Origin of the sequence: Leifsonia aquatica H1aii, assembly GCF_000633535.1 — a bacterium.
GTDB lineage: Bacteria > Actinomycetota > Actinomycetes > Actinomycetales > Microbacteriaceae > Leifsonia > Leifsonia aquatica_A.
In genome coordinates this window covers 395,671-445,248 of the sequence record NZ_AYMR01000007.1, presented here as the reverse complement: position 1 = coordinate 445,248, position 49,578 = coordinate 395,671, and the positions used below count along the sequence as shown (strand labels likewise).

The following is a 49,578-nucleotide window of genomic DNA, read 5'->3' as shown; positions in this document are numbered from 1 at the left end:
GACGGCGTGTCGTGACAGATAGATCGGGCGGGACGGGGTGGGGTGGGGTGGCTATTCGGGGTCGGTGATGTCGGCGACGGTGGCGGCGTAGGCGCGGATGATGTCGTCGGCGTCCGCGAAGAGGGAGTAGCCGTGCTCACCGGCGCCGAGGGCGACGCGGCGGCCCGTGATGGTGGCGTCGGCGACGACCGGCCACGCGGTGGTGCTCCCGAACGGGGTGATGGTGCCGCGCTCGTAGCCGGTGGCGGCGAGGGCGACCGAGGCGTCCGGGAGCTGGAGCTTGTTCACCTGCAACAGTCCGCGCAGCTTGGGCCAGGAGATCTTGCGCCCGCCGGGGACGAGAGCGAAGACGAACGTGTCGTCGCTGCGCTTCACGACGAGCGTCTTGACGATGTCGCCGGGAGCGACGCCCAGCAGCGCGGCGGCCTCCTCCAGGCTGCCCGCCGCGGGACGTTCGACGATCTCGATGGGCACACCCCGGGAGGCCGCATCGGCCTCGGCGCGGGTGCGACCGCCCTCCACAGGGGCGCTCGAAGCGCCGTTCTCCACGGTTTCCGGGCTCTCGGCCATGGTTCAGCACGCTTTCTGGGAGAATCGGATCAGATGTCTACCACCGCCACCCTAAGCCACGCGCCCCAGCTGACCATCGGTCCGCTGGCCCTCGACGTGCCCGTCGTGCTCGCGCCGATGGCCGGAATCACGAACACCGCGTTCCGGCGTCTCTGCCGCGAGTACGGAGCGGGCCTCTACGTCAGCGAGATGATCACCTCCCGCGCGCTCGTCGAGCGCACCCCGGAGTCGTTGCGGCTCATCACGCACCACGAGTCGGAGACGCCGCGCTCCATTCAGCTCTACGGCGTCGACCCGGTGACGGTCCGCGAGGCCGTCACGATGCTCGTCGCCGAAGACCGCGCCGACCACATCGACCTCAATTTCGGCTGCCCGGTGCCGAAGGTCACCCGCAAGGGCGGGGGAGCGGCGCTGCCGTGGAAGCTCGGTCTGTTCCGTGAGATCGTCGAGGGTGCCGTCGCGGCGGCCGGCGACATCCCGCTCACCGTGAAGATGCGCAAGGGCATCGACGGCGATCACCTCACCTACCTGGAGGCGGGCAAGGCCGCCGAGGGCGCCGGCGTCGCCTCCATCGCGCTGCACGCGCGCACGGCGAGCGAGTTCTACTCGGGCCACGCGGACTGGTCGGCGATCGCGACGCTCAAGGAGACGATCACCTCGGTGCCCGTGCTCGGCAACGGCGACATCTGGTCGGCCGCTGACGCGATCCGCATGGTCGACGAGACGGGCTGCGACGGTGTCGTGGTCGGGCGCGGCTGCCTCGGGCGCCCCTGGTTGTTCGGCGACCTCGCCGCGGCCTTCCACGCCCGGGCCGGGCTGATCTCGGCCGAGGAGGCGGAGCACGCGCTCGCGCACCCGTCCCTGGGGGAGGTGGCGGCGGCGTTCCGGCGCCACGCCGAGCTGCTCGTCGAGTTCTTCGACAGTGAGGAGCGGGGGTGCCGCGACATCCGCAAGCATGTCGCGTGGTACTTCAAGGGGTACCCCGTGGGAGGCGACCTGCGGGCCAGCCTGGCGACGGTCGACACCCTGGCGCATCTGGACGATCTTCTGGCGACGCTCGACGGCGACCAGGAGTACCCGGGCGAGGCGGCGGAGGGACAGCGCGGCCGTGCCGGTTCGCCGAAGCGGACGGCGCTGCCCGACGGCTGGCTCGACAGCCGCGAGGTCGACGGCGCGCAGCGCGCCGAGGTGGCAGAAGCAGAGGTGCACAACAGTGGTGGATAGCGCGATCGCCCACGGGGCTCTGCACGCGGGGGGCCCGGCCGACGACCTCGGCTACACCGAACGCGATCGCGATCGCTGGATGCCGGAGCACCACTCCAGCCGCCGCAGCGATTTCGCGCGGGACCGGGCACGGCTGCTGCACTCCAGCGCACTGCGCCGCCTTGCGGCGAAGACCCAGGTGCTGAGCCCCACGGCCGGGCTCGACTTCGCCCGCAACCGGCTCACGCACTCCCTCGAGGTCGCCCAGGTTGGTCGCGAGCTGGCGGCGAGCCTGGGGCTCGACCCGGACATCGTGGACACGGCCTGCCTCGCCCACGACATCGGGCACCCGCCGTTCGGCCACAACGGGGAGCGGGCGCTGAGCGCATGGTCGGCCGACATCGGCGGATTCGAAGGCAACGCTCAGACGCTGCGGCTGCTGACCCGGCTGGAGCCGAAGGTGTTCGGCCGCGACGGCCACCCGTACGGGCTCAACCTCACACGGGCGAGCCTCGACGCCAGCTGCAAGTACCCCTGGCCCGAGACGACGTCCGTGGCCGACCCGAGCGGTCGGGCCAAGTTCGGCTTCTACGCCGACGACGAGCCGGTGTTCGCCTGGCTGCGCGACGGGGCGCCCGACCGCCAGCAGTGCATCGAGGCGCAGGTGATGGACCTCTCCGACGACATCGCGTACTCGGTGCATGACTTCGAGGACGCGATCGTCAACGGGTACATCGACGTCGCTGCGCTCGGCAGCCGCGTCGACCACGACGACCTCGTCCGGTCCATGTACGAATGGGTCGGCGGCGAGATCGGCCACGACGACCTGATCGCCGCCTTCGACCGGCTCGACAGCCTCGACATCTGGCTCGAGACCTGGGACGGCAGCCGCCGCGCCCAGGCCCACCTGAAGAACCTCACCAGCCAGCTGATCGGCCGTTTCGCCCACGCCGCGGTCCACGCGACCAAGGAGGCGTCCGGCAGCAGCGGGCTCGTCCGCTTCGGTGCCGACGTCGTCGTGCCGGATGCGATCCGGGCCGAGATCGCCGTGCTCAAGGGCATCGTGGCGACCTTCGTGATGTCGCGCAACACACGGCAGCCGATCTACGCCCAGCAGCGCGAGATCCTCACCGGGCTGGCGGACACACTGTATGAGCGCGGCGAGACGGCCCTCGACCCCGGGTTCGCGGAGGATTGGCGCCTCGCCGAGACCGACGCGCAGCGCAAGCGCGTCATCGTGGACCAGGTGGCGAGCCTCACCGACCAGTCCGCTCTCAGCTGGTTCGAACGACTCGTTCAGCACTGACGCGGCGCGCGGGCTTGTATACCCGCGCGAGGTGCAGAATGCTGGAGGCTACGGCATCGGAAGGACATCAATGAGCACCCCACAGCCCCCGTCGGACGGCGACCGCCCGGACGAGGCGACCGCGCCCGTCCCGGCCGAGCCGACCGCGGACGCCGCCGATGCCGGATCGGCCGCCGCCGATGCCGGATCGGCCGCCGCGGAGGAGACGGCGCAGGAGGCGATCCCGGCGCCCGCGAAGAAGGTGCCCGCGCGCAAGCCCGCCGCCCGCACTACGGCTGCCCGTACCCCCGCCGCGAAGTCGACGACACCCCGCAAACGCGCGCCCAAAGCGGCGCCGCCGTCGCCGATCGGCGAAGCCCCCGGCATCATGGATGCGACGCTGGGTGCCGCGACCCCGCTCGCCACGCCACCGCGCACACCCACGAGCGAACTCGCCGGTGACGACGAGGCCGCTGAGACCGCCGAGACGCAGATCCTGGAGGTGACGGCGCCGACGACGGCCGCTGCCACGACGACATCCGCAGCGACGAGGGCGCCGTCCGCCGGAAAGGCGGGAGCCGCCCCGTCCGCCGCGGTCGACCCTGCAACGGCGCGTGCGAGCGTCGAGACCGCGACAGCCGTGACCTCCGATGGTGCCGGCCCCGTCGGGACGGCTGTCCCCGCCGCCGCGGCTGCGGCAGCAGCGCCTTCCGCCCCGGCCCCCTCGACCGCGGCCTCCTCGACCCCGGCCTCCTCGACCCCGGCCTCCTCGACCCCGGCCCACTCGACCGCGGCCCCGGCGGGCGCGGTCCCGCCGCCCGGCGACAGCGACCCGCGGACGGAGGAGGCCCGTCGGCGCAGCGTCGTCGAGCTGGCGGATCGCCTCGACGACTCGCGCTTCTTCTCGGCGCTGTTCGACTTCACCTTCACCAGTTACGTGACCCGACGGCTCGCCGGCCCGGTCTACGTGGTCGGGTTGGTGCTGATCGCGCTGGGCATCCTGGTGGGCTTCTCGCAGAGCCTCGCGATCGCGGTGTCGACGCAGTCCCCGGCGGGGGCGTTCGCCTTCCTGCTCGGAGTGCTCGTCACACTGGTGGCGGCGATCCTCGCCGTACTGCTGCTGCGGGTGGGTATCGAGGTGTTCGTGGCGATCATCGAGATCGCCCAGAACACGCGCGGCCGACGGCGCCCGCCGCGCGACTGAGCGGGCCCGGTTCCACCCGGAGCGCGAACGGAGTCGGTGCGGCTCACTAGACTCGACGTATGGCAGGCCGGATTCGACAGAGCGACATCGAAGAGGTCAAGTCACGCACCAACATCGCCGACATCATCGGCGACTACGTGAGCCTGAAGACGGGCGGCGTCGGCGCGCTCAAGGGCCTCTGCCCGTTCCACGACGAGAAGAGCCCGAGCTTCTACGTGCGGCCGGGCGTCGGCCGCTACCACTGCTTCGGCTGCGGTGAAGGCGGCGACGTCTACGAGTTCCTGCTCAAGATGGACCACGTCTCCTTCACCGACGCGGTCGAGCGCCTCGCCGGCCGCATCGGCTACCAGCTGCACTACGAGGAGGGCGGCGGACCGGCGGAGAGCAGCGGCCCCAACCGGGCACGCCTGCTGGCAGCGAACGGTGCGGCCGAGGAGTTCTTCCAGGACCGGCTGACCGCACCCGATGCGGATCCCGGCCGACGATTCCTCGGCGAACGGGGTTTCGGTTCGGAGGCGGCCGCGCACTTCGGCGTCGGCTTCGCGCCGAAGAGCTGGGACGAGCTGACCAAGCACCTGCGCGGCAAAGGCTTCACACAGGACGAGATCGTCGCGGCCGGGCTCGTCTCGCAGGGCGACCGCGGGATCTACGATCGCTTCCGCGGCCGGCTGATCTGGCCCATCCGCGACGTCACCGGGCAGACCATCGGATTCGGCGCGCGGCGCCTCCTGGACGACGACAAGGGCCCGAAGTACCTGAACACACCCGAGACGGCCGTCTACAAGAAGGCCCAGGTGCTCTACGGCCTCGATCTGGCGAAACGGGACATCTCCCGCAACGACCAGGTCGTGGTGGTCGAGGGCTACACCGACGTGATGGCCTGCCATCTGGCCGGGATCACGACGGCCGTGGCCACCTGCGGGACGTCGTTCGGCGTCGACCACATCAAGGTGATCCGGCGCGTGATGGGCGACGACACCAGCCAGGGCTCGGTGATCTTCACCTTCGACCCCGATGCGGCCGGCCAGAAGGCCGCGACCCGCGCCTTCGGCGAGGAGCAGCGCTTCTCGGCCCAGACGTACGTCGCCGTCGGCCCGGACGGACTCGACCCGTGCGACCTCCGGCTGGCGAAGGGCGACGACGCCGTGCGTCGGATGATCGACGCGAAGAAGCCGATGTTCGAGTTCATGATCCGGCAGGTGGTCGAGCGCTTCGACCTGGACAGCGTCGAAGGGCGATCCGGGGCCCTCCGCGCGGGTGCCCCGATCGTGGCCTCCATCCGCGATCCCGCCTCGCAGAACGGATACACCCGGGAGCTGGCGCGGCTCTCCGGCGCGGATCTCCAGGACGCGCTGCGTGCGGTGCGCTCCGCGCAGCGCGGTGCACGCGGCGACCAGCAGGGCCGGGGGAGCGGCACCGCCGGAACGTCCGACCAGGGCGCCCGCGACGGCAGCCCCGCGACCGTGGCGGTCCCGTCGGTCGACCCCAGCGATCCGACCCAGCGCACCGAGCGCGAGTGCCTGATGGTGCTGCTGCAGCTGCCGGGCGAGATCGGGCTCGAGCGCGCCTCCCGTGCCGTGCAGGTGCCGTTCGTGAACCCGACCCACGCGGTCGTCCGAGACGCCATCGCGACGCAGCTGACGACGATGACGGAGCCCGGCTGGGTGGACCGAGTGCTCGCCGAAGTCCCCCTCGCGTACGCGCCGACGGTCAACGGTCTCGCCGTCGCGGCGCTGCCGCAGGCGGGGGACGACCTGGGCCGCTACGCCCGCTCGATCCTGGACGGGCTGATCGACCGCGACCTGCTGCGCGAGAAGGCCGAGCTCACGTCGCGCCTGGCGCGGACCGACCAGACGGAGGCCGACCTCCGCCGCTCGCTGCAGGTCGCGCTGTCGTCGATCGATCAGGAACGGATGCGCCTGCGCGCAGAATAGCCCCGCCGCACCCCTCGCGACGGATTCCGTGTCCGTGTGCGCGGATGAGCGACGAAATGTTGCGCGCACGTAAAGAATTCGGCTCGATCCACTCCTGGGTGCGCGCCTCACGCCGGATCCATGCTAGGAAATGGGTACGCGATTCGGCAGTGAGGCTTCTCGTGCGCCTCGCCGTGTCGGTGAACCCACACCAGGAAGAGGTAAACGGATATGAGATCCGCACACATCCGCGGTCGGCGACTCCTCGCCGTCTCGGCCGCGTTCGCGGCGTCGGCGCTGGTGCTCGCCGGCTGCTCCGGGAGCAACAGCAGCTCCGGCGGCGGCGGCACCCTGACCATCGGCACGACCGACAAAATCACGTCGATCGACCCGGCAGGCTCGTACGACAACGGCTCCTTCGCGGTGATGAACCAGGTCTACCCGTTCCTGCTCAACACGCCGTACGGCAGCCCGGACGTCAAGCCGGACATCGCCACCAGCGCCGACTTCACGTCGCCGAACGAGTACACGGTGAAGCTCAAGAAGGGGCTGAAGTTCGCGAACGGCCACGACCTGACCTCCTCGGACGTCAAGTTCACGTTCGACCGTCAGCTGAAGATCAACGACCCCAACGGCCCGGCCTCGCTGCTGGCGAACCTGGACAGCGTGTCGACGCCCGACGCGACGACCGTCGTGTTCAAGCTGAAGGTCCCGAACGACCAGACGTTCCCGCAGGTGCTCTCCAGCCCCGCCGGTCCGATCGTCGACGAGCAGGTCTTCTCGGCTGACAAGGTCACCCCGGACGCCGACATCGTCAAGGGTCACGCCTTCGCCGGCCAGTACGACATCAGCAGCTACGACTTCAACAACCTGATCGCGTACAAGGCGAACCCGAACTACGAGGGTCTGCTGGGCAAGCCGGCCACCGAGAAGGTCAACGTCAAGTACTACGCCGACTCGTCGAACCTGAAGCTCGACATCCAGAAGAACTCCATCGACGTGGCGTTCCGCAGCCTGTCGGCGACCGACATCGACAGCCTGAGCGGTGACAAGAACGTCAAGGTCGTGAAGGGACCGGGTGGCGAGATCCGCTACGTCGTGTTCAACTTCAACACCCAGCCCTACGGCGCGACGACTCCGGAGGCCGACCCGGCCAAGGCTCTGGCCGTGCGCCAGGCGGCGGCCGACCTCGTCGACCGCGCGGCCATCGCCAAGCAGGTCTACAAGGACACCTACACCCCGCTCTACTCGTTCGTGCCCGAGGGTCTGACCGGCGCCACCACGGTGCTGAAGGACCTCTACGGCGACGGCAACGGCGGCCCCAGCCTGGACAAGGCGAAGCAGACCCTCCAGGCGGCGGGCGTCACCACGCCGGTCGCTCTGAGCCTGCAGTACAACCCGGACCACTACGGCCCGTCGTCGGGTGACGAGTACGCGCTCGTCAAGGAGCAGCTGGAGAAGGGCGGCCTGTTCAAGGTCAACCTGCAGTCGACCGAGTGGGTGCAGTACTCGAAGGACCGCACCGCCGACGTGTACCCGGCCTACCAGCTCGGCTGGTTCCCGGACTACTCCGACGCCGACAACTACCTGTCGCCGTTCTTCATCAAGGACAACTTCCTGGCGAACCACTACGACAACCCCGAGGTCCAGGCGCTGATCGAGAAGCAGCTCGGCGAGACCGACAAGGACGCCCGCACCAAGCTGATCGAGGAGATCCAGGCCAAGGTGGGCGCCGACCTCAGCACCCTGCCGCTGCTGCAGGGCGCACAGGTGGCCGTCGTGGCCAAGGGCGTCTCCGGCGCCGACAAGACGCTCGACGCGTCGTTCAAGTTCCGGTACGCCGCCCTCTCGAAGGGCTGATCCGGACTCCGGACAACCGGGGGCGGTCCGCCGAGTGCGGGCCGCCCCCTCCTACGAACCACCACGATTGGCTTCCATGACCGCGACAGTCAGCACTCCGGCTCCGGGCGTCGCCCCCGAGCCCGGGCGCACCAAGGCGAAGCGCGAATCGGGAGGCGGCCTCGGCCGCTATCTCATCATCCGCGCCCTGCTCATCATCCCCACGATCTTCATCCTGGTCACCGTCGTCTTCTTCCTCATGCGCTCGACGGGCGACCCGATCACCGCCGCTCTCGGCGGCAAGCTCCCTCCGGCGCAGCTCCAGGCCCGCATCCACGAGGCCGGCTACGACCGGCCCCTCATCGTGCAGTACTTCGACTACCTGGGCCACATCCTCCGCGGCGACTTCGGCACGACGTTCACCGACAACCAGCCCGTGACCCACGTGCTCCTCACGTACGGCGCGGCGACACTGGAGCTGGCGTTCTACGCCCTCATCGTCGCCTTCATCGTCGGCATCCCGCTCGGGATGGTCGCGGCGTACTTCCGTGACAAGGGCCAGGACGCCGTCCTCCGGGTGTTCGCGATCATCTGCTACGCGACCCCCGTCTTCTTCGCCGGAATGCTGCTCAAGCTGGTGTTCGCGGTCTGGCTGAACTGGCTCCCGGTCGCCGGACGCGCATCCACCGGGTCGGAGATCGAGATGCAGACGCTCGACAACCGGACCGGCATCTACCTGATCGACTCGATCCAGACCGGCGACCCCGCGGTCGTGGGCGATGTGCTGTCGCACGCGATCCTGCCCGGCATCGCTCTCGGGCTCCTCACCGCCGGCGTCTTCCTGCGGCTGGTGCGCACGAACGTGATCGGCACCCTGTCCACCGACTACGTGGACGCGGCCCGTTCTCGCGGCGTTCGCGAGAGCCGGCTCGTGCGCAAGCACGCGTACCGCCCGGCGCTCATCCCGATCATCACCGTCATCGGGCTGCAGATCGCGCTCCTGCTCGGCGGTGCGATCCTGACCGAGAAGACCTTCGAGTGGAAGGGGCTCGGCTTCCAGCTGTTCCAGTACCTCTCCGCTCGCGACTTCGTCGCGGTGCAGGGGCTGGTCGCACTGCTCGCGGTGATCGTGGCGTTGACGAACTTCATCGTGGACGTCATCGCGGCCCTCATCGACCCGAGGGTGAGGTACTGAGATGGCGCAGGACATCGCGCAGACCCCGGCCGCCGTGCCGGCCCGCAAGCGTCCCTTCTGGTCCCGCCTCCCCGTCGTCCACCAGCTGCGGCAGAGCGTCGGACTGCAGCGGGGGATGCTGATCGCGGGCCTCGTCATCACCGGCGTCTTCGTCCTGGTGGCGATCCTCGCCCCGGTCATCGCGCCGTACGGGTACTCGCAGTTGAGCGGCCCCGGCGGTCAGTTCGGCTCGCAGAACCCGCCGAGCTCTGCTCACATCTGGGGCACCACCGTCGGAGGCTACGACGTCTTCTCCCGGACGATCTGGGGCGCCCAGACGGCTCTGCTGGTGATCATCGTCGCCGTCATCCTGTCGATCTTCGCGGGCGTCGTGCTCGGCCTGGTCTCCGGGTACTTCGGCGGCTGGCTCGACCGGGTGCTGGTCGTCGTCTGCGACGCCATCTACGCGTTCCCCTCCCTGCTGCTGGCGATCATCGTCGCCATCGTGGTCAGCGGGGGCCAGTCGAGCCTGTGGGGCGGCATCCTCGCGGCGGCGATCTCGATCACCGTCGTGTTCATCCCGCAGTACTTCCGGGTCATCCGGGCCGAGGCGGTACGGATCAAGTCTGAGGCGTACGTCGAGTCGGCGAAGGTCGTGGGCGCGAGCAACTCGCGCATCATGTTCCGCCATGTGCTGCGCAACTCGACCCGCACCCTCCCGCTGATCTTCACCCTGAACTCGTCGGAGGCCATCCTGACCCTCGCGGGCCTCGGCTTCCTCGGCTTCGGCATCGAGCCGACGGCCGCGGCCGAGTGGGGGTACGACCTGAACAAGGCGCTGTCGGATGTGACCAGTGGGATCTGGTGGACCTCGGTCTTCCCGGGCGCGGCGATCGTGCTGGTCGTCCTCGGCATCACCCTGGTGGGCGAGAGCCTGAACGACCTGGCCGACCCGCGTCTGCGCGGCCGGCGCCGGGCCGCCGCGGCCTCCGGCCTGGTGGCCGAGACCTCGGTCGTGCCGGGCGGCCCGCTCAGCGCGGGTCCGGCGGGCCTGGACGGACTGGAGGGCGGCGAGTCCTTCGACGAGCACGGAATCGAGGTCAAGCCGTGAGCGATGCGCTGACGACGGATGTGGACGGGCCGGCGACGGCGAGCGTCGTGCAGATCGACAACCTGTCGGTCACGTTCGCGACGGACGCCGGACCGGTGAAGGCCGTGGACGACGTGACCCTGAACGTGGCGCCCGGCGAAGTGCTGGCGATCGTGGGCGAGTCCGGTTCCGGCAAGACGGTGACGGCGAAGACCATCCTCGGTCTGCTGCCGGAGACCGCCACCGCCTCCGGCGCGGTCGTCCTGCGGAGCAAGGACGGCGAGAGCGTCGCCGACATCGTGACCCTGAACAAGCGGCAGCTGCGCGCGGTGCGCGGCACCGATGTCGCGATGGTGTTCCAGGAGCCGTCGACCGCGCTCAACCCGGTGTATCCGGTCGGCTGGCAGATCGCCGAGGGACTGCGCGCGCACGGCTCGCTCTCGAAGAAGGAGGCGCGCGCCCAGGCGATCGAGATCCTCGGCCGTGTCGGCATCCCGGAGCCGGAGAAGCGGGTCAAGTACTACCCGCACCAGTTCTCCGGAGGGCAGAAGCAGCGCATCGTCATCGCGATGGCCTTGGTGCTCAACCCGGGCCTCATCGTGGCGGACGAGCCGACGACGGCGCTGGATGTGACGGTGCAGGCCGAGATCCTCGACCTGCTGCGCCGCTGCCGCGACGAGTTCGGGGCGGCGATCGTGCTGATCACGCACAACATGGGCGTCGTCGCCGACCTCGCCGACCGCGTGGCCGTCATGTACCAGGGACAGCTCGTGGAGCAGGCCGACGTGCGCACGCTGTTCGCGTCGCCCCAGGCCGACTACACGAAGAAGCTGCTCGCCGCCGTGCCGAAGATCGGCCAGGGAGCGGTGCAGACGCGCGAGCGGGCGGAGGCCCGCGACGCCGCCGCGGACACCGCCCCGGTGGTCGCCGCGCGCAACCTCCGGATCCAGTACCCGGGCCGGCTCGGCCGGCCGGGCTTCGTCGCGGTCGACGGCGTCGACTTCGAGATCCGCCCGCGCGAGGTGCTCGGCCTGGTGGGCGAGTCCGGCTCGGGCAAGACCACCATCGGCCGGGCCATCGCAGGCCTCAACAAGGTCAGCGGCGGTTCGCTGAACGTGCTCGGCATCGAGATGAACGGCGTCCGGGAGCGCGACTTCCGGCGGGTGCGCAGCGACATCGGGTTCGTGTTCCAGGACCCGGCGTCGAGCTTCGACCCGCTCCTCACGATCGCCGACTGCGTGGCGGAGCCGCTGGTGGTCCACGGCCGCGCCGACTCACCCGCGGACGCCCGGATGCGCGTGGACGAACTGCTGGAGGCCGTGCAGCTTCCCCGCAGCTACGGCGACCGCTTCCCGCACGAGCTCAGCGGCGGGCAGCGGCAGCGCGCCAGCCTGGCGCGTGCCCTGGCTCTGGAGCCCTCGCTCCTGATCGCCGACGAGCCGACCTCGGCGCTGGACGTGTCCGTGCAGGCCCGCGTGCTCGAGCTCTTCGCCGAGCTGCAGCGGGAGTTCGGGTTCGCCTCGCTCTTCATCAGCCACGACCTCGCCGTGGTCGACCTCCTCGCCGACCGGATCGCGGTGCTGCACCGCGGCCGGCTGGTCGAGGAGGGCACGGGCGAGCAGGTGCTGGTGAACCCGCAGGATCCGTACACACGGCGCCTACTGGCGTCCCTTCCGGTGCCGGATCCGGTCGAACAGGCCGAGCGACGCGAGGCGCTGCGCACCCTGAGGGAGCAGAGCGCCTAGGGTCGAGGTGTGAGTTCCGATCCCGCCGTCCTCGTCAGCGATCTCTCGGTCGAGTATCCCGCGCGGGGCGTCAGCCCGTCGTGCGTCGCCCTGCGCGGGATCAGCTTCCGGCTGGAGACCGGGAAGATCCTCGGCGTGCTCGGAGAGACCGGCTCGGGCAAGAGCACGCTCGCGGAGGTCCTGGCCGGGCACGTCCTGCCGGCCCGCTCCGCGGACCCCGGGCCGCGGATCAGCGGGGGAGAGGCGACCGTGCTCGGGCACCCGCTGCGCAAGGCGCGCAAGCGCGACCTCGCCGAAGTCACCTTCCATGTCGGCTACCTGCCGCAGGATGCCGCCGCCAGCCTCGAGCCGTCGCTGACGGTGCAGGACAACGTGACCCTGCCGATCTTCGAGCGCGACCAGCACTACTCCCGCCGCGCGGCCGGGGAGCGCGCGGCGACGATCCTCGACACCGTCCACCTCCCGCTGAGCGTGCTGTCGAAGTATCCGTACGAGCTCAGTTCGGGTCAGCGTCAGCGCGTCGCCCTGGCGCGCGCCCTGGTGCTCGGACCGCAGGTGCTCGTCGCCGACGAGCCCACCGCCGGGATCGACGCCACGGTGCGCGACGCCGTGATCGACCTGCTCGCCCAGCTGCGCGGCCACGACGACTTCTCGGCGATCATCGTCAGCCACGACCCCGCCGTCCTGCGCCGGGCGACGGACGCCTGCCTGGTGCTCCAGGCGGGTCGCGCGGTCGGCTACGGTCCGATCGAGGACGTGCTGGCGGATCCCACGCACCCCTTCGTCGCCGGTCTCGCGCGTGCGCTCGGCACCACCTCCCGTCGCACCGAGCGGCGCCCGCAGCGCAACGCCGGCTGACCTCCGTCCGACCGTCCCACCCCCGAGGAGCCCGAGATGTCCGTACCGAGCAATGATCCCGCCGACCGGAACCGCATCGGCCAGCACCGCGCGGTGCTCGCCGTCGAGTCGGAGGCGATCCCGCCGGAGCAGCGGCCGGAGCCGGGCCCGATCGCAGTGCTCCCACGCGCCGAGCAGGCGTTCGTCGCCGCCGTCGAGGCGTCGGGCGGGACCGTCGAGCCCATCTCGGAGCGCAGCCGCGGACTCGTCTGGCTCGACAACCGCGATCCCGACGGCTTCGCCGCGGCGCTGGAGGCGCACCCCGGGATCGGGTGGGTGCAGCTCCCCTTCGCCGGGGTGGACGCCTTCGCCCACACGATCGCGGCGGAGTCCCGACCGGGCTTGATCTGGACCAGCGCGAAGGGCGCCTACGCGCAGCCCGTCGCCGAGCACGCCCTCATGCTGACCCTCGCACTGCTGCGCGTCCTCCCCACCCGGGTGCGCGCGCGCAGCTGGGCGACCGAGCCGGAGGGACGATCGCTGTACGGACTGAACGTCCTGATCATCGGCGCCGGGGGGATCGCGCTCGAACTCATCCGCCTGCTCGAACCGTTCGGCACGCGCATCACCGTGGTGCGCCGGTCGCCCGAGGTGGTCGCGGGCGCCGAGCGGACGGTGACGAGCGACCGTCTCCAGGAGGTGCTGCCCGACGCCGACGTGGTGGTCGTCGCCGCCGCGCTCACGGGCGGCACCCGGCACCTGCTCGGCGCGCCGGAGTTCGACGCTTTGAAGGACGGCGCCGTCCTGGTCAACATCGCGCGTGGGGGACTGGTCGACACGGACGCCCTGCTCGCCGCGCTGCGCGACGGCCGGCTCGCCGGGGCCGGTCTCGACGTAACCGACCCGGAGCCCCTGCCGGACGGACACCCGCTCTGGGACGAGCCGCACTGCCTGATCACGCCGCACCAGGCGGACACCCCGGAGATGGTCGCCCCGCTGCTCGCGGAGCGGGTGCGACTGAACGTCGCGGCGTTCCTCCGCGACGGCCGTTTCGTGGGGCTGGTGGACCCGGAGGTCGGCTACTGAGGGTTCCGGACGCGACGCGCGCGAGATGCGGGCCCGATTTCATACCGGGGCCGATTCCTTGCTAAGGTAGCTTCGCTGATCAAGCATTCCTCGATAGCTCAATTGGCAGAGCAGCCGGCTGTTAACCGGCAGGTTCTTGGTTCGAGTCCAAGTCGGGGAGCCACCGGATCCCGGTCACCCGCCCAGCAGGGCAGGGTGACCGGGATTCTTCGCATTTCATGCCGTGCAGGGAATACATCCGCGGCACCGCCCGGCACGCGGGCCTCCGGAGCGTTACTCCCCGGGGAGTAGCCGGGAGTCCCCGTCGGACTCCCACAGGCGCACGCCCGCGGCTCTCCGGCTCATTAGCATGGGAGGATGCCGTTCCCCCCGCGCGACGAGACCTCCGTGGACGCGCGCGCGTCGGCCTGGGCCGAGCGAGGACGTCCGCGCGGGTCGCGCTGGTTCCCGGTCGTGGTGGCCGTGCTGCTGCAGCTGCCGGGCGTCCTGTTCGCTCTCGCCGACGCCGCCGGGCATCCGCTCACCGCGGCGGCGATGATCGTCGCGCTCCTGTCGTCGGGCCTGCTGGCGGTGGGACGGGCGCACCCGGGTGCGGTGGTCGTCGCGGTCGCCGTGCTCGTCACGCCCGCGCTCGCACTGACCACCGGGCCGCCGATCGCCGCGCTGCCGCTCGCGTTCGCCGTCGTGGGGGCGGTGGTGCGCGGGGCGCGGGTGTGGGCCTGGTGGACCCTCGCCGGTTTCGCCGTCGCCGCTCCGTTGGCGGCGTTCCTGCTGACCGACCGGCCGACGTCGATGATCCGCCCGCTGATCCTCGCCCTGATCCTCTGCCTGCTGGTCGGGGTGGGGGAGGCTCTGCGCAATCGCCGCGAGCGGTACCGCGAGGTGTCGCGGGCTCTGTCCGCTCGTCGCGAGGCGGCGGCCGAGGCCGAGCGTCTGCGCATCGCCCGCGAGCTGCACGACGTGCTCGCGCACTCGCTGTCCCAGATCAGCGTGCAGGCCGGGGTGGGGCTGCACCTGTTCGACTCCCGGCCGGACAAGGCGCGGGAGAGCCTGGAGGCCATCAAGGCGACGAGCGGCCAGGCGCTCGAGGAGGTGCGCGGCGTGCTGGGGTTCCTGCGTTCCGACGGCTATGCGGAGCGTTCACCCGAACCCGACCTGTCGCGGATCCCGGTACTGGTCGAGACCTATCGGCGCGCGGGACTCGACGTCAGCTACGAGAACGGGCTGCCGCACGGCGCCTCGGCCGCGACCGGCCACGCCCTCTACCGGATCGTGCAGGAGTCGCTGACCAACACCGGCAGGCACGCCCAGGCGCGGCGCGTGGACATCCGCATCGCGGAGCGCGACGGCTGGTACGTCCTGACCGTCGCCGACGACGGGCGTGGGCGCCCCGACGACGCGATCACCGAGGGCAAGGGGCTGCTCGGCATGCGGGAGCGCGCAGAACTGCTCGGCGGCCGTTTCAGCACGCGTCCGACCGAGGGAGGCGGGCTGACCGTCGAGGCCCTCCTGCCCGCACGACCGGCGGAGGCCGCGTGATCCGCGTGCTGCTGGCGGACGACCAGCACCTGGTCCGCGCCGGATTCCGAGCGCTGCTGGACGCCGAGGACGGGCTGGAGGTCGTCGGGGAGGCCGCCACCGGTCGCGAGGCGGTGGAGCTCGCGCGGCGCACCAGACCCGACGTGGTGCTGATGGACATCCGGATGCCCGACGGCGACGGGTTGTGGGCCACCGGCGAGATCGTCGGGGACCCGGCCCTCGCGGGCACCCGCATCGTCATCGTGACGACGTTCGAGCTCGACGAGTACGTGGCGCAGGCGATCGTCGCCGGCGCGAGCGGATTCCTGGTCAAGGACACCGAGCCGGTCGAGCTGCTGCGCGCCGTGCGGGTTGTCGCCGAGGGCGACGCGCTGCTCTCGCCCGGCGCGACCCGACGTCTGCTCTCCCGGGTCGCGGGCGGCCTCGGGCCGACACCGGATCTGGAGCGGCTGGCCGTGCTCACCGAGCGGGAGCGGGAGGTGCTCGCGCTCGTGGGTCACGGGCTGACCAACGCGGAGATCGCCGAGCGGCTGTACCTGAGCCCCCTGACGGCGAAGACCCATGTGTCGCGCATCATCACCAAGCTCGGCGCGCGGGATCGGGTGCACCTGGTCGTGCTGGCCTACGAGACCGGACTCGTGCGGCCCGGCCAGGTCTGAGCCAGCGCCGCCGGGGTCGGGCGGTGCTGCCGCGCCGTCCCGGCGAGCCCCCGGGGACCGTGGGCGTGCTCCCGAGCGTCGCCGGCGTGCTCCCGGGGGAGTATCCGGGACGGGCGAGGTCACTCCCGCCGGCGGATTCGCGGCAGCGCCACCTCGACGAGTCTGGAGTCATCGCCCGCGAGAGCCGCGGGCGGTATCGACCGATTGGACGCACCATGTTCAGCTCTTCCGTCGCGGCCGCGCTGGCCGCCGCCCCCTGCACCGTCTGGGCCGGCCCCGGGTTCGGGTTCGGCTGGTGGTGGATCCTCATCCCGATCTTCTGGATCGCCGTCTTCGTCCTGATCTTCGGCTTCGCCGGTCGGCGCTGGCGTCGCGCCGCCGCCATGCGGGGCGGCTTCGGCGGATACGGCGGTCCGGGCTGGGGCCCGCACGCCTCCGCCACCCGCTCGGCCGAGCAGACCCTCGCCCAGCGCTACGCCAACGGCGACATCGACGAGGTCGAGTACCGCGCGCGTCTGGAGGTGCTGCGGGCGAACCGCTCCGACGGCGTCTGAACGCGACCGAGCGGCGGGGCGGGTGCCAGGCGGCACCCGCCCCGTCTCGTGGCCCGGGATAGGATCGTCCGGGCCGCGCGAGGCGGCCGAGGAAAGGACCCCATGACTCCGCTCGCCCTGGGCGCCGGCGCCGTGCTGCTGCTGGCGGCGCTCGCGTTCCTGACCCTCTGGCTCGTCGAGCGCGGTCGGCATCGTCGTCTGCGCGACGCACGCGAGGAATCGGAGTGGGACCGCATCGACCGCGAGCTCGAACTCGCCGAGCAGTCGGGTCGGTTCCGGATCGCCGGTGAGCTGGGGGATGTGGCCGTGCAGACCGTGACCCGGATCGTCGCCCAGGCGGAGGGGATCCGGTACGCCGCCTCCAGCGATCCCGAGGCCGCCGCACGCTCCACGCCCGCCCTCGAGACCACCGCACGCGACGCCCTCGCCGACCTCCGCCGCCTGCAGAACGTGGTCCGCGAGGGGGAGGAGGCCGCCGCACCGCAGCCGCGCCTGCACTCGGCCCGCGACCTCTTCCGGATCATGCGCGACGCCGGCGTGGAGGTCGCCTTCACCGAGACCGGCGAGTCGTTCGCTCTCCGTCAGGGGGCCGAGCTGGCGGTCTTCCGCATCCTGCAGACGAGTCTGGAGAACGCGCTCAAGCACGGCGGCCCGGGCACGCGGGTGAACGTGACGTTCGCCTGGACCCGGGAGGGCCTCCAGGTCAGCGTCGACGACGACGGCATCCGTGCGGCCGCACGCCGGCTGGGCCTGGACCGCGAGGGAATCGACCAGGCGACGGCCTACTCCATCGAGGAGGATCTGCGCGCGGTGACCGAGCACTACGAGGGCGCGGGACTGAACGAGCTGCGCGATCGTGCTGCCCTGTTCGGCGGCATCCTGAACGCCAAGGCGGTCCCGGGCGTCGGCTTCACACTGTCGGTGGTGTTCCCCGCTCTGCGGCACCACAACGGCGTGCACGGCGTCGACCTGCGCCGCTGAGGCGGCGGGGCCGTCCCGAGGTCAGTCCTCGAGGTGGTCGCGACCCGGCAGCCAGCTCAGACCCGGGACGCCCCAGCTGTTCTTGCGCTGGGCCTTCGCGGCGGCCTTGGCGTGCGGGTGGGCGAGCCGGTCCACGTAGAGCACGCCGTCGAGGTGGTCGTACTCGTGCTGGAAGATCCGCGCGAGCCATCCGTCCGCCTCGATCTCGAACGGCTCGCCGTCCAGGTCGGTGGCACGAAGGATGACGCGGTCGGCGCGGCGCAGCGGGAAACGCTCGCCCGGGAACGACAGGCAGCCCTCCGACTCCTCGTCCTCGTCCAGCTCGCCGATCGCGAGCGGGCTCTGCCACAGCTCCGGGTTGATGGCGACGCCGCGGTGGAGGATGTCGTCGTCGTCCGTCCAGCCGAACACGAACAGGCGCAGCGCGACCCCGACCTGCGGGCCGGCCAGTCCGACGCCGGGCGCCGCGTCCATCGTCTCGAACATGTCCTCGACGAGCTGTCGGAGCTCGTCGTCGACGGTCTCGACAGGGGCGGCGGGGGAGTGCAGGGTGGAGTCACCGGTGATCCGGATGGGGAGGACGGCCATTCGGCAAGACTATCGGCTGCATGTTGGGTAGGGTCGTGGGGTGGGTACGGAACTGATGGACGCGCTCGAGCTGTCGTACCAGCCGAGTCAGCTCCTCGGCATCCCCATCGCCCTGGTCGGCGCGTGCTTCCTCTCCATCGGGGCTCAGCTGCAGCACCACGGCGTCGCGAAGGTCGAGTCCCAGACCACGGACGCGTCGTCCGGGCTGAACCTCCGCCAGCTCGGCCTGCTGCTCGCCCGCCCGTCCTGGGTGATCGGGACGCTGCTGCTCGGACTGGCGATCGTCTTCCAGCTGGTCAGTCTCAAGCTGTCGCCGCTGATCCTGGTGCAGCCGCTCGGCGTCGTGGGGCTGGTCATCACCAGCATCCTGAACGCCCGGGTCAGCGGGGTGCGGTTGAACCGCCGGTCGGTGGTGGCCGTCAGCTTCTGCGTCGGCGGGGTCGGCGCGTTCGTGCTGATCGCGGCGATCTTCGCCCGCGACGTTCCGGTCACCAGCCAGTCGCTGATCATCATCCTGATCATCCTCGCCGTCGTGCTGCTGCTCTTCGGCGCCGCGTTCGTCTTCCTGCGGCACCGCTTCCAGGCCCTGATGTACATCGTCGGCGCCGGCGTCCTCTACGGTTTCGTCGCCACCCTCGCCAAGGTCGTCATCGACCGGGTCTCCAACAGCGAGTGGGACTGGCTGCTGGTGGCATGCATCGTCGGCCTCCTGGCCGCTGCCGGTCTCGGCGCCTACTTCGTGCAGAACGCCTATTCGTCCGGGCCGCCCGACCTGGTGATCGCCGGTCTCACCGTGATCGATCCGCTCGTCGCCGTCACCATCGGCATCGTCGTCCTCGATGAGGCCGCGGGAGCTCCGTGGTGGGCCATGGTCGGGTTCGCCCTGACCGGCGCGGCGGCGATGTACGGCGTCTTCCAGCTCGCGAAGTACCACCCGCAGGCCACGTCGGAGACTCCGCCCGCCGCGCGCGTCGCAGGGTCCTCCACGGAAACCGGCCTAGACTAGGCCGTTGAATCCGCCGGGACGGACCACCGCCCGGCACGCCGAAACCGTCGCCGGACCACCGACCCGGCCCACGACAGTAGGGACCACCACGTGCCAGATCCGAGCGGAACGAACAGTACCCCGCCCGCCCCGGCCCGAAAGCCGCTCACCGTCCTCATGGGATGCGACACCTTCGCGCCCGATGTGAACGGCGCCGCCCGCTTCGCCGAGCGCCTCTCGGCCGGCCTCGTCGAGCACGGTCACGACGTGCACATCGTCGCCCCTGCCGCGAGCCGCAAGCACGGGACGTGGATCGAGGAGCACGAAGGCCAGAAGCTGACCGCGCACCGGCTGCGCAGCTGGCGCTGGTACCCGCACGACTGGCTGCGGTTCGCACTGCCGTGGACGAGCAAAGCGAACGCCCGCCGCGTCCTCGACGAGGTGAAGCCGGATGTGGTGCACTTCCAGTCGCACATCGTGGTCGGCCGGGGCCTCGCCTACGAGGCGCAGAAGCGCGGCATCCGCATCATCGCGACGAACCACGTCATGCCCGAGAACATCATCGAGTTCACCCGGCTGCCGAAGTTCCTGCACCAGACCTTCGTCGACATCGCGTGGCGCGACGCCCGCAAGAGCTTCGACCGGGCCGAGGCGATCACGACCCCGACGCAGAAGGCCGCCCAGTTCTTGGAGAAGGCGACGGGTCTGCGTGGCGTCCACGCGATCTCGTGCGGCATCGACGCGCAGAACTACACCCCCGACTTCACCCCGCGCACGGCCAACCGCATCCTGTTCGTCGGCCGCGTGACCGGCGAGAAGCAGATCGATGTGCTGCTCAAGGCGATCACGCTGCTGCCGGCCTCCCTGGACGCTCAGCTGGAGATCGTCGGCGGCGGAGACCAGTTCAAGAACCTCCAGGCGATGGCCGAGAGCCTCGGCATCGGCGACCGCGTGACGTTCCTCGGCTACGTGACCGACGAGGAACTGCGCGCCGCGTACACCCGCGCCACCGTCTTCGCGATGCCGTCCATCGCCGAGCTGCAGTCGATCGCCACCATGGAGGCGATGGCGTCCGGCCTCCCGGTGGTCGCCGCGAACGCCATGGCGCTGCCGCACCTGGTGCACGACGGCGAGAACGGCCACCTGTTCACCCCCGGCGACGCTCAGGACCTGGCGGACAAGCTGGAGAGCGTGCTCACCCTTCCGCAGGAAGAGCTCGACGTGCTGAAGAACGCGTCGCTGCGGATCGTCGCCTCCCACGACATCCAGCGCACGATCTCGACGTTCGAGAGCCTGTATCGTGGTGAGCCGGTGGCCGACCCGGTGACGGACTCGGCCGACAGCGTCCCGAGCCCGGAGTAGCCGGGCCGGACGCACGATCGGGGCGGTAGCTCAGCTGGTTAGAGCATCGGACTCATAATCCGCCGGTCACGGGTTCAAGTCCCGTCCGCCCTACCAGCAGATACGAGTTCGCGCGGAGCGGCCTACTGGCAGGTGTGACCTCTTTTAGGGGCGCCGTCCTGTGAACACTCTCAGCCGTACCTACTTTTCTCGCAGGTTCCTGCACCCCTAGATTTTTGCTGCGCTCGACAGTATCGGGGGGCGTTAGGACTGTCGAGGGGATGCCATGAGGCACGTTGGTCGCTGGGGTTTCGCTGTGTCCGTCGCTGTTGCGACGGCGGCCGCATTGGTCGTCACATCCGTCTCGCCGGCTTCCGCCATGACCGGCTTAGGCGTGTCGGCTGAGGCCGACGATTCCGCCGCGAGCCTTCCGCCGTTGGCGGCGGGTGGTGCCGCCGTCGCGCCGGGCACGGTTGAGGACCTGGCTGCGAAGCCGCTGGAGTCGGAGCCTGCCGCGAAGCCGAAGTCGCTGAAGGAGGCGGACGCACCGTCAGAGTCGGGTTCTCCGACCGATCTCACCGGAGCGACGGTTTCCAGCCGGGATGATTTCACGACGACGTACACGAAGTCGGACGGCTCGCATGTGACGAAGGTGTCGCCGACCCCGATCAACCTCAGCCAGAACGGCGAGTGGAAGGCGTCGTCGACGATTCTGAGGGACGATTCGGCCTCGGGAGGGATGTCGGTTCCGGACAATATCCTGCATCCCGTCTTCAAAGATGACGCGACCGCGAACGATGCCGTGTCGGTCGAGAAGGACGGGTACACGGTCTCGTACACGTTGCAGGGTGCGGATTCGTCGAGGTTGAAGCGTCCGCTCCCGATGGCGGTGCGCAGCGGGCAGGGGGCCGACGAGGCTTCTTACCCGGATGTGTTCGACGGGACGGACCTCGACTACCAGGTCCAGCCGTCGGCGGTGAAGGAGACATTGACGCTCGATTCGGTGCCCGATGTGTCGCAGAGTGCGTACACGTGGAAGGTGAAGGCGCCCGGGCTCGCCTTGGCAGTGAACGCGGACGGGGGCGTCGATTTCACCGATTCGAATGGCACGGTGCGGTTCCGGATCCCGACGCCGCTGATGTGGGATTCATCGGGAATCGAGGGTGTGTCGTCGGATGCGACGATCAACGTTCCGTTGACGGTGGCACATGCGGGTGCGAACTGGGCGATCACCCTCACCCCGTCCCGGTTGTGGCTTACGGACACAGCGCGCGTCTACCCGGTGTACCTCGACCCGACGACGTGGGGGCCGGCGGGAGCGGGGAACGTTCACGCCTACAAGTCCGACGGCACCGTTCGAACGGATACCATCCTGGTCGGGAACGCGCGGGACCCGGGTGATCACTATTGGCGCTCAGCGTTCGTGTTCCCCTATGAGCAGCTCTTCGGCAAGCAGATCCTCAACGCCGAAATGGATGTGGTCACCAACGGGGTTGTGGGAACCAACAACGGGCCGTACTCGGGTGGTCTGTATCGCGCCAACTCCTACAGCTATGGCGGCAATGGCGACTTCATGGGCAACATTGCGGTCGGCTCGTCGGGATCGCTTGCAGGGGGCGGTCTGGCGACTCAGCTCTCCTCATGGGTGAACAGTGGAATCGGAGGGATTCCGTTCTTCCTCGGCGGGCAGGAGACGCCGGGGCTGTACACGTTGAAGAGCCTGAACGCGTACCTTTACGTGTCCTGGAAGGACTATCCCGCGACGCCGACGGCCGTTTCGCCGTCGCCGACCGGTGGAGCGCGGTCGACGTTGACGCCGACATTGAAGATCGCGTCGTCTGATCCGGCGGGAACCGGGCTGGGCTACTACTTCCGCGTCGCAACAGGCTCCGACGCTGAGACGGGTGTGGTCTGGCAGTCGGGGTGGACGTCGAGCAACCCGGTGACCGTGCCGGCCACGTATCTGCAACCGAATACGACGTACTACTACCACCTGTATGTCAAGGACGCGTATTGCAACAGCGACAATGCGAACCCGGCGGGGTCGTGTTCGCAGCGCGTCTCGCAGGTGTATTCGTTCAAGACCAATACCCCGGGAGTCGTCGCTCAGGGAACCACCTCTCCGGCGGATGGTTCGGTGATTGTGACGCCGACGCCGACGCTGTCGTCGTCGGTGGCCGGTACGGATGCCAATGGCGACACGTTGAAGTACCAGTTCCGGATCACGACCGGCTCGGACGGTTCCAGCGGGGTGGTCGCCCTCTCCGATCCCATCACCACGGGTCCGATCTCCTGGACAGTGCCGGCGGGCGTGCTCCAGGACGGGGTCACCTACTCGTGGGTGATCGTCGTCGACGATGGTTTCGACAAGTCGCCGGGGACCTGGGTGAATCGCTTCCGTTACACGGCCCGCGCCGGATCCGGTGGCCCGTCGCCGAGCGACAGTGCGGGCGGCGTCACGGTCAATCTCGCCAATGGCAACGCGAACCTCTCTTTCGCCTCGCCGACGGTGTCCACGGTCGGCGCGCCGATGGGGTTGTCGTTCACCTATAACTCGCAGCAGCCGTCGACGCAGGGGCTGACTGCGACCTACTACGACCTGAGTGCTGACGGTGCGAACCCGAATTTCGCGTTCACGCGTACCGATCTGGCGTCGAAGGTGCGGCTCGTTCGCACCGACCCGATGATCCGGTACGACTGGGGTACCAGTCCGCCGGCTCCGGGTCTACCGTCGTCGAACTACATGGCCCGGTGGAACGGGTTCGTCACGCCACCAGCCGGCGGTTCGTTCACGTTCGGATTCGTGCGTGATGACGGTGCGCGGCTCATCCTCAACGGTGCCACGACGGTCGATCAGTGGAACGACGCCCACCAGGGGAGCGTCGTCTGGGGGACGGGGTCGCCATTGACGACGGGTGCGGCCGGCAGCTACGCGCCCACGCCGCTCGAGGTGCAGTTCTACAACCACAACGGTGCCGGATTGCTCGAGCTCTGGGTGAAAGGCACGTACACGGACTCCAACGGCGTCCAGCAGACTCTGGCGCCGCAGGTGGTCCCGGGCACGTGGTTCAGCAAGAGCGTCGACACCCTTCCGCCGGGGTGGGGTGCGTCCACTGCGCTGAACGGCGCTGACGCGATCTATGTTCGGGCCGAAGTGAAGGAGGGCTCGGTCGCGCTGATCGACACCAGCGGCGCCGCCCACACCTACACGAAGACCGCGAGCGGGGCCTACACTCCACCGCCCGGCGAACAGGGCGTTCTGGTTCAGCGGACGCCCACGACAGACGACCCGAGTGCGTACACCCTCACCGATGAAGCCGGCACGATCTATCAGATCAACACGGCAGGGAAGATCACGGCCATCACCCAGGCGATGGACGCCAAGAAGCGGGCCACCCCGGTGCTGGCATATCGGACAGGGACGAACCAGCTGGACTCGATCACCGACCCACTGTCGGGCAGCGGGGCAACGCTCCGGCAGGTGAAGTTCGCGTACGCGGGGGATACAGCCACCGCCGTCGGGCTGTCAGCCGCTGACACGGATGGGTCGGGGTTGGCCTGCCCGGTGCCTTCGGGATTCTCCACGGCCCCCGCGGGGATGATCTGCCGGATCATCTATCCGGGCCACACCGCCGGTGCCGCCGACACCACCCAGCTGCTCTACAAAGCCGCGGATGCGACGGACAACCCGAACCAGGCCGCCCTGCCGGAGTCGGCGGGCGGGAAGTTCCTGTCCCGGATCATCGACCCGGGCAACGAAACCACGGACTTCGGCTACAAGAACGGGCTGCTCTCCGCCATCCGCTCTGCGACTGTCAACGACTGGCTCGCGGCGCACCCGGACAAGAATGCGTCCGCACCGGAAGTACTGACCCAGATCGGATACACCGGCACCAAGGTGTCGAGCATCACCCTGCCCGCACCCGATGGGGTGACCGGCTCGCTGCGCCCGCAGAAGACCTACACCTACAACACCAACCCGGACGGGTCCGGCGCCACTTACGTGGACGCAGCCGGCCTCACCCCCTCCAACAGCGCACCCGCGAACGGGCACGCAGCCACCGCGTCCTTCGACACCGCCTGGCGTCGCACCACGTCGCTGAGCGCGACCGGTCTGGCGACGTCGACGACGTGGAACGTGCGGGATCAGCAGACCACGGGAACCGATGCCGCAGGTAGAGAAGCGACCACCCTCTACGACCAGCTCAACCGACCGATCGACGCCTACGGTCCCGCACCAACGTCCTGCTTCGGCGGCGATCTGCGGCCGACTGCCGGCTGCGCGATCACCCCCGCGCACACCTCGACGGCCTATGACGAGGGGCTGAAGGGGCTCAACGCCACCTACTACGCGAACTCCACCCTGTCCGGCCTCCCCAGCAACTACGCGCTCGGCGTAGGAACCGCCGACGGATCGGTGAACGTCAATTGGGGCACTGCGGCACCCTACACAGGCGGCCCCACCGCCAACTGGGCCCTGCGTCTGACGGGCACCGTGACGTTCCCGGCCGCGGGCACGTACAAGATCAACACCAACGCCGACGACGGCACTCAGGTTTGGCTGAACGACGTCCTGATGATCAACGACTGGGTGTCGAGCGCCGCCCATCTGTCGCCCACCGCAACGGTGACGGTCACTGCAGGCCAGGTGATGCGAGTCCGCCTGCAGTACAAGCAGGACACCTCCACGGCGAGCCTGCAGTTGCTGTGGACACCCCCGGGAGGTTCGCAAGCAGTCATTCCTGGCACCGCGCTCTCGCCTGCCTACGGGTTGGCGACGAGCTCACAGACCGACGACTCCGCCCCGGTCGGGAACCCGAACGTGTCCAGCTCGCAGGTTCCCGCCCTGAGGACGGCGACCGGGTACGGATCGAATCCGTGGCTGGGAATGGCCACGTCGACCAGCGTGGATCCGGCCGGGCTGAACCTGACTACGACGAACGCGTTCGAGCCCTACGGGTCCACCGGCTATCTCCGGCAGCTCTCCCAGACCCTTCCCGCAGGCAACACGACCAGTGCGAATACCTACTACACGGAGACCGCCGGGTACGCCACACAGGTCAACGGCGGAACCGCAGTCTGCGGGCTCCCGGCGTCCACCCCGCAGTACGGGCAGCTGATGGCGTCCACCGGTGCCACACCAGCGGCCGGTGCAGCGATCGTCACCAGCTACGTCTACGACCTGCTCGGTAGGGTCATCGCCACGAAGAAGACAGGAGACACCGACTGGTCCTGCACGACATACGATGCGCGTGGCCGGGTCACTCAGCAAACGTATGCGGCGACGTCGACCTCAGCCGCTCGTACGGCGACATTCGGATTCGCATCGTCCTCGGGAGACCCGCTCACATCCTGGGCACAGGACGACGCGGTGCCCGGGTCACCCACCAGCGGTCGCATCATCACCGTGTCCGACCTGCTCGGCCGCACCCTCTCCTATACGGACGTGTGGGGAACGGTGACCACGAACACCTACAACATCCTCAACCAGCTGGTCACCCAGACGAGCACACCGGCCGGCCAAACAGCCCAGGGCGAATCCTTCATCTACGACGACGACGGCCGAGTCGCCGTGGTCAAGGATCTCAGTGGCAAAGTGCTCGCCCAGCCCTCGTACACCAACGGTGAAGTGGCCTCGATCGCCTATCCCGCCGGGACGGGCAACGCCGGACCAGGTGCGACCGGAACCGTCGGCCGCAATGCGGCCGGCGCAACTCAGTCGCTGGCCTGGGCCTTCCCCAACGGTCAGGCGGGCGTGTCGGACGCCGTCGTGCGATCCCAGTCCGGCCGCGTCCTCACCGACACGCTCACCGATGGGACCTCGTCCTACGGGTCCTCCTACACGTACGACGGTGCGGGTCGGTTGACGTCGGCCACGATCCCGAACCACACACTCGCCTACAGTTTCGGAACCGCCACCTGCGGCGCCGACGTCAATGCGGCAAAGAACGGCAACCGGGTCTCTCAATCCGACGTCTTCACCGCACCGGGCAGTGCAGAACCCGACTGGGTCTCGACGACGAAGTACTGCTACGACAACGCCGACCGGCTCACCTCCACCACCGCACCGGCAGGACCGTCACAACCAGCACCCGCACTCACGATCGACGCGCAGGTCTCTGCGGATGGTGCCGACCTGGCGTCCGCGGTGACCGTGAACGGTCTGACAACGACCAAGTCCGGCGACGTGCTGGTCGCCCTGGTCAGCGCCGACGGTCCGGGCCAAACGGCGGGGCAGACCGCCACCGTCACCGGAGCCGGTCTCACCTGGAGTCTCGTCAAGCGAGCCAACACCCGCTACGGGACCAGCGAGATCTGGACGGCCACCGCACCCGGGACCCTTTCCAACACCTCGGTCACCGCGACCCTCTCGAACACGAACGGGTACCACAAGTCGATCAGCGTCCTCGCGTACTCCGGCGCTGCCGGGATCGGTGCCAGTGCTGTCGCGGGCGCGGCCTCGGGTGCACCGTCCGTCACCGTGACCACGACGACTGCCGGCTCTCAGGTCGTGGGTGTCGGTAACGACTGGGACGGCTCGACCGCACGAACGCTGGGTGCGGGTCAGACCGTGATCCACGAGTTCGCCGATGCTGCCGTCGGTGACGACTTCTGGATGCAACGCACCAGTGGGACAACAGGGGCAGCCGGTGCCGCGGTCACCATCAACGACACCGCACCGACCGGGGACCAATGGAACCTTGCCGCAGCAGAGGTGACCCCGGCTGCGGCCCCTGCTCCGACCGGTTCGCCGATCGCGACCACCAGCCTCGGGGCCGGCACCCTCGCCTACGACGTGCACGGCAACACGACAACGCTGGCCGACCAGACCATCGGCTACGACCAGTCCGACCGTCACATCTCCACCACGACATCGGGCGGGCCGACGGTCAGCTACGTCCGCGACGTCACCGGGCGGATCGTCGCCCGCACCGTCACCCCGGTCTCCGGTCCCGGCAACACCGTCCGCTATAGCTTCAGCGGTGGTGGCGACAGTCCCGACTGGACCCTCACCACCGGGGGTGGCGTCACCGAACGCACCCTCGCACTGCCCGGTGGTGTGGTCGTCTCCCTCCAAGCGACCACGTCTGCCTGGTCGTTCCCGAACATCCACGGCGACGTCATCGTCACCACCGATGGGTTTGGGGTCCGGCAAGGGCAACTCGCGCAATACGACCCCTTCGGAAACCCCATCGATCCCACCACCCGCCTCATCGGCACGCAAGGCGCGGATGATTCGGTGCCAGCGAACACGCCGCAAGGAGCGACGTATGGATGGGAAGGCTCGCACCAGAAACTCTACGAACACGAAGGCTCCATCGACACCATCGAAATGGGGGCCAGGCAATACGTGCCAGCTCTTGGCCGGTTCCTGTCGGTAGATCCCGTGCCCGGGGGAACCAGCAATGACTACGTTTATCCCACTGATCCCGTCAATTCGGCAGATCTGACTGGACAATATACGCACTGGTATCGTGCGCAGCGTAATGGCTATCTAAAGGGCTGGAATGTCTACCTCTCTGACAGCAGGCAGCGAAAGATCGCGCATGACCACGGAGGGGAATGGCAGCAGTTGCAAGATATGGGTCGGAACCGAGGGAAGACCTGGAAAGGTCTGATGGAGTACTCCATCAAGTGGGCTCTCGCACACCCGGAATACGGGACTCCGTACCGCCAGGCTAATGGCAACTTCCTCTACTCGCGCAAGATCAGGCTTTTGGACAAGTGGGGTCAGGTCGCCTACGCGTTCCGCGTAAATGTCGTGGTGGCGCCTCATGGTGAGATCCTCTCGGTCTACGAGAAGACCACAGTCCCCTAGGAAGGATCCGAAGATGAATGAAACTCTCCCCTGGACGCGCGTTGAGTTCGAAAGCCGCGTGCTTGATTGCTTGAACGCAGAGCCCTTCGTGACGGAGATCATCAACGGAATCGCCATCTGTCACCCGTTGGAGAGCCGTACGCCGCCGACGCTCCGTCCTCAACTCGTCGAGGTTCGCCTGAACCTTGATCAGCTGTACCGGGACACACCGAGCCTGCTTTCTGACGCGCGCACATACCCTCAGTTCGATCGATCCACCGATGCCGACGCGGTCCTCGGACTTGTCGTCGAGTACTTGACGGAGAGTCTGGATTCGATCTCCCCGTGGGAATCAACTCTGGTGTGGAGCGACATGTTCTTTCGACGGGATCTGTCGCTGACCCGGCCGGATTTGGACCCTCGGCGCGGACCGTTCGAATGGCACTAGTCACCGTCGGCCCGACCCGAGCCTGAGTTGAATGTCCGCTATTTCCCGTCACACGGAAACTTCATTCTCCGCGCTGCGGCCGCGGCGACTGCGAACTATCTACCCGCGAGGAGCTCCAGGGATGTGCTGGTCGCTCTGATCGGCGTCGACAGTCATCGTGATTCCAAACGGCGGCGAGTCAGAAGCGGTTCATTTCTCACTCGGCACTGGACGCCCTCTCGCCTTGCTCCACCAGCTTCCAGGAGGCGGCCTCGGCACGGTCGGCCCAGAGGGCGGCGTAGTCGGGGTCTGCGGCGAGGAGGTCGGGGTGCGTGCCGTCGCCGACGATGCGTCCGCCGTCGAGGACGAGCACGCGGTGGGCGGCGGCGATCATCGCCGGCGTGTGGGCGATGACGAGCACGGTGCCGTGCCGGGCGAGCTCCTGGAGGGAGCGGCGGACCAGCGCCTCGTTTCCGGCGTCGAGCGCCGCGGTCGCCTCGTCGAGCAGGACGATCGGCGCCCGCTTGAGAAGGGCGCGGGCGATCGAGACGCGCTGACGTTCCCCGCCCGAGAGTGCCGCGCCTCCCTCGCCGACACGCGTCGCCCAGCCCGAGGGCAGCCGGTCGACGATCTCGTCGAGACCGGCCAGTTCGGCGACGCGGCGCAGCTCCGACTCCGTCGCCGACGGGCGGCCGAGGCGCACGTTGGCCGCGATCGTGTCGTCGAAGAGGTAGACGTCCTGGAAGACGAGCGCCAGTTGCTCCATCAGCTGCGCCGTCGTCTGCTCGCGCACGTCGGTGCCGCCGATCCGCACCGTCCCGCTGGTGGCGTCGTGGAAGCGGGCGGCGAGCCGCGTGACGGTGGTCTTGCCGGAGCCGGAGCGCCCGACGAGCGCGGTGACACTGCCGGGGCGCACCCGGAACGACACACCGTCCAGCACACGCGGGCTGTCGTCGCTGTACGCGAAGCCGACACCGTCGAAGACGATCTCCCCGCGACGCTCCGGGGCGAGGACGGCGGGCAGGCTCGGTTCCCGGAGGGGCGGGACGTCGAGCACGGCGCGCACCCGTTCGAGGTCGTTGCGGGCCATCCGCAGGCCGCCCGCGAGCTCGCTGACCATGGCGAGGGGACCGATGAACCGGGCGAGAAGCGCGAGGAGCGCGACGAGGGCGATCGACTGCCCGGCCGGGGCGCCGGCGAGCAGCACGACCACGCCGACCATGGCCGAGAAGGTGAGCTGGATGGTCGCCCCGGAGAGGAGCATCCCGCGCACGGTCCAGTTCAGCTGGGTGCGCCCGACGCGGCGCTGGGCCTCGACCGCCTGCTCGAGCGGGGCGTAGCCGCCCGCCGTGCGGCCGAAGGCGCGCAGCACGGGCTGATGCCGGGCGAATTCGAGCACGCGGTTGCCGGCGGTCACGGCGGCCTCGTCGGCGAGCTCGTCCGAACGGCCGAGCAGGCGGGCGGAGGCGCGGAAGCAGAGCAGGATCAGCGGGGCGGCCACGACCGCGACGAGGCCGAGCCGCCAGTCCACGGCGAGCACGACGATCGCGATCGTCGCGGGCGTCACGGTGCCGATCACCAGCGGTTCCAGCAGGTGGGCCAGGCTCATCACGATCGAGCCGACCCCCTGGGTGGCGATGCGGGAGAGGCGACCGACGCTCTCGTCACTGAACCAGCCGAGCGGGATGCGCGCGACGTGCGCGCCGATCCGTTCGTGCAGGGTGTCGAGCACGTCGATCGCGACCCGGAAGCCGTGCATGGCCTGCCGGTAGTAGACGAACGCGGCGAGCGCGGCCGCGACCGCCAGGACGATCAGCCAGAGCCCGGCGTCGGCGGGACGGCCCTCCAGCAGCGCCACGACGATCGGGACCAGAGCCGAGACGGCGACGCCCTCCAGGACGGCGTAACCGGCCAGCCAGGCGAGGTAGACGAACACGGGTCGGCGGTGCTCCGGGCCGAACACGGCGAGAAGAGAACGGATCATGCGGAAGGCCCCTTCGGAGCGGAGACGGTGAGGGAGTCGGGGACGGGGCGGCCAGGGCGATCGGGCTCAGCGGGGCGGTCGGCATGCGCGGCCTCCCAGAGCCTGCGGTACAGACCATCGGCTGCGAACAGGGCGTCGTGCGTCCCGCTCTCGGCGATACGGCCGCGATCGAGCACCACGATCCGGTCGGCATCGCGCACGCTGTCGAGCCGATGCGCGATGACCAGCACGGTGCGGCCCGCGGCCAGCGCCGTGAGGGAACGCTGCACCTCGGACTCCGACTCGGGATCCGCGTGCGCCGTCGCCTCGTCCAGGACGACCACGGGTGCGTCGTGCAGGATCGCTCGGGCGATGGACACCCGCTGGGCCTCGCCGCCGGACAGCAGGGCGTCCTCGCCGATCACGGAGTCGTAGCCGCGCGGAAGCCTCACGATGCGGTCGTGAACGGCGGCCGCCCGGGCGGCGCGCTCGATGCGCTCGCGCGTGGCGTCCGGGTCGCCGAGGGCGATGTTGTCGGCGACGGTGCCGTGCAGGAGGGCGACGTCCTGCAGCACGAACCCCACGTTCCGGTAGAGCTCGGCGGACGCCATCCGCCGCAGGTCGACCCCGCCGACGGTGATCGTGCCGGTCCAGGGATCGTCGAACCGCAGCAGGAGGCTGGCGAGCGTCGACTTGCCCGAGCCGGACGGCCCGACCAGAGCGGTGACGGTGCCCGGCTCGAGCGTCAGCGAGACCCCGTCGAGGGCGGGAACGCCGGCCTCGTAGCCGAAGACCACGTCGTCGAGCACGACCCGGGAGCCGGTCGGCGTCTCGGGGTGCGGGGTCTCGTCGAGCGGCTCGGTCGCCAGCAGCGCGGCGATCCGCTCGGCCGCCGCCTGCGCCTGCTGCCGCCCCTGCATTCCCTGCACGAGCGGCATCACGGCGGCCGGGATGACGAGCGCGATCATGGTCGACACCAGCACGGCGACGGCGTCCTCGGCTCCGAGTGCGACCAGGGCGAGGCCGCCGCCGAGCGTGATGGTGAGGACGAACGGTGCGGAGAGCGCGATCTTCGAGAGCGACTCGAGGCGCAGCAGCGGCCCGACCCAGGCGGCGAAGAAGCGCGAGTAGTCCCGCGCCGCCGTCTCGTAGGCGTCGAACGAGCGCCCGTCCCGTCCGAAGGCCTTGACGACGGCGATGCCGCGGACGAACTCGACTGCTGCACCGTTGAGGGTGGCGATCGCGGCATCCTGCTCCGCGAGCTTCTCGCCCATGTCGCGGGTCATCGCACGAAAGGCCAGCACGTAGAGCACGACGGGGACGAGCGCGAGCAGGGCGGCTGGCCAGCTCAGCCAGAGCAGGTAGCCGAACGCCACCACCGGCACGACGATGCCCGCGGTCGTCTCGACCTTCTGATGGGCGACGAGGTAGTGCATCGCGTGGATGTCGTTCTGCGCCGCCTTGGCCACCTCGGCGGAGGAGCGATCGGTGAACCAGCCGAGGCGCACCCGGCCGAGGCGCTCGACGATGCCGCGCCGGAGGTGGGCCTGCAACCGCACGTCGGCGTAGTGCGTGATCATGATCGCCGCGGATGCACAGGCGGCGCGCAGCACGAGTGCGGCGAGGAGCACCAATACGATCGCCGTCAACCGCGCGGTGTCGGCGCCGCCGGAGGCGAGGATGGTGCGCGCCAGCTCGCCGATGGCGATGAAGGGGACGATCTCGGCGGCCGAACCGACGGCCTGCACCGCCATCGCCAGCCACGTCGCACCGCGCACCGGTGCAAGGAGTTCCTTCAGCGGAGCGGTCGTCATCGCGCGCCCACGGCCGCGAGGAACGCGCTCCAGCGGGCGGAGGCGTCGGATACGGCGCCGACGCTCCCCGAGCCGGAGTAGACGGCGGTCAGGTCGTCGAGGATCCAGCTGACCGCGAAGACGTTGTTGGCGTACCAGGTGTCGCCGTCCACGTAGTGGACGCCGCGGGGCTCGGCCCGTTCCAGCGCGGGGAACAGCGGCTGCTGACGCACCAGATCGGCGGTGTAGTATCCGCCGGCGAGGACGGCGGTGGCGGTCGCCTGGTGCTCGGCGAGCGTCTCGGGGGAGAAGGTGATCTGCCCCTCCGCCGACGTGGTCGTGTCGGCGGTCTCGGCGGCCGGCCTCCCCAGGCCCACCTCGGCGGCGAGCGTCGACATCACCGTCGTGGTCTCCGGGATGTACAGGGCGCCGCTGTAGCCGTACACGATGCTCAGCGTCGACCCGGCCGGGATGGCGGCTTTCGTGATGCCGAGCTGTGCGGAGAGCGCGCGTTCGATCCCTGCGGCACGCTCGGACGCGCCGAAGGCGTCACCGGCTTGCGTGAGCGCCTTCTTCCAGCCGTCGGCGAAGGAGAGGCCGACGACGGGCGCCACCTCGCCGAGCTTCGCGCGCTTCGCGGGCAGCGGACCGGCATCGCTGAGGACCAGCACATCGGGACGGTCCGCCGCGAGCGCCTCGTAGTCCGGGGCGTTGAGGAAGGCCGTATCGGCCTTCACCGGCACCCCGGCCGCTTCCAGCACCGCTGCGGAGACCTTCGAGTCGAGCGTCCCGTAGACCGTGACCGGCGTCACGCCGAGCGCCAGCAGCTCGACGGCGGCGTACTCGTCGAGGGCGACGATGCGCTTCGGGGTGACCGGGACGGTGACGGTGCCGTAGGCGTCCTGCACCGTGCGGGTCACCGTGCTCTCGGCGTCCGCATCGGCCGCCGAGGCGGCGCAGCCGGTCAGGGCGAGGGACGCGGACGCGGTCACGGCGAGAGCGGTGACCACGAACGAGGAGAAGCGTGGTCGACGACGGAGACGGGTTGTTTTATTGATCACCCGTCAACAATAGATAAGGTAAGGCTAACCTTGCAAGACATCCCTGCGGCGGAGTTCGACGCCGTCGAGCACCAGCTCGCAGCGCTCGTCGAACCAGCGGTCCCACTGGTCCGGGTCGCCCTCCTCCCGCCGGACGGCCGCCATCGACTCCTCCATGGCCACCGTCGCCAGCAGCTTGACGGCCACCGCAGCCGTGCTGTCGCCCAGGCCTTCGGCGGCGAGCACGGCCTGCGCCTGCTCCAGGAGGAGGTCGTAGCGCGGCGGGGGAGAGGTCAGCTCGGTCAGGGCGAGCGCAAGCCCCGGGTGGGCGAGCAGCGCGTCCAGCAGGGTGCGGGACACCGCCCGCAGATAGACCCGCCAGGAAGGCTCGCCTCCCACGGGCGCGGTCGGTGGCGGCGGCAGCTCGACCCCCTCCAGAGCGGCCTGCGCGGCGAGCCGGATGAGCTCGGTACGCCCGGAGACGTAGTGGTAGAGCGCGCCGGGCGTGGTCCCGAGGCGCCGGGCGACCTTGGCGAGCGAGAAGTCGGTCAGCTCCGCGAGAGCCGCCTGCGCGATCGCGTCGCGGTCGAGCTCCGGCGGGCGACCCCGCCGCCGGCGCCCGGTGCCGGGGTCGATCGGGGTGCGCGCAGCGGGTTCCTTCATCGGGCCAGCCTACTGAGCGGCCCCGCCCTCGACGAGGTCCGTCGTGTCGGTACCGGACGTGCCGGTGTCGGTCGGATCGGTGCCAAACGTGCCGGCCGGATCGGTGCCGGTCGGATCGGCCTCCGTCGCGTCGACCCCCGCCGAGAAGTACGCGCCGGGCGTGCGGCCCGCGACTCGGTGAAAGGCGGAGATGAACGCGCTGGGCGTGCTGTACCCCACCCGGTATGCGACACGGGAGACCGTCTCGCCCTCCGCCAGCAGCGCGACCGACGCCTGCAGCTTGGCGTGGGTGCGCCAGGTGCCGAAGCTCATCCCGGTCTCGGCCTGGAAGAGGCGGAGGAGCGTGCGCGCGCTCGCGCCGACCTCGCGGCCGAACTCGTCCAGGCTGCGTCGGTCGGCCGGGTCGGCCAGCAGGAGCCGGGCGACATCCCGGGCCCGTGGATCGTTCGGCAGGGGGACGGCGATCGCCCGTTTGCCCACCGGTCGCAACGTGTCGACGAGCACCCGCTCCGCGCGTCGGCGTTCCTCAGCGCCGAGCTCGTCGCGCAGGTAGGCGACCAGGTGCCGGCTCAGCGGGCTCATCCGCACGACCGTCGGCGCGGCCCACTCCACCGGGGTCCGCGCGGGATCGAAATAGATCCCCTCCATCACGGATTCGCGCACCGCGAGCGGGGCGTGGACCACGCCGGCCGGCATCCACAGGCCGAGGGTGGTCGGCAGTACCCAGTACCGCCCCTCCACCTCCACGGTCAGCACGCCGGACGACGCCCAGATCAGCTGGTGGTCATCGTGCCGGTGCGGCTCGAAGCCTTCGCCGCGGTCGAGGGCGAACCGGGACAGCTCGATGACGTCGGTGCTCACGCAGGACTCCTCCGGGTGCGGGTGCGGGATGGTGATTGGCGGGTGCGCGCTATGGGTTGTCAGCATAGCGCTCAGCCGCCAGGCGGTCCGCGCCCTACGGTCGAGATGTGTCCCGTCTCACCCGATCGAGCAGCCGGCGCCCTCGGCCCTCCACTCCCGGCGCACTGCTCCGGCGAGCCATCGGTTCCCGGCGCCGGGACCTGATCCTGGCCTGCACGCTCTCCAGCGGTCACCAGGTGGGTGAGGCCCTCGTCCCGGTCGTGATCGGCGCGACGGTGGGCGGCGCGATCGACGGGGGGACGCCGTGGGAGCTGGTGCTCTGGCTCGTCGTCCTGGCTGCCGTCTTCGTGCTGCTGTCGTTGTCCTATCGCTTCGGTGCACGCGCCGCCGCCCGCGCGAAGCAGCACGTCGGGCACGACCTCCGGCTGCGGGTGGTCGAGAGCGTGCTCGCCGCACCGGCCGCCGACCGTGGACCGACCCGCACGACGCCCGGGCTCGCGGCGGACGAGGCGCCGGGGGAGCTGCTGACCCGCGCATCGAGCGACGCGGATCGCGTGGGAGGTCTCGTGGGCGTCGTGGCATCGGCCCTCGCGGGCGTGGTCGCCCTGGTCGCGGCGGCCACGGTGCTCCTGGTCTCGTCGCCGCTGCTCGGCGTGGTGATCGTCGCTGGCACCGTCGCGGTGCTCCTGGTCAACGCCGCCGTCGCACGCGGGGTGGAGCGGCGCAGCGGCGACGAGCAGCGGGAGGCCGGCCGGGCGGCCGTCCTGGCCGAGGACCTGGTCCGGGGACTGCGCGTGGTGAAGGGCCTGGCAGCCGAGTCGCCGGCCGCGCGACGCTATGCGGCCGCCGGCCGGCGCGCGACGGCGGCGGCGACCGGCGCGGCCAGGGCGCACGCCCTCCGTGACGGCGTCACGGTGGCGACCGCCGGCGCGTACCTGCTCGTCGTCGTGGGCGTGGGAGGTGCGCTCGCCCTGACCGGGGCGCTGTCCCTCGGCGGCCTGATCGCCTCGCTCGGACTGGCGCAGTTCCTGGCCGGTCCATTGCAGACACTCGCCGGGGTGCCGGCTGCCGCCGCTCGCGCCCGGGCGTCGGCCGAGCGCATCCTGGGCGTGCTCGGCGACGGCAGGGACGCACAACGCGACGGCCGGGACGCGCACCCGCGTTCCGAGACGTGTGCTGTCGGCGATTCCGTTCCGGACCTGGATCTGCCCCTGCCGGACGGCGGCATCACGCCGGACGGCGGCATCACGGTCCCGGCGGGCACGTTCCTGGGGGTCATCGCCCCATCGCCGGCGGTGGCCTCGCGCTTCCTCAGCGCCCTGCGGGCCGCGTCCGGCGAGACCGGAGGCCGGGTTCTGGTCGTTCCGCACGAGGCCGCCCTGTTCGCGGGGTCACCCCGGGACAACGTCGCCGCGGTCGCCGTGCCCACGGCGGTCGATCCGGCGCTGCATGCCGCGTTCGCGGACGAGATCGTCGCCGACGAGGTGGGCGAGGCTGGTCTCCGGCTCTCCGGTGGGCAGCGGCAGAGGGTGGCGCTCGCCCGCGCGCTGGCGGCCGATGCGCCGGTGCTGGTGCTGAACGACCCGACGACGGCGATCGACGCCGCGACCGAGGACGTGATCGCCGCACGCGTGCGTGCGCTCCGAAGCGGACGCACGACCGTCGTGGTCACGTCGTCCGGTGCGTGGCTGGCGCGCGCCGACCGGGTGCTCACTCTGATGGACGCGCCGCAGGCCGAGGCGCGCGTATGAGCGCGACGACTCTCCTGCCGGTCGCCGCGCCGCGCGAGGTCCGGCGCTTCGCTGCGCGTGCGCTCGCTGGTTCCCGGATGACCGTGATGGCTACCGCCGCCGCCCTGGTGGTCGGCGGGGGAGCCGGCCTCGGCATCCCCGGCGGCATCGGCTGGGTGGCGCAGCTGCTCACGGATGGCGCCGAACCGGTCGCCCTCGTCGGCCCGCTGGCGCTGCTCGCGGCCTGCGCCCTCCTCGGCGGCCTCGCCGCGTGGGCGTCCGGAGTGCTGCTGGCGCGCGCCGTCCTCCCGCCGCTGGGCCGGCTCCGCGAAGACGTGGTGGACGCCGCCGTGGCCCTGCCGCTCGCCGCCGTCGAAGCAGGCTCGGGCGACCTCGTCTCGCGGGTCACCGACGACGTCGAGCAGGTCGCCGAGGTCGCGCAGGGGGCACTGGCCCGCCTGCTCACGGCCACCGTGACGATCGCCGTGACGCTGGTCGGGCTGGCGGGGCTCGACCTCCGCTTCGCCCTCGCCGCGCTGGTCGCCGTGCCGGTGCAGGTCGTCACGGTGCTGTGGTATTTGGGGCGCTCGGAGCGACTCTATGCGGAGGGCAGGCGTGCCACCGGGCGTCGGGCGTCGACCCTGCTGGAGACGTTCGCGGCGCTGCCCACCGTGCGCGCCTTCGGGCTCGCCGGCGACCGGTGCGAGCGGGCACGCGAGGCCTCGGCGGCGGTGGTCGACGTGGAGCTCGAGGCCGCCCGCACGATGACCCGGTTCTATGGGCGGCTGAACCTGGCCGAGTTCCTGGGGTTGGGCGCGATCCTGGTCGTCGCGTTCGTCCTCGTCCGCTCGACCGGGGCGGACATCGGGCAGGCGACCGCGGCCGCGCTCTTCTTCGCCGGGCTGTTCGACCCGATCAACGCCGCCCTCGGAACGGCGGACGACCTCCAGCGCGCGTCCGCGAGTCTCGCCCGGCTGGTCGGCGTGGTGGAGGCGGGGTCCCGGGTGCCGCGCGGGAGGTCCGCGCCGGCGGACCGGGGAGGAGTCGTGCTGGAGGGGGTGCGGTTCGGCTACGACGGAGTCCCGCTGCTCACCGACGTGGAGCTCGTGATCCCCTCCGGGAGCCACGTCGCGGTGGTCGGCACGACCGGGAGCGGCAAGAGCACCCTCGCCGCGGTGATCGCCGGCGTCCGCGCGGTCGACCGCGGGCAGGTGCGGGTCGGCGGCATCCCGATCGACACCGTCGATCCTGCACGCCGCGCGGAGGCCGTGGCCTTGGTCTCGCAGGAGACGCATGTCTTCGCCGGCACCGTCGTCGACAACCTGCTGCTCGGCGCGGCCCCCCAGGGAGGACTGCCGGAGAGTGCCGCCGCGGCCGCGGAGTCCGTCGACGCCGCTCTCGCCGCCGTCGGCGCGCGCGGCTGGATCGACGGCCTTCCGGAGGGCGTGGCGACGCGCGTCGGCGCCGGAGGGCATCCGCTCACACCGCAGCAGGCGCAGCACCTGGCGCTCGCCCGCCTCCTGCTCGTCGACCCGGCGGTGGTCGTGCTCGACGAAGCGACCGCGGAGTCCGGCAGCGACGTGGCGCGCATCCTCGACGACGCCGCCCGCGCCGCGATCGCCGGGAGGACTGCGATCGTCGTCGCGCACCGGCTCGAGCAGGCCGTGGAGGCCGACCTCGTGATCGTCCTGGAGGGCGGCGCGATCGTCGAGTCCGGCGCGCCCGCCGACCTGATCGCCGCCGGCGGCGCCTTCGCCACGCTCTGGAAACGTGGCGGCTGCGCGACACGAGATGTCCGATCCCCGATAGCGCGCACTATGGCCGGTGACATACGCTGACCTCTGGTTCAGTTTGGTTAGCCTTACCTAAGTCTCGGACCGACCCCCACCGTCGCCCCTCAGAAAGTCCTCCGTGTCCCTTCGCGCCCCACTCGCCTCTCCGGCGGCGCAGCTCGATCGCAGGGTGCGGCCGCTCCCGTGGCGGCTCGGCTGGCTCCTCGTCGCCGTCGCGCTCCTGGTGCTGCTGCTGGGGGCGAGTATCGCGATCGGCGCCAAGGCCATCCCGCTCGACCACGTGATCCCGGCGCTGCTGAACCCGGGGCGCTCGGACGACGATCTGGTGATCACTGGCCTTCGGGTGCCACGGACCCTGCTCGGCGTGCTCGCCGGCGCCGCGCTCGGCGTCGCAGGCGGCATCATCCAGGCGTTCACCCGCAATCCGCTCGCCGACCCCGGCATCCTCGGCGTGAACGCGGGCGCCGCCCTGGCCGTCACCGTCGGCGTCGCGGTGCTCGGGATGCGCGACATCGGCCAGTACCTGTGGCTCGCCCTGCTCGGGGCCGTGCTCGCCACCGTCGTCGTCTCCCTGATCGGGATGAGCGCGCGGGAGGGGGCGACCGCGCTGCGGATGACTCTCGCCGGGATCGGCGTCGCCGCCGTGCTGGGCGGCATCACCTCCGCCATCCAGCTCGCGAACCCCACGGCGTTCCAGCGCATGCTCGGCTGGTCCGCCGGCAGCCTCGTGGCACAGCCGGTTCAGGCCGCCGCGGTCGTCGCGCCGGTGATCGTGCTGGGCCTGGTCGTCGCGGCGGTCGCGACCCGTGGCCTCAACGCCCTCGCTCTCGGCGACGAACTGGCCGCCTCGCTCGGCAGCCGTGCGGCGGCCACGCGGACCCTCGCGGTCGTGGCCGTCACCCTGCTGGCCGGAGCGGCGACCGCCGCGGTCGGGCCGATCGCGTTCGTCGGCCTGATGATCCCGCACGTCGCCCGCGCGATCGTCGGCCCCGACCAGCGCTGGATCCTCGCCTATTCCGTCGTGCTCGGGCCGGTCCTGCTCCTCGGCGCCGACATCCTCGGGCGGGTCGTGATGAGCCCGGCCGAACTCCCGGTCGGGCTGGTCACGGCGTTCGTCGGAGCCCCGGTGCTGATCGCGCTCGTGCGCCGCTCCCGGACGGTCGCCCTGTGAGCGGAACGCGGGCGACCGGCGGAGCGACGGTGGACTTCGGCGGCGCGCAGGTCGTGGTCCGACGGCGCCGGACGTCGTTCCGGCTGCCGCGGCGCACGGTCGTGACCGTCCTCGTCCTGACCGCCGTCGCGGTCGCCATCGGGCTCGTCTCTCTCGCGACCGGCTCGTACGCGCTCGGCCTCGACCAGGTCGTCGGTGCGCTGAGCGGGCGCGAGACGGGGATCGTGCACACGATCGTGGTCGAGTGGCGGCTGCCCCGCGTGCTCCTGGCCGGCCTGTTCGGCCTGGCGCTCGGCGCGGCCGGCTCGATCTTCCAGTCGCTCACCCGCAACCCGCTCGGCAGCCCGGACATCATCGGCTTCGACACCGGCGCGTACACCGGCGCGCTGATCGTCCTCCTCGGGTTCCACGCCGGGTCCTCGCTCGCCGTCACCGGGGGAGCGATCGCGGGGGGCCTCGCGACCGCGGGCGTCGTCTATGCGCTGGCCTACCGCCGCGGGATGCAGGGGTTCCGGCTGATCGTGGTCGGCATCGGCGTGACGGCCATGCTGACCAGCGTCAACACGTGGATGCTGCTGCACACCGACACGATGTCGGCCATCGGGGCGGCGTTCTGGGGCGCCGGCTCGCTCGACAGCGCGAGCTACACGCAGCTGCTGCTCGCCGGCGGCGTCTTCCTGGTGCTGTTCCCGTGCGCTGCGGCGCTCGCCCGCGGGCTCGGGATCCTGGAGCTCGGCGACGACGCGGGGGCCCAGCTGGGCGTCCCGGTGGAGCGCACGCGCCTGGCGGCGACGATCGTCGGCGTCGCGCTCAGTGCGACCGTCACCTCCCTCGCCGGACCGATCGCGTTCATCGCGCTCAGCGCACCGCAGATCGCGCGCCGCCTCGCCGGCACGGCCGGCGTCACTCTGGGTGTCTCGGCGGCGACCGGCGCCGTCCTTCTGCTCGCTGCGGACTGGATCGCGCAGCACGCGCTGCCCAGCGCCGTCCCGGTCGGGCTCGTCACCGTCGTGCTGGGCGGCGGCTACTTCGTCTGGCTCCTGATCGCAGAAGGGCGACGCCGATGACCACGACCGCCTCCACCGCCCCCGTGCCGCCGACCGCGGGGCCGACGCCGCCCCTGGCCGTGAGCGGCGCGACACTGGGCTACGACGGCCGAACGATCTCGGACCGGCTCGACGTCGAGATCCCGGACGGCTCGTTCACGGTCATCGTCGGGCCGAACGCCTGCGGCAAGTCGACCCTGCTGCGCGGTCTCGCCCGCCTGCTGAAGCCGTCGACCGGGCAGGTGCTGCTCGACGGCCGCGACATCCACGGCCTCCGGACCAAAGAGGTCGCGCGCCGCCTCGGACTGCTGCCGCAGACCTCCCTCGCGCCCGACGGCATCACCGTGGCCGACCTCGTCGCACGCGGGAGGCATCCCCACCAGAGCGCCTTCCGGACCTGGAGCCGGGCAGACGAGGCCGCCGTCGCCGCCGCGCTGGCGGCGACCGGGATCGCGGAGCTCTCCGGCCGCCGGGTCGACGAGCTCTCCGGCGGGCAGCGCCAGCGGGTCTGGGTGGCCCTCGCCCTCGCGCAGGAGACCGGCATCCTGCTGCTGGACGAGCCGACGACGTTCCTCGACATCGCCCACCAGTTCGAGCTGCTCGAGCTCTTCCGCACCCTCAACCGGGAGGGCCGCACCCTCGTCGCGGTGCTGCACGACCTCAATCAGGCGAGTCGGTATGCCACGCACATCATCGCGATGAACGAGGGCCGCATCGTCGCCGAGGGCGTTCCGGCCGACGTCGTGACCGCCGAACTCGTCCACGAGGTCTTCGGACTGCCGGCGCACGTGCTGCCCGATCCGATCTCGGGCACCCCGCTGGTCGTGCCGCTCGGCGCGCCCGGCAGCGTGTTCGCCGTCGCGCCGCCGACGCCGCCGCCCAGCTCTCTTTCCCCCACCCCCGCCCGCACCACCGATCGAACGAAGGACACATGACCCACCTCGCCTCCCGTCGTCCACGCCTCCGCCGCGCGGCGCTCGCCCTGACGGGCGCCGCCCTCGCGCTCGCCCTGGCCGCCTGCAGCGCGCCCGCCACCGGCGACTCCGGCAGCGGCTCCGGCGGCACGGACACCCGCAGCGTGTCCACGCCCGAGGGGACCGTGACGGTCCCGTCCCACCCCAAGCGCATCGTCTCGGTGCACGCCTGGACCACGGAATCGCTCCTCGACTTCGACGTCGCCCCGGTCGGCGTCGACAACGGCGGCGAGCAGTACGTCCCGGCGCGCTACCTCGCCGACTGGAAGAAGACCGAGAAGGTCACCGACGCGGGCACGATCGACTTCGAGAAGATCGCCGCCCTCAAGCCCGACCTGATCGTGGGCGTCGACGTGCCGTACCTCAAGGACGCGTACGCGAAGCTCTCCGCCATCGCCCCGACGGCGTTCGCGCCGTTCGACGACGACTCCACCTGGCAGGACTACCCCAAGTACACGGCCGACTTCGCCAACACCCGGTCCCGGTACGAGGCCCTCAAGAAGACGTACGACGACCGGGTGGCCTCCGTCTCGTCCGCCTACGCGGGTCAGCTCGCGACCGTGAAGTGGGATGTCATCCAGGGCGGCTTCGACGCCGGCAACTACTGGATCTACAGCGACACGTCACCGGTGGGCGCCATCCTGAAGCAGCTCGGCGCGCAGTTCGCCTCCGCCACGGCAGGGACCAAGGCCGGCGACAACCAGTCGGTGTCGTACGAGAAGACCGGCCTGCTCAGCGACGCGGACGCGCTGATCTACTACACCAACAACGACGGCACCCCCGCCAACAACATCGACAAGCTGTTCGCGCTGCAGAGCTACCAGGACCTCCCGGCCGTCGCCGGAGGTCACGCGGTCGGAACCCCCGACTTCCTGCCCGGTTCGTACTCCGACGCCCTCGGGGTCATCGACGCGATCGAGAAGAACCTGAAGACGTTCAAGTAGCCCAGCGGACGCACGGCGCGCGCGGCCTAGGCTGGAGAGGACCCTGTCCCTCCGAGCCAAGGAGCTTCCATGCGCGCTCTCGTCCAGCACGAATTCGGTGACCCTGCCCGGGTCCTGGGTGTGGAGGAGCGACCGCTCCCGGAACCGGGGCCCGGGCAGGTCCGCGTCCGGACCGTGCTCTCGCCCATCCACAACCACGATCTCTGGACCGCCCGCGGCACCTACGGCTACAAGCCGGAGCTGCCCGCCCAGGCGGGGACCGAGGCCGTCGGCATCGTGGACGCGCTCGGCGAGGGCGTCGAATCGCCGGCGGTGGGCCAGCGCGTCGTCACCGGAGGCACCTTCGGCGTGTGGAGCGAGTACTTCGTGGCGAAGGCCGCGGGACTCATCCCCGTGCCCGACGCCCTGAGCGACGAGACGGCCGCCCAGCTCGTGGCGATGCCGTTCAGCGCGCTCAGCCTGCTCGACTTCCTCGAGGTCGAGGCGGGCGACTGGATCATCCAGAACGCCGCGAACGGAGCCGTCGGCCGCCTGCTCGCCCAGTTCGCCGCCACGCGGGGCGTCAACGTCATCGGGCTGGTGCGGCGGGAGGCCGACGTGAAGGTGCTCGCCGAGGCGGGCATCGGCAACGTGGTCGCGACCGGTCACGACGATTGGCGCAGCCACGTCGCCGATCTCACCGGTGGCGCTCCGATCGCGGCCGCCGTCGACTCCGTGGGCGGCGAGTCCAGCGGCGACCTGCTGCACCTGCTCGTCGAGGGCGGCACGCTCGTCTCTTTCGGTGCGATGGCCTCCGACACGATGTCGATCTCGTCGGGCGACGTCATCTTCAAGCAGGCCACCGTGAAGGGGTTCTGGGGCAGCAAGGTGAGCGCCGCCATGCCCGCCGACAAGCGCAACGCGCTGTTCGGCGAGCTGATCACGGCCGCCGTCTCCGGCGGGATCACCCTTCCGGTCGCCGGGGTGTACGTGCTGGACGACATCCACGACGCCGTGCACGCCAGCGACCGCCAGGGCCGGGTCGGCAAGGTACTGCTGAAGCCGTAGGCGTACGCGGCCCGGTCGGCGACCGGTCGCCCTCCGGGCCGACGCTTCAGGCGGAGAGCGACGGCAGCCGGGTCCCGCGCAGCCAGGCGTCGAAGAAGTCGTCGAGCGGTTCGTCGGCGTATCCGGCGGCGAACGTCTCGAACTCCGCGGTGTCCACGGTGCCGAATTGGTACGCCGCGCTCCAGTCGCGCAGGAGAGAGAAGAAGCGGTCGTCGCCGATCCGGTTGCGCAGGGCGTGCAGGGTGCAGGCGCCGCGCTTGTAGACCCGGTCGTCGAACATGGTGTCCGGCCCCGGATCCGCCAGGACGAGGTCGTGCGGCTTCATACGGAGCAGCGCGTGGTGGGTGCGAGCGAGCGTGTTCGCCGACGGACCCCCGGAGGACTCCGACCAGATCCATTCCGCGTAGCAGGCGAATCCTTCGTTCAACCAGATGTCCCGCCAGCCGGCGAGCCCGACGCTGTTGCCGAACCACTGGTGGGCCAGCTCGTGGGCGATCAGACGTTCCGAGCCGCCCCGGCCGTCCACGTGGGATTCGCCGAAGGTCGCCATCGCCTGCGACTCCAGCGGGATCTCCAGCGGGTCCTCGGTCACGACCACGGTGTACGACGGGAACGGATACGGCCCGAACCGCTCCTGGAAGCACTCCAGCATCCGCCCGAGCGGCGCGAAGTCGGCCAGCACCCGCTTGGTCAGCGCGGGCGGGTAGGCGAGCACCACCTCCACGCCGCCCGAGCGGCGGGGCTCCAGCGCGTAGCGGCCGATCTGCACGGCGGCGAGGTAGGTCGCGGTCGGCTCGTCCCGCTCGAACAGCCAGCTGCCGCGGCCCGCGGCGACCCGGTGCTCGACCAGTTCCCCGGTTGCGAGCACGGTGTAGGCCTGCTCGGTGGTGACGCGGATGCGGTAGGCGGCCTTGTCGGAGGGACGGTCGTTGCACGGGAACCAGGTCGGCGCCCCGGAGGGCTGCGACGCGACGATCACGCCGTCCGTCAGCTCCTCCCAGCCCAGCGTCCCCCAGCGCGTGCGCCGCGGGGTCGGGGACCCGTCGTAGGCGATCTCGACCGTGAACTCCGCGCCCGCGGCGATCGGCGTGCCGGGGGAGATCCGCAGGTGCGTGGCGTTCTGCGTGTGCTTGGTGCGCTTCTCGCCCGCGAGGCGCACCTTCTTGGCGCGCAGATGGACGAGGTCGAGCACGATCGCGGTCAGCACCGTGTTGGCCCGTCCGGTGATCACGGCGGTCGCATCCAACCGGTTGGTCGCCACCCGGTAGTCGAGGGTCAGGTCGTAGCGCAGCACGGCGTAGTCGTCCGTCCCGGATCGGGGGAGGTAGCTGTGCGCGGCCGTCTCGACGGGCGCGCCGATCATCGGGCCGCCCGCTTCTGGTACTCGCGGACCACGACCTCGCGCCAGGGACCGATCGGGTTGCCGCTCCACCGGCTGCCGTCGGGCACGCTCTCGCCGCGCATCACGAGGGAGGCCGGCCCGACCGTCGCATCGGCCCCGATCGCGGCGGCGGGGAGGATGACGCTGTGCGGGCCGAGCGTGCCTCCGCGTTCGATCGTGACCGTGTCCATGCTCATGATTCGATCATGGAACAGGTGCGTCTGCACGACGCAACCCCGGTTCACGGTCGTCGCGTCGCCCAGTTCGACCAGATCCGCCTCCGGGAGCCAGTAGCTGTCGATCCAGACGCCGTGACCGATCCGGGCACCGAGACTGCGCAGCCACCACACCAGCGCGGGCGTCCCGGCCGCGGACCAGGCGAACCACGGCGCGGCCACCATCTCGGTGAAGGTGTCGGAGACCTCGCTGCGCCAGACGAAGGACGACCACAGCGGGTGCTCACCGGCACGCAGGCGACCGATCAGGATCCACTTCGCGGCCGTGCTGATCGCGGCGGCGACGGCTCCCGCCGCCAGGAGCACGGGCCCGCTGATCAGGATCGCCCAGCCGACGCCCCAGTCCTGGAGGGCGAGCGCGAGCACGAGGAGCACGCCCAGCCCGATCGCGCAGGTGACGAACACCGGGATGATCCTCAGCAGCTCCCAGGTCGCCCGCGCGACCCGCAGGCCGGCCGAGGGGGCGTAGGTCCGCGAGAGGTCCGCCTCCTGGGTCTGGCGGCGGAGCCGGACCGGCGGCGAGCCCAGCCACGACGAGCCCGCCTTCGCCTTGCGCGGTGCGAACGACAGCACAGCGACCAGGCCGTCGCGCGGCACGCGGTTGCCCGCTCCCGCCATACCGGAGTTGCCGAGGAACGCACGCTCGCCGATCTCCACCCGGGCGACCCGCACGTAGCCGCCGCCGAGCTCGTACGAGGCGACGAGCGTGTCGTCCGCCAGGAAGGCGCCGTCGCGGATCTGCGTCATCGACGGGAGCAGCAGCACGGTCGACGCCTCGACGTCGCGACCGACCCGCGCGCCCAGCAACCGCAGCCAGACCGGGGTGAACAGGCTGGCGTACAGCGGGAACAGCACCGTGCGCGAGAGGTCCAGCAGCCGCTCGATCGACCATACCTGCCAGCCGATCCGGCTGCGCACCGGGTGCACGCCCTCCGTCACGCCGAGCCCCAGGAGGCGCACCAGGACGACGACCAGCCCGGCGAGCACGATCCCGGCGACCAGCGTCCCGGGGACGAGCGCGGCGAAGGCGCGACCGGCGGCGTCCCCGAGCCCGGAGGCGCCTCGCACCGCGGCGGCGAGCACCAGTCCGCCGACGGCGAAGCCGATGACGGGGACGAGGGACACCGCGAGGGACGCGGCGGCGTACGCGAACACCCATCGGGTGCGGCGCTGCGGTCGCACCTCGGGCCACCACTCGTGCGACCGGCCGACCCGCACGGCGGGGGAGCCGGCCCAGCGCTGGCCGGCCGGGACGCGCCCGAACACGGCGGAGCCCGGGGCCACGCTGGCGTTCCGGCCGACCTTGGCGCCGGGCATCAGCGAGCTGCGCGCACCGACCGAGCTGCCGGCACCGATGCGCACCTCGCCGATGCGCACCAGGTCGCCGTCGATCCAGTACCCGGCCAGGTCCACTTCCGGCTCGATGGAGGCGCCCGCACCGATCCGCAGCATCCCCGTCACCGGCGGAAGCGTGTGGAGGTCCACTCCCGGTCCGATCGTCGCGCCGAGCGCGCGGGCGTAGTAACTGATCCACGGCGCACCGGCGAGGCTCGCGGCGCCCACCTGGTGGGCGACCTGCTCCGCCAGCCAGAGCCGCAGGTGCACGCCGCCTCCGCGCGGGTAGTCGCCCGGCGCGACCCCGGCGAGCAGCAGCCGGGCCGCGACCACCGAGATCGCCATGCGGCCCCACGGCGTGACGAACACGACCAGTCCCACGATCAGCCAGACCAGGTCGACCTCGGGCAGCGCATCGAAGCCGCCGAACGGCCGGAGGATCGCCGAGGCCGTCAGCAGGTAGACCAGCCAGCGCATCCCGTTCAGGATGAACAGCGGCAGGCCGAGGACGGTCTGCAGCACCTGCATCCGGCGTGGGGTGCGGGGGACCACATGGGTCGAGGCCGCGGAGGGGGAGGGGGAGCTCTCGGCCAGGGCCTGCGTCATCGCTCCGAACCGGGGGTGCGCGTAGATGTCCGCCACGCTGATGTCCGGGTGGCGCCGGCGCACCAGGGACACCAGCTGCGCGGCGGCCAGCGAGCCGCCGCCGAGGTCGAAGAAGTTGTCATCGGGGCCGGTGACGGGCAGTCCCAGCACGCTGCGCCAATCGGCGGCGAGCCGTTCGGCCACCGGGTCGTCGGTCGTCGCCGACAGCCCGTCGTCGTCGGCGTCGAGCGGCCAGGGCAACGCCGCGCGATCGACCTTCCCGGAGGTGCGCACCGGGAGCTCGTCGACCACGGCGAGCAGGGGCACCAGGGCGGCGGGCAGCTCCTCCCGCAGCTGGGCGAGGGACGCGGAGCGGTCGAACGCCTCGCGCTCCGGGACGGCGAGATAGCCGACGAGGATGTCGTTGCCCGCGGCGCTCTTCCGCACCGCCGCGGCGGCACCCGAGACGCCGGGCAACGCCTGCAGCGCCGCCTCCACCTCGCCGAGCTCGATACGCCGGCCGCCGACCTTCACCTGGTCGTCCGCACGGCCCTGGTAGAACAGGCCGTCCCGGTCGAAGCGCACGAGGTCGCCGCTGCGGTAGGCGCGCTCCCACCCCAGCGTCGGCATCGGCGCGTACTTCTCGGCGTCCTTCGCCGGGTCGAGGTAACGGGCGAGTCCGACGCCGCCGATCACGAGCTCCCCGCTCTCGCCGTCGCCCACCGGGCGTCCGTCGGTGTCCACCACGGCGAGATCCCAGCCATCGAGCGGGAGCCCGATGCGGACGGGTTCCCCGGCGGTCAGCGCGGTGCCGCAGGCGACCACCGTCGCCTCGGTCGGCCCGTAGGTGTTCCAGACCTCGCGCCCCTCCACCGCCAGCCGGTTGACCAGCTCGGGCGGGCAGGACTCGCCGCCGAAGATCAGCAGGCGGACATTGTCGAGCGCCTCCGGCGGCCAGAGGGCCGCGAGCGTCGGCACGGTCGAGACGACGGTGATCCGGTGCGCCTCCAGCCAGGGGCCGAGGTCCATCCCGGTCCGCACCAGCGAGCGCGGCGCGGGGACCAGGCAGGCGCCGTGGCCCCACGCGAGCCACATCTCCTCGCACGAGGCGTCGAACGCGACCGAGAGCCCGGCCAGCACGCGGTCCTGGGCGCCGAGCGGCTCGTCGCGCAGGAAGATGCGCGCCTCCGCGTCCACGAACGCCGCCGCGGAGCGGTGCCGCACGGCCACGCCCTTCGGCGTCCCGGTCGAGCCGGAGGTGAAGATGATCCAGGCGTCGTCCTCCGGCACCGGAGGGTCGACGATCGGGACGGCCGAGGTGCTGGGATGCGGGGCTGCCGCACCGAACAGGGCGGTGTCCTCGCCGCCGGCCGACGCGGGACGGTAGCCCGCATCGCCGATCACCCCGCGCACGGCCGCTTCGCCGAACACCAGGTCCGCCCGCTCCTGCGGGTCGTCCGCGTCCACGGGCACGTAGGCCGCCCGCGCGGCGAGCACGGAGAGGATCGCCAGGTAGAGCTCCCGTGTGCCGGAGGTCATCCGCACACCGACGCGGTCGCCGGGGCGCACACCCGCGAGCCGCAGCCGCTCCGCACCGGCGAGCACGATGGCCAGGAGCTCGCGATAGCTCAGCGCACCGCGGGCGTCCTCGATCGCGGACGCCTCCGGGTGGCGCGCGACGGTCTCGCGCAGGATGTCCACGAGGGTGCGCGGGGCGGGGGCGTCGGCCGAGCGCAGCAGCAGTCCGGGCGCGGGTGTTCCGTCGGGCTCAGTCACGGGGTTTCACGCTAAGCCGAGACGGTTACCGGTAGGTGAACGGGTCACCCCTCGCCGAGCGCGTGCAGCAGCTGCGCCTTGTTCATCCGGGAGTAGCCCTGGATGCCCTGGGCCTTCGCCCGGTCGCGCAGGCCGTGGAAGGTGGGGATGCCCGTGGACGACGCGACCGGCGTGGCCTCGGCCGTGACGGCCTGGGCGTGCTCGGCGGCGGTCCGCGCGGTCTTCTCGACCCGCTTGACGGCCTTCTTGGCGTCCTTCGCGGCCTGTTCGAGAGCGGCGGCGAGTTCGTCCGCCTCCTTCTTCGACCGCTTGTCCAGCTTCTTCACGGCGCGCTGCGCCTCGTCGACCGCCGCGCGCGCCGCCACCAGCGCCCGCTCGGCGTCCTTCTCCGCTTTCTTCGTGCTCACGGCTCCTCCTCGGCG

Annotated in this window: 35 protein-coding genes and 2 tRNA genes; 27 read left to right on the top strand and 10 right to left on the bottom strand. The window is 70.9% G+C overall.

The window, feature by feature from the left end; translation table 11 throughout:
• Positions 1–51: 51 nt before the first annotated feature.
• Entirely contained in the window at positions 52–570 is a 519-nt protein-coding gene (locus U870_RS0107685) for an aminoacyl-tRNA deacylase (RefSeq protein WP_052357593.1), read from the bottom strand.
• Positions 571–603: 33 nt separating this feature from the next.
• Here U870_RS0107685 and dusB point away from each other — a divergent pair, with 33 nt between their 5' ends.
• The 15 genes from dusB (at position 604) to U870_RS0107610 (ending at position 17,679) form a co-directional block, all read left to right on the top strand.
• Entirely contained in the window at positions 604–1,794 is a 1,191-nt protein-coding gene (gene dusB / locus U870_RS0107680) for a tRNA dihydrouridine synthase DusB (RefSeq protein WP_025156822.1), read from the top strand.
• A complete protein-coding gene (locus U870_RS0107675) occupies positions 1,787–3,079 on the top strand; it encodes a deoxyguanosinetriphosphate triphosphohydrolase (protein ID WP_430623521.1) in 1,293 nt (430 codons plus the stop codon). The genes dusB and U870_RS0107675 overlap by 8 nt, the downstream gene beginning before the upstream one ends.
• A 70-nt stretch (positions 3,080–3,149) precedes the next feature.
• On the top strand, positions 3,150–4,262 hold the full coding sequence (locus tag U870_RS0107670) for a DUF4282 domain-containing protein (RefSeq protein WP_025156820.1): 1,113 nt from the start codon (positions 3,150–3,152) through the stop codon (positions 4,260–4,262).
• Between the two features lie 59 nt (positions 4,263–4,321).
• The gene (gene dnaG / locus U870_RS0107665) at positions 4,322–6,196 is read left to right on the top strand and encodes a DNA primase (RefSeq protein ID WP_025156819.1); all 1,875 of its coding nucleotides are present in this window, start codon (positions 4,322–4,324) and stop codon (positions 6,194–6,196) included.
• A 210-nt stretch (positions 6,197–6,406) separates the two neighbouring features.
• Positions 6,407–8,035 (top strand): ABC transporter substrate-binding protein, encoded by a 1,629-nt coding sequence (locus tag U870_RS0107660; RefSeq protein WP_025156818.1) that lies wholly within the window; start codon positions 6,407–6,409, stop codon positions 8,033–8,035.
• 76 nt (positions 8,036–8,111) lie between these two features.
• On the top strand, positions 8,112–9,209 hold the full coding sequence (locus U870_RS0107655) for an ABC transporter permease (protein WP_025156817.1): 1,098 nt from the start codon (positions 8,112–8,114) through the stop codon (positions 9,207–9,209).
• A gap of 1 nt (position 9,210) precedes the next feature.
• Positions 9,211–10,299 carry an ABC transporter permease gene (locus tag U870_RS0107650; protein ID WP_025156816.1) on the top strand — a complete coding sequence of 363 codons (1,089 nt, stop codon included), beginning with the start codon at positions 9,211–9,213 and terminating at the stop codon, positions 10,297–10,299.
• Positions 10,296–12,023 carry a dipeptide ABC transporter ATP-binding protein gene (locus U870_RS0107645; protein WP_025156815.1) on the top strand — a complete coding sequence of 576 codons (1,728 nt, stop codon included), beginning with the start codon at positions 10,296–10,298 and terminating at the stop codon, positions 12,021–12,023. The genes U870_RS0107650 and U870_RS0107645 overlap by 4 nt, the downstream gene beginning before the upstream one ends.
• Before the next feature lie 9 nt (positions 12,024–12,032).
• Positions 12,033–12,881: an ATP-binding cassette domain-containing protein gene (locus U870_RS0107640; RefSeq protein WP_025156814.1), complete on the top strand. Its 849-nt coding sequence runs from the start codon at positions 12,033–12,035 to the stop codon at positions 12,879–12,881.
• A 36-nt stretch (positions 12,882–12,917) separates the two neighbouring features.
• Positions 12,918–13,946 (top strand): D-isomer specific 2-hydroxyacid dehydrogenase family protein, encoded by a 1,029-nt coding sequence (locus U870_RS0107635; protein WP_081815210.1) that lies wholly within the window; start codon positions 12,918–12,920, stop codon positions 13,944–13,946.
• Positions 13,947–14,033: 87 nt separating this feature from the next.
• Positions 14,034–14,109, top strand: a tRNA-Asn gene (locus U870_RS0107630).
• Positions 14,110–14,303: 194 nt separating this feature from the next.
• Positions 14,304–15,485, top strand: coding sequence for a sensor histidine kinase (locus U870_RS0107625; RefSeq protein WP_025156812.1), 1,182 nt, complete (start codon positions 14,304–14,306; stop codon positions 15,483–15,485).
• Positions 15,482–16,144: a response regulator transcription factor gene (locus U870_RS0107620; RefSeq protein WP_025156811.1), complete on the top strand. Its 663-nt coding sequence runs from the start codon at positions 15,482–15,484 to the stop codon at positions 16,142–16,144. Before U870_RS0107625 ends, U870_RS0107620 begins: the two co-directional genes overlap by 4 nt.
• A gap of 215 nt (positions 16,145–16,359) precedes the next feature.
• Entirely contained in the window at positions 16,360–16,698 is a 339-nt protein-coding gene (locus U870_RS0107615) for an SHOCT domain-containing protein (RefSeq protein ID WP_025156810.1), read from the top strand.
• Positions 16,699–16,800: 102 nt separating this feature from the next.
• Positions 16,801–17,679, top strand: a complete 879-nt coding sequence (locus U870_RS0107610) for a sensor histidine kinase (RefSeq protein WP_025156809.1) — start codon at positions 16,801–16,803, stop codon at positions 17,677–17,679.
• 21 nt (positions 17,680–17,700) lie between these two features.
• Here U870_RS0107610 and def read toward each other — a convergent pair whose 3' ends face one another.
• Complete coding sequence (def, locus tag U870_RS0107605) at positions 17,701–18,267, bottom strand: peptide deformylase (protein ID WP_025156808.1); 567 nt, start codon at positions 18,265–18,267, stop codon at positions 17,701–17,703.
• Positions 18,268–18,307: 40 nt separating this feature from the next.
• Between def and U870_RS0107600 the strand changes: the two genes are divergently transcribed.
• From U870_RS0107600 to U870_RS0107580, 5 genes are all read left to right on the top strand, one after another.
• Positions 18,308–19,273 (top strand): DMT family transporter, encoded by a 966-nt coding sequence (locus U870_RS0107600; RefSeq protein WP_025156807.1) that lies wholly within the window; start codon positions 18,308–18,310, stop codon positions 19,271–19,273.
• Between the two features lie 90 nt (positions 19,274–19,363).
• On the top strand, positions 19,364–20,614 hold the full coding sequence (locus U870_RS0107595; protein WP_025156806.1) for a glycosyltransferase: 1,251 nt from the start codon (positions 19,364–19,366) through the stop codon (positions 20,612–20,614).
• 19 nt (positions 20,615–20,633) lie between these two features.
• Positions 20,634–20,710, top strand: a tRNA-Ile gene (locus U870_RS0107590).
• Between the two features lie 199 nt (positions 20,711–20,909).
• On the top strand, positions 20,910–28,412 hold the full coding sequence (locus tag U870_RS22405) for a PA14 domain-containing protein (protein ID WP_162819101.1): 7,503 nt from the start codon (positions 20,910–20,912) through the stop codon (positions 28,410–28,412).
• A 13-nt stretch (positions 28,413–28,425) separates the two neighbouring features.
• A complete protein-coding gene (locus U870_RS0107580) occupies positions 28,426–28,839 on the top strand; it encodes a hypothetical protein (protein ID WP_025156804.1) in 414 nt (137 codons plus the stop codon).
• Between the two features lie 196 nt (positions 28,840–29,035).
• Here U870_RS0107580 and U870_RS0107575 read toward each other — a convergent pair whose 3' ends face one another.
• The 5 genes from U870_RS0107575 to U870_RS0107555 are packed head-to-tail and all read right to left on the bottom strand — an operon-like array spanning position 29,036 to position 35,138.
• On the bottom strand, positions 29,036–30,802 hold the full coding sequence (locus tag U870_RS0107575; protein ID WP_025156803.1) for an ABC transporter ATP-binding protein: 1,767 nt from the start codon (positions 30,800–30,802) through the stop codon (positions 29,036–29,038).
• Positions 30,799–32,595 (bottom strand): ABC transporter ATP-binding protein, encoded by a 1,797-nt coding sequence (locus U870_RS0107570; protein ID WP_025156802.1) that lies wholly within the window; start codon positions 32,593–32,595, stop codon positions 30,799–30,801. The genes U870_RS0107575 and U870_RS0107570 overlap by 4 nt, the downstream gene beginning before the upstream one ends.
• Complete coding sequence (locus U870_RS0107565) at positions 32,592–33,635, bottom strand: ABC transporter substrate-binding protein (RefSeq protein ID WP_081815208.1); 1,044 nt, start codon at positions 33,633–33,635, stop codon at positions 32,592–32,594. The genes U870_RS0107570 and U870_RS0107565 overlap by 4 nt, the downstream gene beginning before the upstream one ends.
• A 24-nt stretch (positions 33,636–33,659) precedes the next feature.
• Positions 33,660–34,277, bottom strand: coding sequence for a TetR/AcrR family transcriptional regulator (locus tag U870_RS0107560; protein ID WP_025156800.1), 618 nt, complete (start codon positions 34,275–34,277; stop codon positions 33,660–33,662).
• Positions 34,278–34,286: 9 nt separating this feature from the next.
• Positions 34,287–35,138: a helix-turn-helix domain-containing protein gene (locus tag U870_RS0107555; protein WP_025156799.1), complete on the bottom strand. Its 852-nt coding sequence runs from the start codon at positions 35,136–35,138 to the stop codon at positions 34,287–34,289.
• 107 nt (positions 35,139–35,245) lie between these two features.
• Between U870_RS0107555 and U870_RS0107550 the strand changes: the two genes are divergently transcribed.
• From U870_RS0107550 to U870_RS0107520, 7 genes are all read left to right on the top strand, one after another.
• A complete protein-coding gene (locus tag U870_RS0107550; protein WP_081815207.1) occupies positions 35,246–36,889 on the top strand; it encodes an ABC transporter transmembrane domain-containing protein in 1,644 nt (547 codons plus the stop codon).
• Positions 36,886–38,706, top strand: coding sequence for an ABC transporter ATP-binding protein (locus U870_RS0107545; RefSeq protein WP_025156797.1), 1,821 nt, complete (start codon positions 36,886–36,888; stop codon positions 38,704–38,706). The genes U870_RS0107550 and U870_RS0107545 overlap by 4 nt, the downstream gene beginning before the upstream one ends.
• Positions 38,707–38,779: 73 nt before the next feature.
• Positions 38,780–39,832 carry a FecCD family ABC transporter permease gene (locus tag U870_RS0107540; RefSeq protein WP_029947338.1) on the top strand — a complete coding sequence of 351 codons (1,053 nt, stop codon included), beginning with the start codon at positions 38,780–38,782 and terminating at the stop codon, positions 39,830–39,832.
• Positions 39,829–40,899 (top strand): FecCD family ABC transporter permease, encoded by a 1,071-nt coding sequence (locus U870_RS0107535; protein WP_029947337.1) that lies wholly within the window; start codon positions 39,829–39,831, stop codon positions 40,897–40,899. Before U870_RS0107540 ends, U870_RS0107535 begins: the two co-directional genes overlap by 4 nt.
• Positions 40,896–41,813 carry an ABC transporter ATP-binding protein gene (locus U870_RS0107530; protein WP_025156794.1) on the top strand — a complete coding sequence of 306 codons (918 nt, stop codon included), beginning with the start codon at positions 40,896–40,898 and terminating at the stop codon, positions 41,811–41,813. The genes U870_RS0107535 and U870_RS0107530 overlap by 4 nt, the downstream gene beginning before the upstream one ends.
• A complete protein-coding gene (locus U870_RS0107525) occupies positions 41,810–42,796 on the top strand; it encodes an ABC transporter substrate-binding protein (RefSeq protein ID WP_025156793.1) in 987 nt (328 codons plus the stop codon). The genes U870_RS0107530 and U870_RS0107525 overlap by 4 nt, the downstream gene beginning before the upstream one ends.
• A gap of 69 nt (positions 42,797–42,865) precedes the next feature.
• Positions 42,866–43,843, top strand: a complete 978-nt coding sequence (locus U870_RS0107520) for a zinc-binding dehydrogenase (RefSeq protein WP_025156792.1) — start codon at positions 42,866–42,868, stop codon at positions 43,841–43,843.
• Positions 43,844–43,889: 46 nt separating this feature from the next.
• Here the strand turns inward: U870_RS0107520 and U870_RS0107515 are convergent, their stop codons facing one another.
• From U870_RS0107515 to U870_RS0107505, 3 genes are read right to left on the bottom strand one after another with little or no spacing between them, the layout of a single operon-like run.
• Positions 43,890–45,206 (bottom strand): M1 family metallopeptidase, encoded by a 1,317-nt coding sequence (locus U870_RS0107515; protein ID WP_025156791.1) that lies wholly within the window; start codon positions 45,204–45,206, stop codon positions 43,890–43,892.
• Positions 45,203–49,156, bottom strand: a complete 3,954-nt coding sequence (locus U870_RS0107510; protein WP_025156790.1) for a Pls/PosA family non-ribosomal peptide synthetase — start codon at positions 49,154–49,156, stop codon at positions 45,203–45,205. Before U870_RS0107510 ends, U870_RS0107515 begins: the two co-directional genes overlap by 4 nt.
• A 44-nt stretch (positions 49,157–49,200) precedes the next feature.
• The gene (locus U870_RS0107505) at positions 49,201–49,563 is read right to left on the bottom strand and encodes a hypothetical protein (protein ID WP_025156789.1); all 363 of its coding nucleotides are present in this window, start codon (positions 49,561–49,563) and stop codon (positions 49,201–49,203) included.
• Positions 49,564–49,578: the final 15 nt, after the last annotated feature.

What these genes read in the sequence shown, in the direction of transcription:
- U870_RS0107685 (WP_052357593.1), bottom strand. Translation starts at nt 570, where the DNA reads ATGGCCGAGAGCCCGGAAACCGTGGAGAACGGCGCTTCGAGCGCCCCT.
- dusB (WP_025156822.1), top strand. Translation starts at nt 604, where the DNA reads ATGTCTACCACCGCCACCCTAAGCCACGCGCCCCAGCTGACCATCGGT.
- U870_RS0107670 (WP_025156820.1), top strand. Translation starts at nt 3,150, where the DNA reads ATGAGCACCCCACAGCCCCCGTCGGACGGCGACCGCCCGGACGAGGCG.
- dnaG (WP_025156819.1), top strand. Translation starts at nt 4,322, where the DNA reads ATGGCAGGCCGGATTCGACAGAGCGACATCGAAGAGGTCAAGTCACGC.
- U870_RS0107660 (WP_025156818.1), top strand. Translation starts at nt 6,407, where the DNA reads ATGAGATCCGCACACATCCGCGGTCGGCGACTCCTCGCCGTCTCGGCC.
- U870_RS0107655 (WP_025156817.1), top strand. Translation starts at nt 8,112, where the DNA reads ATGACCGCGACAGTCAGCACTCCGGCTCCGGGCGTCGCCCCCGAGCCC.
- U870_RS0107650 (WP_025156816.1), top strand. Translation starts at nt 9,211, where the DNA reads ATGGCGCAGGACATCGCGCAGACCCCGGCCGCCGTGCCGGCCCGCAAG.
- U870_RS0107635 (WP_081815210.1), top strand. Translation starts at nt 12,918, where the DNA reads ATGTCCGTACCGAGCAATGATCCCGCCGACCGGAACCGCATCGGCCAG.
- U870_RS0107625 (WP_025156812.1), top strand. Translation starts at nt 14,304, where the DNA reads ATGCCGTTCCCCCCGCGCGACGAGACCTCCGTGGACGCGCGCGCGTCG.
- U870_RS0107615 (WP_025156810.1), top strand. Translation starts at nt 16,360, where the DNA reads ATGTTCAGCTCTTCCGTCGCGGCCGCGCTGGCCGCCGCCCCCTGCACC.
- U870_RS0107610 (WP_025156809.1), top strand. Translation starts at nt 16,801, where the DNA reads ATGACTCCGCTCGCCCTGGGCGCCGGCGCCGTGCTGCTGCTGGCGGCG.
- def (WP_025156808.1), bottom strand. Translation starts at nt 18,267, where the DNA reads ATGGCCGTCCTCCCCATCCGGATCACCGGTGACTCCACCCTGCACTCC.
- U870_RS0107580 (WP_025156804.1), top strand. Translation starts at nt 28,426, where the DNA reads ATGAATGAAACTCTCCCCTGGACGCGCGTTGAGTTCGAAAGCCGCGTG.
- U870_RS0107575 (WP_025156803.1), bottom strand. Translation starts at nt 30,802, where the DNA reads ATGATCCGTTCTCTTCTCGCCGTGTTCGGCCCGGAGCACCGCCGACCC.
- U870_RS0107570 (WP_025156802.1), bottom strand. Translation starts at nt 32,595, where the DNA reads ATGACGACCGCTCCGCTGAAGGAACTCCTTGCACCGGTGCGCGGTGCG.
- U870_RS0107560 (WP_025156800.1), bottom strand. Translation starts at nt 34,277, where the DNA reads ATGAAGGAACCCGCTGCGCGCACCCCGATCGACCCCGGCACCGGGCGC.
- U870_RS0107545 (WP_025156797.1), top strand. Translation starts at nt 36,886, where the DNA reads ATGAGCGCGACGACTCTCCTGCCGGTCGCCGCGCCGCGCGAGGTCCGG.
- U870_RS0107530 (WP_025156794.1), top strand. Translation starts at nt 40,896, where the DNA reads ATGACCACGACCGCCTCCACCGCCCCCGTGCCGCCGACCGCGGGGCCG.
- U870_RS0107525 (WP_025156793.1), top strand. Translation starts at nt 41,810, where the DNA reads ATGACCCACCTCGCCTCCCGTCGTCCACGCCTCCGCCGCGCGGCGCTC.
- U870_RS0107520 (WP_025156792.1), top strand. Translation starts at nt 42,866, where the DNA reads ATGCGCGCTCTCGTCCAGCACGAATTCGGTGACCCTGCCCGGGTCCTG.
- U870_RS0107515 (WP_025156791.1), bottom strand. Translation starts at nt 45,206, where the DNA reads ATGATCGGCGCGCCCGTCGAGACGGCCGCGCACAGCTACCTCCCCCGA.